Raw genomic sequence first — 57,671 nt, 5'->3', positions numbered from 1 at the left:
GGTCGGCAGCCGCCGGCCGGACTGATGCGGCCCCAAGGCGAGTTCCCGCCGTCCGATTTGGGCGATCCCGCACGGGTGCTGGCATAGGTTCGTAAATCCGATGCAGGGCCTAGCGGCCGCTATCGCACGATTACCTTGTTCCAAAAATGCCCTCTGGCTAGAATCACCCGCCCTTATTCCCTCGACCGCTAGCACGACCCGTCAAGGATGACCGTCGATGACCAGCGACGCCGCCCGCCGACTCAGTCCACTGACGCCCTTTGAGCAGTTGCGCTACGCGCGTGAGATCATCGAGCTCGAGTCGCAGGCGCTCACCAAAATCGCCCACCGGCTGGGCACCGAATTCTGCGAAGCCACGCGGCTGTTGCACGAGTGTACCGGCAGCGTCATTGTCACTGGCATCGGCAAGGCTGGCCTGGTGGGGACGAAGATTTCGGCCACGCTGGCCTCGACCGGTACCCGCAGCATTTTTCTGCATCCGGCCGAAGCGGTGCATGGTGATTTAGGCCGCATTCGCCCGGATGATGTGGTCGTCGTGTTGTCGCAAAGTGGCGAGACCGAGGAAGTGACCCGGCTGCTGCCATCGCTTGCGCGACTGGCCGTGCCGATCATCGCCGTCACGGGCCGCTCAAGCAGCACGCTTGCGCGCGCGGCCACGGTGCTGCTCACGCTGGGGCCGCTGCAGGAAGCCTGCCCGCTGGGGATGGCGCCCAGCACCAGCACGACGGCCATGCTGGCCCTGGGAGACGCCTTGGCCCTGGTCACGATGCGCTTGCACGGGTTCGGGCACGAGGACTTCGCCCGCGTGCATCCGGCCGGAGCGCTGGGCAAGCGCCTGGCGCGTGTCGAAGAGCGAATGCGGCCCTTGGCCGACTGCCGTGTTGCGCAGGACTCGCAAATCGTGCGCGACGTGTTCGCGGCGATGGTCAATCCTGGCCGGCGCACTGGCGCGATCATGCTCGTCGATGCGGACGGCACCTTGACCGGCATCTTCACGGACAGCGATCTCGCACGGCTGTTCGAGCAGCGCCGCGACGACGCGATCGACCGCCCCATAAGCGAGGTTATGACCCGCGCGCCTTGCGCGGTGCCGGCCGGCTCGATGTTGACCGACGCCGTGGCCATCCTGGCCGAACGAAAAATCAGCGAGCTACCGGTGATCGACGCGCGTCACGCGCCGGTCGGCTTGCTCGACATTACGGACGTGCTGGCGATGATGCCGGACGAGGCGGCGTGACAACCATGGAACTAGCCGCCGGATCGCGACCGCCGGCAAGGACAGCCCGCTTTGCCCCGCCGACCATCGAAACAGTGATACAATCGCCAAAGTTTGCCCACGATCAAGCTTCGCAAAACCCCGACGAACTCGCGCGACGAGCAGGTGCGTAGATGAGTGTGGAAAAGCAATGTCAGCCGATCGAGCTGATTCTGGTCGACGTCGACGGCGTGCTCACCGATGGCAGCATCATCTTCAATAACGAAGGCATCGAGATCAAGCAGTTCCACATCCACGATGGGCTGGGCATTCGCCTGTGGCAACGCGCGGGCGGGCGCTTCGGCATCATCACGGGCCGCACGTCGCACATCGTCAACTTGCGCGCGAAGGAGCTGGGTATCGGCATCGTGCGGCAAGGGACCGAGATCAAATGGGGCGCCGTTCACGAGATTCTCGAAGAGCTGAGCGTGACGCCCGAGCAACTGTGTTACATCGGCGATGACCTGCCTGACCTGGCCACGATCAAACTGGCCGGTCTGGGCGTGGCGGTCGCCGATGCATGCGACGAGGTACGGCAAGCGGCGGACTACGTCACGACGGCGCGTGGCGGACGTGGGGCCGTGCGCGAGACGATCGAGTTGATTCTCAAAGCGCAACGCCGCTGGGACGAGCTGATCCAATCTTATGCCCCCTAGCACGCAGTCGCCCGCCGCGGACATGCCCGACGTATCGGCGTCGGCTGACGACGTGCGCCCATTGACCATTCCGCGCCCCGGATTGCCGTGGCGGCGCATCGGCGGTAGCTTCCTGTTGATGCTCGGTATCTACTGGTTCTACGCGCTGGCGATCGTGCCGTTCATCGAGCCCACGGCGGAGGTGCGCCCCGAATTCGATGAAATACACACGCAAGACGCGCCTGGCACCAATGTGGTCGATCGGCAGCGCGCAGCGCTCATGCCCTGGTTTTCGCCGGGCGATTGGGAGCTGACTTCCCCAAAAGTGATTGAATCGCCGCGCGGGAAGCTGCTATTGCACGAATATGAAACGCTGGCGGACGGCCGGCTGAAGATCAAACCGTGTACCATGATCTTCCTGCACGAAGGGGAAGCCGAGAGCGAAGCGGATCGCAATCGACGCGCCGTGATTCTGCAAGCGCCCGAGGGAGCGATCCTGAGGTTCGATACGCCGGTCGATCTGCGGCAGTCGAAAATGGGCAAGCTCATCGGCGGCCAAATGATGGGGCCCATCACGATCCGCAGCGATCAACGCCTGCCGGGCCCGCAGGACGATTTGCTGATCAAGACGCGTGACGCCGAGTTGGTCGGCGACAAGATCGTTACGCCTCATCCGGTCGATTTTCGCCTCGGCCCGAATCGTGGTAATGGCCGCGATTTGGAAATCGTGCTGGCGCCTTCGGCACATCCGATCCCCAATTCGCCGGCTCCCGGCTTTGGTGGCGTGAACTCGGTGACGCTCAAGAAAGACGTCCGCATGCGTCTCTACCCGGGGCAGGCCGATATGTTCCCCGGACCGGCGACGCCCGCGCCGAAGGCGGCGCCAACTGCCGGTAAAGCGGACGAGAGCTTGCCGGTCGACATCACGTGTGACGGAGCGTTTCAATTCGACGTCACCCGCTTCGCGGCGATCTTTCGCAAGAAGGTCGACGTGTTGCGCACCAATGCCGACGGACCGAGTGATCAGTTGAATTGCGAGGTGCTGTCGCTGTTCTTCGAGCCGGCCGGTGGCGGTGGCGCCGCGCCGGCGCCGGCCGCGCGCCGCGGAGGATTCGGCAATCTCGAACCAAGCCGGGTCGAGGCCGAAGGAGATCCGGTCGTCATTCGCTCGCCCTCTCGTGGAGTTCAGGCCCGCGGCACGCGGCTGGAATACGACATCAAGAAGAACGCCGGCGGCATGAAGGGACCTGGCTGGATGAAGGCCGAGCGGCCCGGCGATGCCAAGGCCCGCCCCGTCGAGGCCACATGGAAGCGCGAACTCGAATTCGGACCCTACGAGGGCGTGCAGTGCGCCAAGCTGGCCGGCGACGCGCAATTCGAGTCGCCGGGCGTCGGCCTGCTGAAGGCCGAGACCATCCGGCTGTTTATGATCGAGGATCCGGACGTGCCCGCCACGACCACGGAACGTCGCCGCCTGGTGCCCGACCGGTTGCAGGCGTTCGAGCGGGTGCATTTCGAGTCGCCGACGCTGTCAGGCGACGTTCATCATTTGCAGGTATGGCTGCGACGGCCGCCGCCGAGCCGGGCGATTGCTTCGGCCGCGCGAGGTGCTCCAGCGGTCGCCGGTCCGAGACGACCAGGAACCGCGCCCGTTGCTGCAGCAGCCGCTACTACTGCGAACGCAAACCCTCTGTCCCCGGCCGCGGCCCCTAACGCCGATGGTCGCCAGATTCACGTGTCCGGTGAGCTATTGCAGGTCGAGGCGCTGCTGGGCGAAGAATCGACCGACGTTACGCGCATTCACATCGAACGAAAGGTCGAGCTTCGCGAGTTGAAAGTCGCTGAGCCGGGCGCCCGGCCGATGACCATGCGTGGCGATCAATTGGACGTCGAGCAGCCGCTGCCGAACCAGGCAGTCGCGCATATCGTCGGCAATCCGGCGCACATCGTGGCGCGCGAGATGACCATCGACGGCAATGATATCCACGTCGATCGTGGCAACAATCGTGCCTGGGTCAATGGCCACGGCGTGATGACGATCATGATTCCGCCGGGCCAGGTGGCCGCGATGCAGCCTGGCGCCATGCCGAGTGCGAAGCCAGCCACGCAACCGGCCGGTCCGCCCCGGCCGCTGGAGATCACTTGGAAAGGGCGGATGGATTTCGACGGCCGCGACGCGATGTTTCAGGAAGGCGTCGTGGTCGTGACGGAGCAGCAGAAGATCACGCCCGAGGGGCTCGCCTCGGACGAGCATCAGCGGCTGACCTGCAATTGGCTGCAAGCCACGTTCGAGCCGCGCGTGACGTTCGACCAGATGGATCCGCAGGCACGGCCGCAGATCCGCCAGGTGCTGTGCCGTGAAAATGTCGCGCTCGAGCAGCGCACCACGCTGGGCGGCAAGCCCAATTCGATCGAACGGCTGGTGGCGCTGGATCTGAAAGTCGAGCCGCTTACCAACAACCTGCTGGCGAACGGTCCGGGGTGGGTCCGCCGCGCGTGGATCGATACCGGAAGCGGCACCCCGCGCATGCCTGGCGCGCCGCCACAATCAGCGCCGCCGCAGCAGGGGAAGCCGACCAAGCGTCTGCTGTATCTCGGCATCAACTTCCAGGGCCTTTTGGCCGGCAATCAGACGCAGCAAGCGATGGATTTTCAGGATCGCGTGCGCTGCGTGTACAGTCCCATTGCCGATTGGGACGCCGTGGTCGAGCCGGACGATCCCGACAAGCTGGTCGATGGCGCCATCTTGCTGACGAGCGATCGCTTGCAGGTCGTGCGCACGGCGGCGGTGGCTGCCCAGGGGCAACCGTTCGAATTGACAGCGACCGGCAACGCCAAGCTCGACGGCCGAGCAGGCGGCCCGGGCGGCGATGCCGCAGACCCTTCGAAGTCAAAGAGCCGCGGCCAGATGTTCTCGGCGAGCGCCGCGCGCCTCAATTACGCGGCGGCCAAGGATCTGTTCGTGCTCGAAGGAGACGGCCGGAATTACGCGTATCTCGCGCGGCAGGAACGCGTGGGTGCGCCGTTCGACGAACAGAGCGCCGGCAAATTCCTCTTCTGGCCTTCGCTCAATCAATTGCAGGTGCAGGACGCCCATTCGCTGCACATCCAGAGCCTGGAATCGAACGCCAATCGGCGCGACCGGCAACCGCCGGCGGCACCGTCGGCCGCGGCCCCGCCCGCGCAACGCCGATAAGAAGAATCGAGATCTGCCTGACTAGTGGGTGCCACGGGTGGCTTGTCCACCCGTGATGAATCAGTCTGAAATCAGATCACGGGCTGCCAAGCGGCCAGACGTCCTTGTCCAACGTGAATTGTGCGATGGATAGCTTATCGGACAATTCTATAAATCCCGGTTCGCTGAGCGCGCGTATTTTCGCCGCCTCCGCATTTTCTTTGGACGAATAGAAACCCACGGGCTTTAAGTCAAAATGATCTTTTGCATGCTCGTGGATGCACCAAACCACGTAGACTTGCATGGGTGCGCTCCTGCCGGAAATCTACACTAGCCGCAGCCGCTCGCGGTCCAGCCGGTTCACGATGTATTCAATGGCCTGGGGCGCCATGTGGTTGTAGTACTCCCAGGTGTGTCCGCCGGCAGAGGTTTCCAGATCGCAATCGTAGGGGATGCCACTGGCGGCCAGCTTCGAGCGCAAGCGCTCGGTGCTTTCGTGCCAGCGATAGTCGGTCGGGTCACAGCAGAACCACATGTTGCGCGGCCAATTCAGCGGATGCACGTGCAGCGTGGCGGTGTCCTGCCGCACGGCCTCGGGCGAGTCGTACATCTCGGCCAGCGTTCCCTCTTCGCCCTCTTCATAGTAGCGCAGCTGATGATCGATCGCCGGCGACAACGCCGCCACGATGGGAAACTGGGCCGGGTACTTGAACGAGAATCGCAGCGCTCCCTGCCCTCCCATGCTCGTGCCCAAGAGCGCGATCCGCGGCGGCGCCGCGCCGAAGCGCTCTTGAATAAAAGGCATCACGCTGCCGCGCACGTACTGCTCGGCCGTGACCTGCGGATCGAACTCCCGGCAAATACGGTTGCTCCACCAGCTGCGCGCGGTTTGCGGCGCCACGACACGCAAGCCATGCCGGGCAAACAACTCCGTGTAAACGCGGTTGTCACTGAGGGGCTTCAAATGCACGCCGTGCAAGTAGATCACGGTGTAACCGTGCTCGCTTGCGCGGGGCGGCTCGAAGATTTCGACCGTGTGGCCGGCGATCGTTTCGCGCCGCCACCCGGGCAACAATTCGCTAGCGCTGGACATGACAATCAAGATTCGGTGAACGAAACGAGAAACGCGCGGCGGGCCGAATTCGCCCGCCGAGGGAAGTTTAGTCGGCACCGCCGTCGCCGGGTAGGCGGTGAAGTCGCCGCCGCCGTGCCAGCCCGAAGCGCCCGCCGCGGTAGTTGTCGGTCCAACCCTCGCTGAAGCTTCGGGATGAGGTGAATTTCGGGTACGGTTCATAAATCCGCCGCCGCTCAGTAGAATAATCGCCAACCGTGTTCCAGGCGGCGACGCGGCGGGCAACCCTCACACCATGGCAATGATTGGAGCTGCATTGCGACAACTTCTTGACGAAGAACAGCTTCGCGAAGGCGTCGGCCGCCTGGCCGAGGAAATCAACGGCCACTATCAAGGTCGCCCACTGACCATCATCGGCGTGCTGACCGGCAGCGTGGTGCTATTGGCCGATTTGATTCGGCTGCTCGATATGCCGCTGAAGGTCGGATTGGTGCAGGCCACGAGTTATCGCGGCGCGACCACGCCCGGCGAATTGGAATTGAACCTTGACCTGCTGCCCGACATCGCGGGCCGACAAGTGTTGATCGTCGACGATATCTTCGATACCGGGCATACATTGGCTGCACTGGTCGAGAAATTCATGGCGTTGGGCCCGGCCCAACTGCGGTCGGCCGTGCTCTTGCGCAAAGCGGGCCGCGTGGAAGTGCCGCTACAGCCGGATCACGTCGGCTTCGAAATCCCCAATGAATTTGTCGTCGGCTACGGGCTGGATTATGCCGATCTGTATCGCAACCTGCCGCACGTCGCGGCGCTTGACCCGGAAGACCTCTCGCCGCAGCATGGGCAAAAGCAATCGGCCGCCGCGAGCGGGGAGAATGGTTCATGAGTCGTGTGCGCGAGTCGGTCGCGCGGCCCCCGGTAGCGCGCGCGGTTTCTTGCGGTGACTGCCCGTGACCGCGCGCATTCTGCAGATCATTCCCACGCTCGATCGCTCGGGCGCTGAAAAGCAACTGACGCTCTTGGCCGCTGGTCTGCCGCGCGACGAGTTCGATGTACACGTCTGCGCGCTCACGCGTGGCGGCCCACTGGCCGAGCCGCTGCGCGCAGCGGGCATTCCGCTGCACATCGTGGGCAAAGCGCACAAGTTCGATCCCGTCGCTTTCTGGCGGCTGAAGCGGCACATCGCGTCACTGCGGCCGCAGTTGGTGCAAACCTGGATTTTCGCGGCCAACAGCTACGGCCGTGCGGCGGCGCTCGCCGCCGGTGTGCCCAAGATCGTGGCCAGCGAACGCTGCGTCGACCCGTGGAAAGCCTGGCACGAGTTGGCGATCGATCGCTGGCTCGCGCGGCGCTCGGCGCGGATCATCGTGAATAGCTCCGGCGTGCAAGATTTCTACGTGCGCCACGGCATCGATTCGCAAAAGTTCACGCTGATCCCCAACGGCATCGGGCCCGCGGTGCCGAGTTCGGTTTCGCGCGCGGCGCTACTGGCCGAGCTCGGCTTGCCGGCTGATGCGCGGTTTGTAGGGGCCGTGAATCGCCTCTGGCCGCAGAAGCGCGTTAAGGATCTGATCTGGGCGGCCGATCTGCTGAAAGTGATCCGGCCCGACGTACACCTGCTCGTGATCGGCGACGGGCCGCATCGCGAGCGGTTGATTCGCTTCCGTCGGCAAGTGGTCATCGAGGACAAGGTGCATTTCCTGGGCGAGCGCGACGACGTGGCACAACTGATGCCGCACTTCGACGTCTTCTGGCTTGCCAGCGAATACGAGGGATTGCCGAACGTGATCATGGAAGCGATGAACCATGGCGTGCCGGTCGTGGCGACCGATATTCCGGGCAACCGCGACCTTGTGATTCCAGACGAGACGGGCTACCTGGTGCCCGTGGGGGACCGCGCGGGCTTTGCCCGGCAGACGAACAAGCTGCTCAACGACCGCGAACTCGCGAATCGTCTGGGCGAAGCAGGACGGCGGCGTATGCTCGCCGAATTCAGCGTCGAGAAGATGATCGAGAGGCACGCGCAGCTGTATCGCGAGCTACTCGCGTAGGGGACTTTGGTATTTTGCGAATCTTAACTCTCAGCTTGGGTGCCACGGCCACGCTCGCCATGGCCACGTGGAACTCGCGAACAACCAACAGCATTTTCTTTTTGTGGTGCAGGCGTCTCGCCTGCGAATTGTCCGCTCTGTTCAGCAGTGCACGTTGAATGGGAGTCGGCAGGCGGGACGCCTGCACCACAAAAAGCGCGCTTGACGACCTTATTACAAGCTGCATGCTCACGCCAGCGTGAGCATGGCCCCCAGGTTATGCGGCTTGGAAAAGAGAATTAGGAGGCGACAGCCGGTAGCCACGGTCGGCCGAAGGCCCAAGCGGGAGTTGATCGCGAGTCGACGCCCTGATCTTCGCCGGGCGGCAACGCCCAGGCCAGGATGCACGGGTGATGGGCCAGCCGCGGACAGACGCGCTCGGCCCACGCGCGTGGCACTTGCTGCACCACGCCGACATTCGCCCGATCCAGTTCGTGATAGGCCGCGTCGGGCAGAATTCCGCGCAGGCCGAGGACCGTGCCCGGCTGCGAAAGCGCCTGCTGAAACGGGTCGCTGGCTCGATCGACATAATCGAGCCAGGATAGCGTCATTTCGCCCGACAGGGATCGCAGCATGGTCGCGCGAGTGCGCTCCGCGTCCGGCTGCGGCGGTGCCGTTTCCAGCGTCGTTTGCCACAATGTCGAACGGCCGTCGCTGAGGCGGATTTCGACCGGCGTCAGCACCGGCTCGTCCATGGGGTCGGGCCAGGCGGGCCAATCGTCGATCGTTGAGCAAAGCGTGAACGGCGCGCCGGCTGTCACTCGTGCGTATGCCACCTCGCGGTCGCACGCCGTCGCGATGAGATGCAGCGAGTCATTCGATGCGGGCCCTTCCACGCGGCCGGAAATGTGCCATTGCGGCGCGCGACCGGGTTGCCAGTAGACCGAAAGACCGGCGACGTAAAGTTCCCTGCGGATTTCCAGTCGCACCTCGCCGATCAAGCCGCCGGCGAGCAACTCGCGACCCGGCCGGACTGGCGGCGGCTGGCCGGCGCCGGTCGGCGGCAATTCGATATCAACCGAGAGAACGCTGCTGGCTTGCAGCAAGTGCGTGACGTCCCACTCGGCCGCGAGCGCATAGCCATCGATCGCGCCCAAATGACGAGAGTCGATCGTAACGTTGCCGCGGGCATCGACCCCTTCGGCCATCAGCCAAACGCGGTCGTGCGGTTCGAGGTTGGTCGGCCGGTTGAAACGCCGCGTGTAGCTTACGCGGCCGCGGAATTCGGGGCCTAGAGTTTCTGCCCAATCAGCCGGCGCTTTGAGGCGCGCGAATTCAGAAACATCGCGAGCCGATTCGGTCAACGTCCCGTCCGAGAGCGCCATCTGCGCGATCGCCCGGTCGCATTCCCACGGGCCGCGCAGCCGAATCACGTGCGGGTAAGCCATGCCAGCCGGTGCGCCAACTACTCAGGCACGAACTCCTGCACGATCGTGACCTCGCGGATTTCCTGGCTATCAGGGTCGAAGCAGCGAATCTTGACCTGGATACCGCGCAGCGGATAGCCGCCGCGAGTTATATCGAAGTACGGCGGCGGCGCTTCGAGCTCGCCCAGGTCGTCGACGACGCCATCCAGGTTGTCGTCCAGGCCGTTGGTTCCCTCGTCGGCGCCGTTATTGCCACCACTAATCATGTTTCCCTGATCGATGCCGTCGTTCTCGTAATGCCACGAACCGGTGTCGTAGACGGCCGCGGAGTATGGATCGGCAGCTTGCAGCCCTGAATTCGATATGCCAGACGAGGAGAACATGGAAGTGGTAACGCTGTTCAGAGCTGTCTGTTGAGCAGCGGTTAATGTCAGGCCGTTGACGAGTTCAAAAACCGGAAAAACGCCAGGGTAATACAGATCCACGTAAGCGCCACGTCCGACGATGGCGTAAGACGTACCCGCCGGCCCCGTTCCCATGACCCAATTGATCACTTGCTTGGCGTAGCCGGGATCACCGGGTGCAAACATGCTTGTCGCACCAGTACTATCGGTAACGCCAATCAGTGCCGCATCGGGGTCCCACACGCGCACGTCGAACGATAAGACGTGCGTCAAAATCACGTCCTCACCGTAGCGCGTGCCGTAGGGGGAGGGGCTGCTCGTGTTATCTGGGAACAACCCGATTAAGGTTCCGGTGAGTGGATCCGAGACGGACGTTGAAACGGGTGGAGACCCGATTTGCGCGACCCAGGCGGGATTCGGATTCGTCCATGCGTCAAAAGGCTCGTTTAACGTTGCAGTCAACTTCGTCCCATTTCCCGCAGAATCGCCCAAGTAAGCCTGGCCGCTTTGCTGCAGCTCGAATGTGCCGGGGAGCGGGAAATAGAGTGACGAGCACTCGCGCAGCGTTGGCAATCCTAGACGCCCTGTCGTCGCCACGGTTCCAGCAAGCGACGTATATCCGAAGGGAGATGTGCTGCAGAAAACACCCCACCCGCTCACGGCATGTGGGAAGCCGTACCCTGGCGCGGCGATGAGCGGAAAATGAGCAAAACGATTCTCGCGCTTCGTGAGATCTTCGAGCGAGTTGGCGACGACGAAAAACGGCGGCGGCGATGGGCTGAGATCGAACGATAGCGCGGACGTCTGTCCTGCGGCGCGAGCGGAGAGATCGCACACCGCATAGAAATTAGTCGGATATTGCCATATTGCACCCGAAAAAGTATTCGGGGCGGCAGCCGGGGTTCCGCCGGACATCGTAGGCTGCGGCACCATGTAAGCATTCACGGTCGGTGGTGAGACGAGCGGGGGCCCGAGCGGCAGGTCAGGTCGCACCAACAATTGACGCCGGTACAACGTCGTGCCGCGGATGAACCAGGCCACCTCAGCCACCGGCGACTGTAGCGCCGTGGGCACATATTGTCCTGCACTTGTATTCCACATCACCCCGCGCCCGAGGAACATTTCCCCCTTGCTGCGCGTGGTGAACATCAGGATGTCGTCGTTGTCGCCGACAGTGGTGTCGGCACCCGTCGACGCGACGTTAATCGCGGCCGTCGGTAGTTGTGTGGTGTCGTAGGTTTCACTGATGGTCGGCGCCGTATTCGGGGGCAGTCGCCCTACCGGGCCTTCGATGATTTCAAAATAGCCTTCGCCGTTTTCGTCGCGGCGCGGCGGCAGCATTTGTGCGGTCACGCCCGACAGGTCGAGCTGCAGGCGTTGCTTGACGGTGCGGAGCTGGTCGTTCATCTCCATCGAAGAGTTGTTCTTCGAGACGTTGTCGCCGATCGCGCCGAAGATCGTGACCACGATCCCCATCAAAATGAGCGTGACGGTCATCGCCACCAGGACTTCGATGAGCGTAAAGCCGACACGGCCCGCGCGGCTTACGGCGGCGGTTAGCTTGCTGGGGCGGTGAGAAACGACAACCGCACTTCGAGAGGCGAACCCGTGCATGCTCTGCTCCACGCGCGTACGAAGCGCTCGATCGAAACCAATTGCCCTGTTGGCGGCTGGCCCGCGCTACCGTGGGCAGGTCTTTCGGAGACAGAAGTGGACGGCGCGTGTTGGGCCGCCTGCGGACGCATGTTCCGATTGCCTCGACCTACTTCTAGTATTGCACCCCGCCGCGCGGCAGGTGTCAAGAGTTTTGCGGTTCGGGCCCAGGTCGCCTGGGCCGGGAATCGGTGGGGCTCGTTTCCGGCCTGTGAACGGATCGATTTTACCGCGATTCTGCGGGGTGTCCCTTCATTGGTTTAACCGGATGCGGTCGCGGGTCGGAATCTTGTCGCCCGGCGGTCGATCAAGTACCATTGCCAGTTCCACATTCCCCGATAGCTCAGTTGGTAGAGCGAGCGGCTGTTAACCGCTAAGTCCTAGGTTCGAGTCCTAGTCGGGGAGCTTTTTGGTAATCCCGTGGCCGTTCCAGAACACGCGCCCGTGGCCAGGTGCTGTGGCTGTCGGGCGTTTGCCATTTCTTTTGGCCGGCGAGGCGGCTCGCACGGTCCCCGGCCCGTCGATTACGAGTTTTTTCGGCCCTTTATATAGACACATATCTATATAGATGATAAACTATGTTAATGCAAAAGCTCGACCAGGCATTCGCCGCTCTTGCCGACCCGACCCGACGCGCGATCGTCGTGCATCTGGCGCAGGGTGAGGCGAGTGTCATGGAGTTGGTCGGTCTCTTCGATCTCGCGCAGCCCACGATTTCGTCGCACCTGAGGGTGCTGGAGTCGGCGGGGCTGATCTCGCGGCGCAAAGTGGCCCAATCGCGGCTGTGCAAGCTCGAGGCGGACCGCTTGAAGACGGTCACGGCGTGGCTTGCGCAGGTGCAAGAGGTTTGCGAGCGCAATTACAAGCGGCTCGACGAATTGCTCGCCGAATTGAAAGAGGCACAGAAAGGAAAGCGGCAGCAATTCTCCCGTCGGTGTTTCTTCTGAATTCTGGCCATGAAGCGCATCTTGATCACCGGCGGGGCGGGTTTTATCGGCAGCCACCTGGCCGACGCTCTGCTGGCTCGCGGCGACACCGTGACGGTCGTCGATGATCAGTCGACCGGGAATCTGGCCAACCTGGCCCAGGCGCAACGGTCCGATCGCTTTCGCTTTGTGCCCGGTTCAGTGGCCGATCGTGATCTGGTGCGACGGCTCATCGCGGATGTCGACGTGGTCTATCACCTGGCGGCGGCGGTCGGAGTTCAGCTCATCGCCCGCGACCCGGTGCGCACGATCGAAACGAACATCTATCCGACCGAACTAATTCTGGCCGAGCTCAAGTTGCGCCACGACCGCGGTGAGTCGGTAAAGCTGTTCCTGGCCAGCACGAGCGAAGTTTACGGCAAGAACCCGCGGCCGCGCTGGACCGAGGAAGACGACCTGGTCTTCGGCCCCACGACCAGGGCTCGCTGGTCGTATGGTGTCTCGAAGGCGGTCGACGAGTTCCTGGCCCTGGCGTACGCCCGCGAGCATGGGTTGCCGCTGGTGATCGCGCGGTTCTTCAACGTCGTGGGCCCGCGTCAAAGCGGGGCCTACGGCATGGTGCTGCCGCGATTGGTCGATGCGGCCCTACGCGGTGGCCCGCTGGTGGTCCACGACGACGGGCAGCAGGTGCGCTGCTTTGCGCATGTGGCCGACGTGGTTGGTGCCGTGATGGCGTTGATGGAAACGCCCGCGGCGCTGGGTCGCGTGTTCAACGTCGGCAGCGATCAGCCGGTGAAGATTCTCGATCTCGCGCGGCGCGTGGCGGCGGCCGTCGATCCGGAACTGCCGATTCACTTTCAGAGTTACGCCGAGGCTTATTCGCCCGATTTCGAAGACGTGCGCAGCCGCGTGCCAGACCTGACACGCCTGCGGGAAACGATCGACTTTCACCTGCGCCACGATCTGGATGCGATCATTCGCGACGTGATCGCGTCGAAGAAGCGATTGAACGCGGAGTGATGAGTGGGACGAGAATGCAGAAGGAAAAATGATGAATGATGCGTCGAAAAAGCGATGAGCGCGGAGTGATGAGTGATGAACGGGAAGAGAATCTGGCCGCGGCGTCGGACGGCCGCGTGACGCGACAAGCATTTTGCATTGCCTCCGCGCTGAGAGGCGTCAGCCTCCCTTGCATTCAGCCCCTGCGGGGCTTTTGGCTGAACGGCCGCTTCGGCGCTCTTGTTCATCATTTTGGATGTGACCGAAGCTGGTGGTGAAGTGTTCACACTAGCCCGAAGCGCCAGCGAGGGACGCGGGACGAGAATGCAGAAGGAAAAATGATGAATAGGCTGGCGCCCGCTTCGGCGCTCTTCGCTCTTGTTCATGATTCTGCGTTCTTCATTTTGCATTTGGCGGCGATGGCCGCGCCGCCATGCGCGCGGACGCACACCACCAAAAAACGCTTGGGGCACTGCCGCCGTGGCGCGGGTTGATAATCCGGCCGCAAGTTCTTTGAATTGGTTAGAGGCCTTTGCCGACTGCCAACTTGTGTCTTTCGACATTTGAAGTTCGACATTCGACATTCATGCCCGCTCGTCTCTGTGTGCCCTGTGCCCTCGGCGGCAAATTCTCGCGACTGCACACCACACAACGCGCAGGCTCGGTGTAGCGTGTGACCAGAAAGGCAGCAGGAACTCTTCTCAGGGATCCTTTTGCTGCAGGAAACGCGTCTCGCTCAAGGCAAGCTAGTTCAAACCAGCTACTTCAGGCCTGAGTGTCGCAACGGAGTCACTGGCCTTCATCGCGTTTGGAAAATGGCGCTACTGCTAGGAAGAACATGGCTATTGGATCAATCGAGATCGCTATCGCCTGTTGTTAGCTTGGTGCTCAAGCGTGTCTATGTACCGGCTGTTATCCACTAGTAACAGCGGATGCACTCACATACGAATTTAACTTGCACGGTTATCGGCCAACATTACAATCCGCGCTGCTCATATTCACGTTCTCGCGCGCCTCGGGGGAAGCGGCGAGAATGTTCAACGGGGATGGGTATGGCAAGGGCAGCGAATCGACCCAGGCAGCTGTCTCGTTCTCGCAAAGAGAAGAGGCCGCAGTTCTGCCTGCCGAACTTGCTCATCGAAGCCTGGCAATACGCCGAGGCCCTGGGTAGCGATCCGTGGGAATTCGCCGTTGAATTGCCGGCGCTTCTTTCCGCGGGCGCGACGATCAATCAACTGCGCGCGATTGCCTGCGGCGGCCTTGTCAATTATCGCCGTGAAGTAACGCAGAATTCGGCGGAAAGCCGGCAGTTCGAGGCCCTCAACAACCTGGCCTTTCCTCCGGGAACCTGTTTCGTGCTGCGCGTGCCGCCTTCGGAATCCCTCGCCGGATCTCCGCGGGCGATGCCTCGCTTCGGCTGGGCGGAGATGGCGCGATCGGATGCGCAGCCGGCGTTGAAGGTCGCACAACGGCCGCGTTGGGATCCAGCTTCGAGAACGCTCTATGTCGGCGCCCGAATCGTCAAACGGTACCGCGTTCCGGCAGTTCTGCAGGAGCGAATCTTGAACGCGTTTCAAGAAGAAGGCTGGCCGACCCATGTCTACGATCCACTGTCACCCAACGGCGACAAGAGTACGAAACGCCGCTTGCACGACACGATCAAAGCGCTCAATCGGCATCATCGTTGTCGGCTCATTCGGTTCATCGGCAACGGCAACGGCGAGGCGGTCGGCTGGGCGTTCGTCGGGAAATAACGCCCTCGATGATTCGTCGCGGCCGGACGGCAAGAGCGCCGCAGTGCGCCTCTTGCTGCCTGGTCTGGCGCCGGGCGGGACGGAACCCCACATCGTCCCCAAAGCAACCCCAAAGTGAGACGTATCCGCGCCTCGGTTCTTCAGGTCAAGTGGGGAACGAAGTTGTCAGATCGTCGGCTCGCTTGTTGATGACGTGCATCGAGACGCTTTGATGATCATCTCGACCGTACTTCCCGACTTGAAGCAGTTGTGGGACGAGACTCTCGGCGACCCACGTGTTTGCATCGCCGTGCTGGATGGTCCTGTCGACACAGCGCATCCTTGCCGGATTGTACCCTCACCTTTAGAAGTTCCACTTTCATTGTTTGCGCGGGCACGCAAGCCGCGCGCTCTCCTACCCTATTGAGCGAGGTCGAACATATGGCTGATAATTATCAAGTGATTGGCAATCTCTACAATGAGATGGAGAACCAGCTGTTTCTCGGAGATCGCTTGTCACAAGGAGAATTTGCGTGCTTTCAAAGCCCCGGTCAGTTCGTAAGCACGAACCTTAAGGAGGTGTCAGGAACAGACGACATGTGGATTCAGTTCGACCTTGTCGATCCACTTTTGGATTCAACATTTCAGCGAACTGAATTGCCAGGCTCAATATCTGAGAAATTCAAGGAAATCTTGCACTTCTCTGCGTTACCAACTAAAAGCGCAACTGCAGCTGAGGAGCGAGAAATTGCGCAAATCAGGAGTTGGCTTCGAAGTCATCAAGCCGCATACGATCAATATGCGGACGACTACGATGATGCCGATCGTGCGTACCAACAGGAAGCGAATTCGCCAACACCTAATGCGGCGGCTCTTGCAATCCTAAGCAGGCGACGTACGAGGGCGTTAACGAACTGGAGCAACTTTGGGTATAAACGTGACTATGAGAATAGGCAAGCCACGCTAAACCAGATATTAAAAGGATATCCACAGACGTTCTGGATGGACATACAGAATGCGTTTGGACTACCGCAAAACGCTCCGCGCGGTGATTACTATTCGACGTACTTCTATCCGCCGTCCAAGGACTGGGGTGATCCGGCGACCTCCTGGGCCTCATTCTCTAGGACCATCGATGACAGCAGCAGCCACGTCAAGTCGCGGTCAACATCTTGGTCGGCAGGAGGAGGAATAGGTTTCGGCTTGTGGAGTTTTGGTGCATCAGCAGGGGGATCTACGCAGTACAACCACCGAGATAGCGACACGTCGCATATTGACATTAGTTTTGAGTTTTTACGAGTGAGGATTCAACGTCCATGGTTCACACCCGACGTGTTTAGTTACAGGTGGTGGACTTGGACCAAAACCCACGGCCCCGCGACGCTCTCCGATGGTGGTAATGTGAGCGCCTCGCCCCCTGTTCGTCCATTAGGGCAGATGCCCTTCGTGCCAACGCATTTTATTCTGGCACGTAAGGTTAAGGTTATTGCTAACTTTTCACATAACGATCAAACGTTTGTCGCGAGCCAGTGTCAAGCAGGGGCTTCAGTCGGATGGGGACCTTTTAGCATTTCCGGATCGTATTCCGAATCAAATTCCGATTTGAAGGTCAATGGCCATTGGGACGGATCAAGTTTTGCGATCGATCAGCCGCAAATTATCGCATATACCGGATTCTTATTGCCCACTTCGCCGAATCCATTGCCAAAGTCGGTACTGCCGTGGGGCGACGACGCGTGGCTCCCTGGCGGCGGTTACTCATCCGACGATGAGCAGATGGAATCGGCGCGACTCGAATACTTAGCATCCCTACGTGCGGAGTGGACGAGGCTTCAAATGATCCGAGGCGAGGAGGAGGAGCAAACGACGGATGATGCCTTACGGGATCAGCGTATTAGCCAAGCATACAAGAAATCACTCACTCGGGACCTTGAGCAACTCGCGCACCACCACTCGCGTGAGGAGCACATCCGGCGGGGCGAAGAAACGGTAGCATAGTGGTGATACCGCAACCATGGCAGTCTTTTCGCATCGGATGTGGTCACTGTCTTGTGAACAGCCGAGATCAAATAGGCGTTTCCGAAGTACGGAAACTCAATGTGCGGCGTTCGTCCTCTAGTAGAAGCTCTTGCGGATTCCATCGCGTGAGACTCTGCTGAGGACGTAGCGCCGCCCACGCAGCGCGTCATACGTCCGGCCGTGAACCACCCTGACGAATTGATAACGACCTGGGATGTGCTTACGGGTGCGAATCCGACGCCCAACGATCCGCAGCGGTTCCTGTATCCGCTCACCTGCATGCAAAACTGTTCGATCTTCAGTAGTTTCTCATTTGTGCAGTGCGCGCTTGCCTGCGGCTGGTAGGTGAAAGCGTCGGCAGAGGGCAGCAGGCAGCAAAAAAAGGAAAGAGATGCACCACGGAGACACAGGAGACACGGAGAAGAAAATGATGAGTGCAGAAATGATGAATTGGCAACGCTAACCGCGCCGGCGCAGCAACATCAGCGTCGTTTCTCCTCCTGGCTTCGTTTTGAATTCCTTGGGTCGCGGCACGCCGACGTTAAAAAAACTCGCTCACGTCACCTTCATCTTCTGCACGGTTTCCGAGCCGTAGGCTTTGGCCGAAAACTCGGCCAAGAGCGTGCGATCTTCGTTCGTATAGGTGAGATTGCCGGTCAGCGTCGCCAGGTTCTGATCGATATCCGCAGGCATCGACACGCCGATATTCAGCATCGAGATGCGCGGATCTTGCAGGACCCAGCGGATGGCCGCGGCCGGCAAGCGCGCAAGCACGGCCGGGTCGGAATCAGCCACGAGGTTTTTCGAATTGTGGCTGAAGATGTTCGCGCCCATGACTTTCATGGCCACGATCGCCATGCCCAGGTCGGCCGCCTTGGCCAGGCATTGGTCGCGATATTCGACTTTCGTGTTCGAGAGGATTGTGTCCATGCCGCGGCGAAAGTAGCCATAGGCCAGCAGGACCTGGTCGAATCCACCGGTGCCGATCATTTTTAGCACGTCCTCGAAGGCGACGTGCGTCGTCAGCCCGATGAAGCGCAGCATCTTTTCGTCGCGCAGCTTGACCAACTCGGCATGAATCTTCATCGCGCCGTCGAAGCCGACGCGTTCGATCGCCGGGCTGTGGATCTGCACGCAATCGACGTAATCGGTGCCGAGTTGTTCCAGCGATGTCTCGACGCATTTGCGCACCTGGCCGGGATCGGTCAGGTGGCATTTCGTGGCCAGGTAAACGTTCTCGCGCACGCCTTTCAAACCGCGCCCCATGATCGATTCGCTTTCGCCGTAGACGCGGGCGGTGTCGAAATAGCGGATGCCGCTATCGTAGGCGTGCCGCACCATGGCGACGCGCTGGTCGATCGACAGAAGCTCAATACCGTAGGAGGCGGCAAAGAGCTTGACCATGGCCGAGCCCCCCATGCCCAGGATCGGCAGCGTGTGTCCCGTCTTGCCGAACTTGCGCGTGGGCAGTTTGCCGGTCGAGAGCTCGATCGATTTTTCGGCCGGCGCCGTGGCGCCGGCGATGCGTTGGCCGAGGGCGGTAGTGCCTGCGGCGGCCAACAAGCCTGACTTCAAGAAATCGCGCCGCTGGTGGCCGTTTTGCGTGTCGCGCATCGTCGAAACCCTTTGCGATTTGTTTATTGCACCGGCCGTCGTACGCCCGGTCGGCGACGGTAGGAAGATTCGCCCGCCAGCAATCGAAAAGACCCTCCGATCATAGGAGTTTGACCGACAGCTTGCCACTTTTGGGAGATTTTGCGTTTTCGCACCTTTTCGGCAGTCGCAGTCGTAGGGGTGCCCTAGCAGCCTGTTGAAGAACTCAACGGGCTGCGACATCGCAGGGATGCGATGGCAAAATATCGACGTATGTCGTTATTTTGCGAGTCGTGCGAAGCTTTGCTTCGCACTTGGCGAGGTTGAAAAAAGCCACGAGGGCTTTTTTCAACAGGCTGCTAGGGGAACCATCTTCTCGCCACGAAACGCGTGGTGCCCACAGGGCACCCTACCAGAGGGCAGCATTTTCGCGCGGCCTATGCCGTTCATACTCTTGCGAAGCCCGAGGCCGGCGGCTAGTTATGAGCTTGCACACCTTGCTGTCCTGCCCGACTCGCCTTGCCCTGACGCCACGCGTGACCGCCCCTTTGAAGGAGTTTGCTTGATGAATGCTTTGTTGTGCTGCGCCGCGCTCTTGGCGGTCCACGATGATACCTACAAGGCTTGGACCGCTGAGCCCGTTAACACGACAAATCTGCCCGCGAGCATCGGCGAACGATTGTCGAGCAAGCAACTCGCCGACCTCGAGCAAGGCAAGCCGATCCCGCCGTTTGGAGATGTCACGACCGGAGTGCGGGCTGCGGATGGCAGCCTGTGGGTCGGATCGCAGCATGGCCTGATGCTGCTATCGGCAAATGCTGCGCGGTGGCGGGTCTTTCATTCGCGCCGCTGGCTGCCGGCCGACGACGTGCGCGAACTGAGTGTCGTCAAGCCGAATGAAGTTGTCGTCATTACCTCGGGTGGGACCGTGCGCATCAAGCAGCAGGACATGACGCTCGACCGCAAGATGGCCGAGATCGACGACAACATACAGAAGCACCATTTGCGCTTCGGACTCGTGGGCGACGTCTATTTGAAGGAGCCCGGCAACCTGGCGGCCGGCTACCGGCAGCACACCAACGATAACGATGGGCTATGGACCAGCCTGTACGTCGCGGCCGAGGCTTTCCGCTACGGGGCTACCGGCGATCCGGCGGCCAAGCGAAACGCGCGGGCCGCACTCGAGGCGCTCATGTTCCTGGAACGTATCACCGGCATTCCAGGCTTTGTCGCCCGCAGCGTCCTCGTGATCGACGACGACTCGTGGAAGCACGGCGGCGAATGGCACAAGTCGGCCGATGGCAAGTGGTGGTGGAAGGGGGATACTTCGAGCGACGAAGTCGACGGCCATTATTTCGCCTATTCGATCTACCACGACATCGCGGCCACGGACGAGGAAAAGAAGGAGATCGCCGCCTACGTCGCGCGGATCACGGATCATATTATCGATCACGGCTTCTATTACGTCGGGCCGTCAGGCGAACCGACCACCTGGGGCGTGTGGGCGCCCGAGAAGCTGAATCATGATCTGAAGCGGCTCGGCGATCGCGGGCTGAACTCGCTGGAAATCCTGTCGCATTTGAAAGTGGCCGACCACATCACGGGCAATCCGCGCTATGCGGCGGCGGCCAAGGAGCTGATCGAGAAGCACGCTTACGCGACCAACACCGTGCTGCAAAAGCACACCTGGCCGGTGGAAATGACCAATCACAGCGACGACGAGCTGGCGTTCACGGCCTACTACCCGCTAGTGATCTACGAGCGCGATCCGGAGCTGCGCACGAAATACATGGCCAGCTTGCGGCGCACCTGGATGGTGGAACGGCCGGAACACAGCCCGTTTTTCAATTTCATTTACGCAGCGGGCTTGCAAGCCAACCAGTGGACCGATCCACTCAAACGCCCCGACGCCGGCCTCGTGCCACCAGAGGAATACGATCGCGACGAGTGCATCGAGTGGTTCCGTGAAGTGCCGCAGGACACGACGATGTGGGGCGTGAAGAACAGCCACCGCCGCGACGTGGCCGTGACGATCACGAATCGGTTCAAGCGCGTGCGCGGCGATCGCGTGCTTCCCATCGCCGAGCGCCATGTGATGAAATGGAATGGCGATCCGTACCAGCTCGATCACGGCGGCGACGGTCGAGCCCGTGACGACGGCACGTTCATTCTTTTGCCGTACTGGATGGGCGAGTACCGCCGGCTATTGGATTAGCGGACGCTCCACACGGCGATCCTTACGTCTGTAGCCGGGGTCTGCGACCCCGAGGTGTTTGCAGTAGGGTGCCCTGTGAACACCGTGCACCCTACGATCGCGATTCTCGCGCGAGTACGGCCAGGGCGTGGGCCGGCGCACAGCGCGAGACGATTGGCCCGAGCTTTGCGCTGAGCGAAATGGTTTCGACGGCCAGTCGCAGTTGATTAATCACGCGGTACGCGAGAAACTCTCCTTCGCCAGCCAGCACGATCGTGACTGGTCGGACAGGCAGCCGCGCTACCACGCGCGCCACGGCCGCTGAAATCTGCTCGACTTGCGCCTCGCGAATAGCTTCGGCCGCAACCAGCGCATCATCGGCGCTGAACATGTGGCGATCGGCACAAATCGTCCTGGCCAGTCGGTCACGAGCGGCAGCGCGCGTGGCGGGACGACCGTCGGCGGTGTCGGTTGCCGCCGGGTCTTCGGCCAGCTCGCCGAGCAGCAAGTACGCATCGCGCGTCGTCGCAAACAATTCATGCGCCGTCGGGCATGATCGACCTTGCCAAGGCAGGTTGCGGGCAACGGCGCATACGGGGCTGCGCACCACGCCCGTGTAGACCAGTTCGCCGGACGCCAGCCGCGCGGGATCGGTTCGCCCCTCGGCTGCCACGCGACCGTCGACAAGCGGGATGATATCGCAGGTCGTGCTGCCGATGTCGATGAGTAATCCTGCCGGTGAACTCACGTAGCGCGCCACGAAGCAAGCCAGGGCGTACCAGTTCGACGCGGCGGCTTCGAGCGGGCGTGCCATCGCGGCCGCGGGCGCGACGAAGGAACCGTCCGTCAAATAGATGCGCAAGTCGTGATCGGCGGTCGCTTCCTCGAGCGCAGTGATGATCGCCCGCACACCGTCGGCTTTTGTCTCGAAACAATCGGCCAATTCGCCGGTCATCGTGGCGACAAATCGCTCCGCGGGCGGCGCTGCGCGAATCAGTTCTGAAAGCGCAGCCGGCAGCCGTTCCGGCATTTTCCACAGCGGAAAGGGAACGCTCGCGGCGTGGCCGGCGCCGTCGGCGATCTTCAGATTCGCTCCGCCGACATCAAGCGCGAGGATGGGCATCTTTGCGGCACACAGCAAGGCGACTAACAGACGGAATCCATCAATGGCGAGCGGCGGCCGTGGGACGGGTGACGACGCCGTCGGCGGTGAATTCCCACCGGTCGTTCGTCCATGTTAATGTGGGCCGCTCGCCGCCGGCCACGGCCAGCATCGCTCCAGCGAGATTATCACGCGTCGCGGCCCGCATGCCCACGTACGAGGTCGTCAAGCGGGGATTGATTTCGATCACGACATCGTCACTGCCGTCTGGCCGATCGCCCAGCACCATGTCGATGCCGATGTAGCCGCGGGGCGCCGGTAGCGCCGCGGCCGTTCTGCCGGCCAATTGTGCAGCGCGTTGCGACAGTGCCTCGTCGAGCGGCAGTGATCCCCCTTGGTATTGGAACGTGCCATCGGTCGCGAGTTTCTGCTCGCAAGGCTGCAACGGGACGTGCCCTGCCGGCCCGCACAGTACAGCGACGCTGGCAGCCACGCCCGATCGAAATTCTTCGATGCGCCAGCGGGCGGGATCGGCCGGCCACTCCACGGCTGGCAGCGGCCCGTCGAGCAACCGCAGACCTTGCGAGCCAGCGCCGTCGCGCGGCTTGAGTACGAGCGGAAAAGCGAGCTCGCGCGGCCAGGTTCCGGGCGCAGGTAAAACCGCGCCGCGCGGGACAGGCACGCCGGCCTCTCCCAATTGTTCCGTGGTCGCGTGCTTATCGGCCGCCAGGCGAACCAGTTCCGGCCCCGGGCCTAGTAAATTGCCGCCACATTGCATCACGCGCTCGACACAGCGCAGCAAAATACCATCGCACTCCGGCGCGATCACGATCGTCGCGTCGGCCATTGCCGCCTCGGCAGCGAAAGCCTCGTCCCGCTCGGCCACCGTGCGGACGAGCCGCGTTTCGACGCGGTCGAGGACGGGCAGCCTCACGCAGGGGTCGCGCAGAACAACGACCTCGGCGCCGGGAACCCGAGCGAAATCCGCGGCCAGCGCCGTCACCATCGTCGCCCCCTCGCGCGCAAGCGACGCCCTGCCGGGCAAGGAATCATCTCCGGCCAGCAAGCCACCGCCGGTGAGGTACTCGAAGACGAAGATGCGCACGCTATGTTTTGCTGCTATTGTGCGGGCAGATGTGCGCTAAAAGATCCCCAACTGATCGCGGGCCTCTTCGGTCATGCGGTCAGGCGTCCAGGGGGGAATCATCACCAGCTTTACCTCGACCTCGCCCACACCCTCGATCCGGCCCAGCGTGTCTTTCGATTGCTGGATCAATTGCGGGCCGGCCGGGCAGGCGGGGCTGGTCATCGTCATCTCGATCGACACCTTCTGCTTGCCGTCCTCAAGGTCGGCGACCGTCACCAGGTAGACCAGCCCCAGGTCGACGATGTTGACGAACAACTCGGGGTCAATGACTTGCTTGAGCGCCTCGCGGACACTTTCTTCGTTCACCGGCATAAGGCACCTGTGGGAAAATGTCGAATGTCGAGATTCTAAATGTCGAAGTCCGGAAGCGGCCGATTGCCGTTCTCGTCAATGATAGAAATTTCAGGCACGGAAACCTCGTCGGCGGACCATGCGTAAATGGTCGCCGTATCGTCCGTGGGCCACTTTAAGGGCCATGTTATCGATAACTTTACCGTCTTTTTCGTGGTCATGTTCTCGGCAAGATAAGCCCATTTCTCCCTACCATCGCGGACCTGCTCAAGAAGCCGAAAATTCGAGAAATGGAAATTGCGACGTCCGTGCAATAGGGCCAAAAACTGCCAAAAGGTCATCAGCCGTTCAAATACCAGGTAATCTCCCAGTGCCTCGAGATCCGACCCACGTGAACCAGGAGCGCGATCGCCATACATGAATCGTGCAATGGCATTATCCAGAATGTCGGCGGCGACCAGTTTGCTTTCGAGGACTGCCTTCCTAAAAACATCAAGATCCATGGCTCTCTTCGAGAAAACCTCGGTGCCTGCGATACGCCCTTATGGCGGCATGTCCTCTCCAATTCTAGCAATTACTCCTCGCGGAGCCGCACCAGGATGTCGTCTCCCTCGATTTTCACCTCGTGGGCCACCGTCGGCCGAGTGGCCGGCATGGTCAGGGCGCGGCCGTCGCGGATGTCGAATTTCGCGCCGTGTCGCGGGCAGGCGATGCAAAAACCTTCCAGCGCTCCCTCGCCCAGCGGCCCGCCGTCGTGCGTGCAGACGTCGTCCAGGGCGTAAAACTGCCCGGCCACGTGGAATACCACGACCAGTCGATCTTCGACCTCGACAATCTGCTTGCCGGGATCAGGGATGTCAGAAACCTTGGCGACGCGGACGAAGTCCATAGTTCGGCAAACGTATTGGCGGTTGTGGGCGAGATGCCAAGCAAATGATGCAAAATGATGAACGATGAGAATGCGTCTGCTTCTTCATTCTGCATTCATCATTCTGACTTCTGCATTTCAGTCGTATTCCCTGATGCGCCGGCCGATGGCTTCGCCCAGGGCGTTGCGGACGCTTTCGATCGTGATGCGGTCGAACACTTGCTGGAAGAAGCCGGCCACGATCATGCGGATGGCTTCTTTGCGCGTCAGGCCGCGGCTGCGGGCGTAAAAAACCTGCTCGTCGTCGACCCGGCCGGCCGTCGATCCGTGCGTGCAGCGAACGTCATCGGCCTCGATCTCGAGCCCCGGGATCGAATCAGCCCGGGCGTGCTCCGAAAGCATCAGGTTATCGTTGCGCTGATAGCCGTCGGTCTTCTGCGCGCCTTGATCGACCTTGATCATGCCGCGCCATACGACGCGCGAGCGATCTTGGAGGGCCCCTTTGTACAAAAGATCGCTGCGGCAATGATCGGCCCGATGGTGTTGCAACGTGTTGTACGTAAGCTGCTGCTTCCCTTCGGTAAACATGACGCCGTTGACTTGTGCCTCGGCCCCGGGGCCGACGAGCGCCACGTGCTGATTGACCTGGGCCAGCCGGCCGCCCAGCGCGCCGATGGTCCATTGCAACCGACCATCGCGATCGACCAGCGCCTGTTGATGGGCAAAATGCCAGACGCCGCTCCCCCAATTCTGCAAGTTGACGTAGCGCAAGCGGGCGCCGCGGCCGACAAAGATTTCGATCGCACCGCAATGCAGGCCAGGGTCGCCCTCACCGCCTGCTGTTTCCGATAGGAGCGTTGCCTCCGCCCCCTCTTCGAGAATGACGAGGGTCTTGCCGAGATCGACGCCGCCGCCCGCCAGCCCGTTCAAGATGTGCAGGGGTTTTGCGACCGCCACACCGCGCGGAACGTACAGCACTGTTCCGCCCGACCAGGCCGCCGCGTGCAACGACGCGAATTTGTCCTTCGAGGGATCGATGGTTTTTTTCTCGAAATAGGGACGCAGCAGATCCGCGTGCTCGACGAGCAGCCGGTCGAGGCTGCCGAAGATGATTCCTTGTTTGGCAAGCGACGGATCAAACTCCCCGGTCACGTGCCGGCTGTTGAGCGTCGCGGCATGTCCGGCCAGGTCGACGCCGTGACTCAACAGCGCCACCGGCGCCACCGCGCCGGCCGGCAGCTCGCCAGGCAGCGAAAATCGGTCGAGGTGGAAGACACGCAGGTCGGTGCGCATCCACTCTTCGTCGCTGCGCGACGGCATGCCGAGACGCTGAAACTCGCTCCACGCCGTGCGACGTGCGTCGGCCAGCCAGCTCGGCTCGTCGCGTGGGGCGAGAAAGGCGTCAAAAGCGTCTTGCGTGAAACCGGTCGGCGTCGCGGTGGATGGCATGAAAACTTGCGTTTGATTGAGTACGGGCGGCAACTTGTGGTGTAAACGAAGACCGCCGGGCGAGCCCGGCGGCTAAATAGACGTTCGCGGCAGTGGTGTTTGTCGTTGATCGAGGCGGCGTTCGCGGCGCCGATCTCGCGGTGATTAGCCGACGGTCCCCTCCATTTGCAGCTCGATCAGCCGATTCATTTCCACGGCGTACTCCATCGGCAGCTCTTTCACCAAGGGTTCGATAAAGCCGCTGACGATCATCGTGCTGGCTTCGGCCTCGGACAGGCCGCGGCTGGTGAGGTAGAACAGTTGTTCCTCGCCAATTTTCGAAACACTGGCCTCGTGGCCGATCGACACGTCCTGCTCGTCGACCTCGATGTAAGGATACGTGTCGCTGCGGCTGTGTGAATCGAGAATCAGGGCGTCGCAGACGACGTTCGACTTCGCCTTGCGAGCGCCCGGCTCGACCTTTACCAGCCCGCGATAACTGGAACGACCGCCGTTTTTCGAAATGCTCTTCGAAATAATGCGGCTCGAAGTATGCGGCGCGGCATGCACGACCTTGGCCCCGGCGTCCTGATGCTGGCCGTTGGAGGCAAAGGCGATCGACAGAATCTCGCCACGGGCACCCGGCTCGAGCATGTACACGGCCGGATATTTCATCGTCAGGCGGCTGCCGAGATTGCCGTCGATCCATTCCATCGTGGCATCTTCGTACGCCACGGCTCGCTTCGTGACCAGGTTGTAAATGTTGTTGGCCCAGTTCTGGATCGTCGTATAGCGACAGCGGGCGTGCTTCTTGACGATGATCTCGACCACGGCCGAGTGCAGGCTCTCGGTCGTGTACATGGGGGCCGTGCAACCTTCGACGTAGTGAATCTGCGCCCCTTCGTCGACGATGATCAACGTCCGCTCGAACTGGCCCATGCTCTCGGCGTTGATGCGGAAATAGGCCTGCAGCGGGAACTCGATTTTCACGCCCTTGGGGACGTAAATGAACGAGCCGCCGGACCAGACTGCCGAGTTGAGCGCGGCGAACTTGTTATCGGTGGGCGGAATAATTGTGCTGAAATACTCCCGCACCAGGTCCGGATGCTCGCGCACGGCGGAATCGGTGTCGGTGAAGATCACGCCCTGCTGGGCCAGGTCTTCGCGCAGCGAGCCGTACACGACTTCGCTTTCGTACTGCGCTTTGACGCCCGCCAGGAATTTCTTCTCCGCCTCGGGGATGCCCAGCTTGTCGAAGGTGCGCTTGATGTCGTCGGGCACTTCGTCCCAACTGCGTCCCTGCTGATCCGAGGGCTTGATGTAGTAGAAGATGTCCTGGAAATCGATGTCGATATTGCCGCCCCAGTGCGGCATCGGCTTCGAGTTGAAAATCTCCAGGCTGCGCAGCCGGAATTCGCGCATCCACTCCGGCTCGTTCTTCATGTCCGAGATCTGGTGCACGATCTCGGCGTCGAGCCCTTTGCGGCTTTTGAAGACGTACTTCTCGGCGTTGCGGAAATCGTATTTGTTGATCTCGCCGAGACCGAGCCCGTCGGTGTTTGACTTAAGGTCGGTGGCCATGATCGTTTTGGTCCTGGAAAAGTTTGGGCTACAGGCTTCGCGATTCTTTTATCTGTGCGATCTGCGAAATCTGTGGATGTATTCTGTGCTTCGTAATTCGCAAAACGCTCAGCCGGCGACGGCCGTGGTTTTCTCTTGCTTCATGGCGGCTTCGTCGGCGGCCGCGTCGGGGTACTGTCCGCGGATGCGATCGTAGCCCGACTGGTGCAGCTCGTCGGCCAGCTCGGCTCCGCCGGTTTCCACGATCCGGCCGCCGAGCATCACATGCGTGAAGTCAGGGCGGTTGTGTTCCAGCAACTTGTCGTGGTGCGTGATGATCAGGATGCCCATGTCGGCGCCGCCGATCTCGGCAATGCTCTGGCTGGCCAGGCGGACCGCGTCGACGTCCAAGCCGCTATCGGTTTCGTCGAGGATGGCGAACTTCGGCCGCAGCATGGCCATCTGCAGAATCTCGGCCCGCTTCATTTCGCCGCCTGAAAAGCCGTCGTTGACGTAGCGGCGGGCGAACTCGGGGTCCATCCGCAACTGCTCCATCTTCGCCTTCAGCTCCTTGCGGAAGTCGCGCATCGGCAGCAGCTCTTCCCCCTCCTTGCGATCGGGACGGCGAACGTTGGTCGTCGCGTGACGCAGGAAGTCGGCCATCTTCACGCCGGGAATCGACATCGGGCGTTGGAAAGCGAGAAAAATACCGTGCCGCGCTCGCTCGTTGGGTTCCAGCTCGAGCACATTGACCAACGGACCGTCGGCCGTTTCCAGTTCGATCGTCCCCTGCGTCACTTCGTAACCGGGGTGCCCCATGATGGCGTACCCCAGCGTGCTCTTCCCCGAGCCATTGGGTCCCATCAGGGCGTGCGTCTCGCCGCGGCGGATGGTGAGATTCACACCGCGCAGAATCTCGCGCTCGCCGACCGAGACGTGCAGGTCCTTGATTCGAAGCGTTTCGCGAGGCTGGCTATTCACGTTGATCATGCTCTTTGAAACTTAGCTGACGTAAGACTCGAAAACTGCCCCTCACCCTGCCCTCTCCCAGGGGGAGAGGGTTTTCATGCGCTGTCACGCATAACGTCATTAACCGGTAATTTTCTGGTGATCGAAGACGGGCTCGCGCTCGACGACGTCGACATAGCCCGAGTGGTGCGGCAACGGCAACTCGTCGTCGACCTTGACGCCGGCCGGCGCCTGGGCCTTGCGAGCAATGTGGTGCCCCTTGATCTTGTCCTGAATGCGCATCAAGCCTTCGAGCAACGCTTCGGGACGCGGCGGGCAGCCCGGCACGTACACGTCGACCGGCACAACCAGGTCCACGCCCTTAACGACGTGGTAGCCATACTTGAAGTAGGGGCCACCGCCGACGGTGCAGGCGCCCATCGCGATCACGAACTTCGGATCGGGCATCAGGTTGTAGAGCCGGCGGACGCGGCTGGCCATTTTGTAGGTCACCGTTCCGGCCACAATCATTAGGTCGGCCTGACGCGGCGTAGCACGGAAGGCACCCGCACCAAAACGGTCCATGTCGAAGCGGCTGGCTCCGGCGGCCATCATTTCGATCGCGCAACAGGCCAGACCGAACGTCATCGGCCAGATGCTCGACTGGCGGGCCCAGTTGATGGCCTGTTCGACCGTGGTGATGGCAAAGTTCTCTTCAAACCGCCCTTCGATCCAAGGCTCACTCATGATTCGTCTTTCCGTCGTTTCGAGGTGCCAAGCTGGCTGCCCAATTCCCGGGAAATTGGGCGTGTCAAAGCCCCTCACTATATCCGACGACCCGTGGGTCTTAAACCGGGTCAATTGGTTTCAAATTGGCAACAACTGTGTCCGTCCAAGCGGCATTGCGATAGGCGTACCGGCTCTTCGAGCAGCTTGGCAAACAGCATTTTTTCCACGGCACAAATGCCCCGATCCTTCTCGGCCAACTCGGGGTAGGGGCACTCGGCCACGGTCAAAAGCGGCAGCGACGGACCGCCCGCTTCCTTCGCGGCTCCGCCGTCACGCGAGTTGGCGTCCGCCCGGTGATCAGGTTCCACATCCAGCGGCACGCGCCGTTCGCCAAACAGGGCCCGCAGCGATTCCATCCGGGCAGCAAGCGTAGAGCCGTGAACACGGTCGCGGTACATGGCCGCCATGGCCGAGGCGATCCGTTCAAGCAACCCGCGACGGACCTCCTGGTCCTTCACATGGCGGATTTCGTCCCACAGGACGATCGCCAGATCAGGGAAATTGTTCCCGGCCTGCCGCCGCGCCTTCTCGGTGAGCGAATACCGGTGGCTGGGGCGACCGCGTGGAACGCAGCCTCCGTCACTCGTTGGCAGCTCGCGCTCGACAAGGCCGAGGCTCATCAGCCGTGTCAGGCGTTGCCGCACGGCGGTCGCCGTAACGCGGGTAGCCCGTGCCACTTGCGTGACGCTCATGGCGCCGTGACGACGCATCAGGTCCAGGACCTGACCATCACTCGTGGCGGAACTGAGCGCTGATGAAGTTTCCATGAGGGGCACCAATCGCAATGCCTGCGGTGACGTATCTATGACCATAATAGGCATTTGGACATTTTAAGCAACCGAATATGTCGAAAATGGCCCCTGCCGTGTTACTGCTGCCATAAATCGTTGACTCGAAGCCACTTCAGGCGTTACAACCGCGCCTGCAGGACGAAATCGAGCGGCGGCTCGCCTGCAGACAATTCACCCCACGACAAGGAGCGCACAATCGTGCCCTGGCTACCCAAGAAATGCGTCATCGTGCCGATCGACTTTTCGGACGAGGCCTTCGGGGCCTTGGACACGGCGCTCGACATGGTCGATTCGACGTCGGCCCTGCACGCGCTGTACGTCCTGCCAGTGCTTGACCCGGCCGAGCCGGGGGTCATCTGGACGACGATCGATAACTCGGTGCGCGAGCGGCACGCTCTGGACGCCATGCGCGAAAAGCTCGCGGATAAGAAATATGCCGGCGTGCAGATGAAGGTAGTCTTCGGCGATCCGGGCACCGAAATCGCCGCCTTCGCCAAGGATGAACGAGCCGACTTGATCGTCCTTCCGTCGCACGGCCGCACCGGGCTGCGGCATTTGCTGATCGGCTCGGTGGCCGAGAAAGTGATTCGCCTCGCGCACTGCCCGGTGCTGGTGTTGCGCTGGTAAAGAGATCTCGAATTGCACAAGGAGGTGCCTGTGAATCGCATTATCGCAATCGCGGCATTGGTTGCCGGACCGATCGCCGCATTCTGCCTTGCCGACGAGCAACAAAAAGCCGCACCGGCGTCGCTCGCTGTCGAAGTTGTCGACGCTGCCGGTCAGCCCGTCGCCGGAGCTGACGTCGGTTTTGGCGCGACGATGTTCCTGCGGAAGGCCGACGCGACCGCGGACGAAGCCCTGAAGTGGACGATGCGCGGAATAAGCGCGCGGTCGAACAGCGCCGGCCTGGCAAGCGTGCCCTTGGCCGAGGGGGACCGGTGGCGCGTCGAAGGGTTTTGCTTGACCGGTCGGCAGGCCGCACGACGACTGGCCGGCGTCGCGATCATAGGCCCGGAGCAGCTCGGCAAACCGCTGCGGCTAACGCTCGTCGAGGAGCGAACCATCGAAGGCACCGTAACCTGCCCCGAATTGGCCGAACGCCACATGACACCATCGGGCGGCCTCCGAGTTGACGTGAAGAATGCCGGCAAGATCGTTCTCAGCTACCATTCCGGCTGGCCGAAAGTCCGCTTCGCGCTGCCGCCAGGCGATTACGAGCTCGAGGTCGACGGCCAGACCGACACGCACGCCGTGAAGCAAGCGCTCCACGTCGAAGCGACTCAAGGCGCGCTCGACCTCGGCACAATCAAGTTGCCCGCCTCGAACATGGCGCTTCTCGTCGGGCAAACGGCGCCCGAGATTCCCGGCGTGATCGCCTGGAAGAACGGTTCGCCGGGCACGCTCGAGGAATTGCGCGGCAAGGTGGTGCTCTTGGATTTCTGGGGCTATTGGTGCGGCGCGTGCATCAGCACGATGCCCAAGCTGTTCGCGCTGCACGACAAGTATCGCGACCGCGGGCTGGTGATCATCGGCATTCATTCCGACGTTCGCACCCACGACCAGCCGCCGGTGAACACGCCTGCCGAGATGGACGCTTTGGTTGCGGAATTTCGTCAGGACCTGTGGCGCGGCCGCGATATTCCTTATTCCGTCGCGCTGGTCCCAGCCGAGATGCTAAAGCACCGCGGCGGCATGATCGAGAATCGCGCGCTCAGCCAGGCGTCCGAAGTTTACGGCGTTTGGAGCTATCCGACGTATGTGCTGATTGACCGCCAGGGCAAAGTGGCCGGACAGCTGCGCATGCACGACGAAGAGGGGACGAAGCTTCTCGAAAAGCTGCTGGCAGAGAAGTAAGCCGAACGTTGGTCTGCTGCCCCATTCTCGCCCTACTGCCCTTGCGCGAATGTGCGCCCTTCCAGCGATTCGATCGCGGTGCGCATGGCGTCGGGCACAGGATGCGGCTTGCCCGAGTCGTAATCGAAGACGACCATCGTTGATTCGGCCTCGGCCACGATCGCCCGCTGCGCTTGGCTCTCGACGCGATGCGTCATCGTCAGGCTGGTGCGGCCGATGCGTACGATCCGCGCGCCGATGCGGATTGTGTCGGGAAAGTTCAACTGCCGGCGGAAGTCGCACTTGATCGACGCCAGGATCGGGCCGACGTGTTCGGCCGTACGTCGATCGGCCAGGCCGATGCGGCCGAAGTACTCGATCCGCGCCGACTCGCACCAGCGAAAGTACACCACGTTGTTCACGTGCTGCATGGCATCCTGGTCTCCCCACTGTACGGGCAACGTGAGGATCACCGGGAACTCGGCCAGCAGGTCAGCATCGTTCGACATCAAAGAGGGTCCTTCGTAGGGTGCACTGCGTGCACCATGATCCAATGTCAACGCCGTGATGCCCAAAGGGCACCATACAAAAACAATTCGTTTGCGCACGATCATTCTAACGCCGCGACCGGCAATCCGCCCGCCGTGCGAGTGTCAGGAGAACTGCAAGGTCTGTAGCCGGGGTCTGTGACCTCGGAAGCGGCACGTGGAATCCCGGCCGCACAGAGGCCGGCTACAGAAGATACGCGCGCAGCATCTCAACTTTGCAGTTCTCCTGCCGTGCGCGTGTATCGTCGTCCTCGGCCGGATGTTACGATTGACCGGACCATGTGCCACGCTCTGGGAGAAACACACGCGATGCGAATCTTTGGCGGATTGTTAGTTCCACTTCTCTGTCTATTGCCGGTCTCACGCGTCTCGGCCGACGCGCTAGAGCGGATGCGCATGGAGCGGCTGCGCGCCACGCACGCCCGCGTGTTGGCGCTGCAGAATGAGCGCGTGCCGGTCGACTTGAAAAGTGCCTACGACGATGTGCGGGCCCTGTTGCACGTACACTCGGCGTTCTCGCACGATAGCCGCGGCACGATCGAAGAGATCCTCGCCGCCGCCAAGGCCACCGGCGTGCGCGTGATCATGTTCACTGAGCATCCGGCCGATCATTACGACTATTTCAAAGACGGCCATCAAGGCGTGAAGGACGGCGTGCTCTTGATACCCGGCGCCGAGACGGGCGGATTCCTCGCCTATCCCACCCGCAGCCTGAAAGAAGAGAAGACCGGCACGCCGCAGGAATTCGCCAACCTGGTGCGCCGCGACGACGGTTTGATCTTTCTCTGCCATCTTGAAGAGCGGATGGACTGGAACATTACCGGCCTGACCGGAACGGAAATCTACAACACGCACGCCGACTTCATGGAGGAGACCAAGTTCATCTCCTCTCTGAAGACGCCGATCGGCCTGTTGGCACTCATTCCCGCCGTCAAGCAATTCCCGCAAGAGACGTTCGCGGCGCTCCAGGATTATCCGGCTGGCTACTTGAAGAAATTCGACGAAATGTGCCAGCAAACGCGGCACGTAGGCGTCTCGGCCAACGACGCGCATCATAACCAGGCGTTCCGCGGTCGCGTGACCGACGACGGCAAAATGCAGCTCGACGACGCGCTGGGCAAGAAACTCCTCACGCTCGATCCCGACAAGGTGCCGCTCATCAAGCCCATGGTGTCCGGCAAGCAGCCCGGCGATTTGGTCTTCGAGCTGGATCTCGATCCGTACGAGCGCAGCTTTCGCCACGTCAGCACGCACCTGCTGATGAAACAACTAACCCACGACAGTGTGTGGGATGCACTCAAGGGGGGTCGCGCGTACGTCGCCTTCGACTGGATGGGCGATCCGACGGGTTTTGTGTTTCAGGCCGACCGCGACAACGAAACCTGGACCATCGGCGGCGAAGTCCCGGGCCCGAACGATCTGCGCCTGCGAGCCGCGGCCCCGTTGGCCGGCAAGCTCAAGTTGATTCGCAACGGGGAAGTCGTCGCCGAGCAGGATGGAAGCACGCTCGAACATGCCGTCAGCGAAGCGGGCGTGTATCGGGTCGAAGTGTGGCTCAACCTGGCCGGCGAGCCGCGCCCGTGGATTCTTACGAGCCCCATCTATGTGAGGGAAGCCAGCAAGTAGCCGCCTCGAGGCGCGTGCTACGCCGCAGCACCGATTCATTCATCCGCAGCGTCCATTTTCTCCAGGAGGTGTGTGATGATCCGTGCGTCGTCTTCGACCGCGAGCTTCGCGGCAATCGTCCTTCTGGTCGCGTCGGCCAACGCAAGCGCCGCCGAACCGCTCGATCTTTCTTACATCAGCGCCGATGCCGTGGCGGCCGTTGTCTTGCACCCGCGGGAAGCACTCGCCGCACCGGAACTCGAGTTCCTGCCCATCGAGGTCGTTGTCGCCGCCGGCCAGCAATACCTGGGCGTCGATCCGCGCGATATCGAATTGGCGATCGGTATTTTCGGCATGTCGGGCCTGGCCAACGGAGAGCCTGGTTTGGGCGCGATCCTGCATTTTGCCAAACCGTACGACCGAGCAGCCGTGTTGACCGCGATCGGCGAAGGAACGGTCGAGGCAACCCACGCCGGCAAACAATATCGCCGCGCGACACAACCCTCGGGCTTTAGTTTCTATCTCCCCGACGAACGTACGCTGTTGATCGGCACCGACGGGCAAGTGAAGAACATGATGGCGGCCAGCAAGGTTGATACGGGCCTGACCAGGTTGCTCCAGCAAGCCGACACGTCGAAGGCGGCCGTGGCGGTGCTCGATTTCGCCACCGTGCGGCCGCTGGTCATGCTGGGGATGCAAAATCTGCCGCCGCTGCCGCCGCCGTTTCAACCGTTCTTGAAAGTGCCTCAACTTCTGAAATGGGTCGAGCTGTCGATCGATCTCAAAGGAGAGTTGGGCGTCGCGGCGCGCATCGGCGCAGAGAATGCCGACGCGGCCAAGGAGCTGAAAGAACTGGCCGAGAAAGCCAAGGCGCTCGCGCGCCAGTTTATCGAGGCGCAGGTCGCCGCGGGCGTGGGGGGCCCGCAGGCCGATCCCACGCAGGCGGCGCTCGGCAAATACACGCAGCGCGTGGTCGGGAAATTGCTCGACGGCATCGACGTGCGCGTCGTCGACGATCGGGTCGAAGTAACCCTACTGAACGGCGCGCCGGCCATGGCCTCGACCGGCATTATGGTGGGCCTGCTGCTGCCGGCCGTTCAATCGGCGCGCGAAGCCGCGCGGCGCGCCCAATCGCAGAACAACCTCAAGCAGATCGGTCTGGCCATGCTGAACCATCACGACGCGTACAACCGCTTGCCCGCCCGGGCGATTCGCGACAAGGATGGAAAGCCGCTCTTGAGCTGGCGGGTCGCCGTTTTGCCATACCTCGACCAGGCCGCCTTGTACAAAGAGTTTCATCTCGACGAGCCGTGGGATAGCGAGCACAACAAGAAGCTGATCGCCCGCATGCCGCCCGTCTTCACGAACCCCACCATGAGCGAGCCGGGCAAAACAAACTACCTGGCCATGACAGGCGAAGGTACGGTCTTCGGCGGGTTCGCTCCGCAGCCTGGCTTACGGTTGGCACAGATGATTGATGGCACCTCGAATACGATCCTGGTGGTCGAGGCCGACCCGGACCTTGCCGTGGAATGGACCAAGCCTGACGATTTTCATTTCGATCCTGAAAAACCCCTGGCCGGGTTGGGAAAAATTCGCCCCAACGGCTTCGAAGCGTTGTTTAGTGACGGCTCTGTCCGCATGATCGCCCGTTCCATCGACCCGAGCGTATTCAAGGCCTTGGTGACGTATGCCGGGCGAGAAGTCGTTCAATTGCCGCAGTAAAGCGCCTCATTGTGCAATACCGCGGCTTCTGTTCATTGAGCTGTTCATTGAACCGCGGCGCACAGGTCATAACGGTATATGTCGCAGGGGGTATCTGATGATCCGCGCGATATCTTGGGGGACGCGCCTCGCGTCGGCCGCCCTCGTCGTCTTTCCGAATTATGCCGGCGGCGAGATCGTGCAACTGCCTCGCGAGTAACCAACGGCTCGCAGCAGGAACGCCTATGAGTCGGCCTAAGAAGTTCGTCAGGCGCGCAGCATCCTCTAGCGCCCCGCGAAAGAGATTCGCCAACTCCGCTTGCCGACCGCGCGACCCTTAGCGCAGCGTCGTGGTCGTCGTCGGCTGCGTCGCGACGGGCGCCGCTACGGGGGCGCCGGCCGGAGCGCTATACACGGGCGCCGGATAGGTGCCTGGCGCCGCGGGCGTCGAATACGCGGCCGGCGCGGCGTACGTGCTTCCGCCCCACCATGAACCCGGCTGATTGCAACAACAACCGCCGGACAGCGCCGCGATCACGAGCATCGCGCCCGTCCACTTCGTGACTTCCATGACACGACTCCTGCAACAAGTCTCCCCGACGCAAGGGGAGCGCAGGCCGAACGTTTGGCCTACGAAACTCCCCGTCAGGGGTGCAGGACGTTAAAGACTTTGGCGCGGCAGGTCAAGCCGACTGGCGCGTGCAGCCGAGACGGCCGCACCACAATTCGCCTGGCATCGACTTCTTGGGATGCAGGCGTCCCGCCTGCACGTCGCGCAGCAATAAGAAACCGCCGGAATTTGGCGTCTGGCCAGGCCGCAGCGCCTCCGGCGCCCTGACAACGAGTTGTCAGGGCCACCCACCGAGATTTCACGACAGGCGCGTCGCCAGCAGTGCTAGCTACGCGGCGCGGCGGGAGTCCGGGCGCTCGGCATGACGCGCTTCTGCACGTCGGTCTCCAGCACGCCGAACGTGGCTTCGTGCCGCTGCACGGTCAACTGCAAGGCGTGCAGCATGCGCTTGGCGGTGTAATAGTTCGTGACGATGCGTTGCGTCACGATCACCGGCTCTTGCGGGATGCCGAACGGCTGCGGATTGAGGCCGAAATCAATGATCAGTTCCTCGGGCGTGCCCGTCACGCGGCAAAAGTTCGCGTACGAGGCCGTGATGTGCGAATCATCGACCTTCACTTGCTGGCGTTGCGCGGGCGCTTCGCCGGCGGGAGCTTCGGATTCGGCCGGGGTGGTCTTTTCAGTGGTCAAGCGATTTCTCCTTCAATGCTTTGTTGGCAATGCTTTGCTGGGCACGCCATGATTTCGTGACGACCCCGCCCGTGGGCCGGTCGCCCCCCATTCCTGAACTGTAGTATACAAATTTGCGCACCGAAAACACCCAGACGCGGTGGTAAGAATCGCGTTGCACGGAGATCAGCAGCGTATCGCCAGCCGCGCCAAACCTTACAACCGTTCAAGGCCACCGCACGGTCTCGCCGCCTGCGATCGTCAGTAGCGCCTGCAGGTCCTTGTCGGTGATGTGCTCGTCGATCGTTAAGACCCGGCCATCCGCGAAAAGGATGCACGCGCACCCCGGATGCCCACTGGAGACGCCGAGACCCGACGGTGCGTTGACGCCCGGCGCGCGATTCTTGAGGTCGAGGTCTCGCGGCTCCATCCAATTGATTCCGGAGTTCGCGACCTCGACCAACAAGATCGTATTTGACTTACCGTCCTTGATTTGAGATTCCTTGACCTTTCCCGTTCCCGGCCAGATCGTGCCGGGTCCGACGACCGCCACGTAACTAGTTTCGGTCGCAGGGCCAGGGTCGGAGGGGCAGTGGAAGAATTCGAGAACCTGTTGGCTCAATTTAATATTGTGTGGACCATCCCACGGCTCGTCGGCGTGCCTTTTCCACTCGTCGTACAGTTGCCGGTTCTCCAAGTACGGCAACAGTAGCACGCGCCAACTGACAAGCGGACGCCCGTGTGCGTCGGCAAAATAGGCAGGAGGGTAGCAGCCGTTGTTGGCGTGATAATTCGCCAAGGCCAGCCCGAGTTGGTGCATATTACTCATGCACACGTTACGACGGGGGAGCGGCCTTTGGGCGGCTGGCATTACTAGCGCAAGAAATAGCAATCCGACAAACGCAAACGCAATGACGCTGAGATAACCCGGACGCCGTTTTGCGTCGACCTTCCTGGCAAGCAACGCGAACCAAACAAGCGTGACACTAAATGCCAGCAAGGCAACGGCCGGCCACTGGACGAGCAATGCACAAGAGACCGCAGTGAGTCCCACACCGATCAACAGCGCGCGTAGCGAGAAGGCCGGCAGCATGCCTTCGATTATACGAGGCGGAGCACGGCAATCGATGAACGGTTCGCGCGTTAACCGTGCCGTTCCTACAGCCCCAGCGGGAAATCGCTCAGCAGCCGTACCCCGTTTTCGGTGACCAGATAGTCGTTCTCCAGCCGGATACCGGCGCGCAACTCCGGCCCATACAGGCCGGGCTCGGCCGTGAAGACGTCACCGACTTCGAACGTGTCGTCCCATTTCGGATTCAAGTGCGGCGCCTCGTGCGGATACAGGCCGATGCCGTGCCCCAGGTGATGGTCGAACGCTCCCGGCCGATACTCGTCGAGAATCGCCTGGGCGGCGTCGAAGATGTCGCGGCAGCGCACGCCCGGCTTTACGTTGCGCTCGATCATCGTGAAGACTTCGGCGATCTTCGCGCACGCCCGCTGCTGGTCGTCGGTCGGGCGATGGTTGACGGCAACGGCGCGGCAGTTGTCGGCAAAGTAACCCTGGTAGGCCGGCCCCAGATCGAGGATGTATAGCTCGCCATCCTCGGCCCGGCGGTCGCGCGGCGGCCCGCCGCGCGTGCCCGACTGATAATCGTTGCCGGTGGCGGTCATCATCTCGCCGAAATGGGCCACGGCCACGCTCTGCAATTGGTTGAAAACTTCCAGCTCGTTGATGCCAGGCTCGATGATCTCGCGCCCGCGCGCGTACATCAGGCCTGTCCCGTCGATCGCCTTTTGCAGCCGCGCCAGTTCGTCCGGCTCCTTGCGGCGGCGCAAATAATAGAGTGACGGCTCGACGTCGACCAGCTCAGCCGCAAAGCGCGTCGCCAGGTGCGGCCCGAACGACGAGAACTCGACGCCGATCCGCTTCGGTGCCGGCCGCCCGGCGAGCGCCGTGACGAGAGCATCGGACGAAGCTTGCCGCTGGTCGTTCCGCAGGGTCGAAAACCGGTTCGATTCGTACGACACGACCTTATCGGCCGCCGCGTCCTTATACGTGACCGTCGGCGCGACGAGCGTCACATGCCCATCGGCCGCCAGCGCCGCCACCGGCTCGAAGGTCCAATGAAACCGCGGCCCTGCCAGCCATTGCACATGCTCGTGCCGCGTGACAATCACCAGGTCCAGCCGTTCGCGTTGCATTAGTTCCAGAACGCGCCGCTGCCGATTGCGGCAGCCTGCGACGGTGGTATCTAGATTCGCCATGCCGAGAGTCTCCGAAAGAGTTGGGCAGGCCAGATCTTAACGGGGACGGTAGGCGGCAGGAAGGAACGCAAAGCGCCCCGTTCAGGGCCGCCAGAGCACCCGGGTAGCACGGGCAACTCGCTTGAGCCTGTCCGGGAATTCAACAGGTGCGCAGAGAGAAAAGCACACCATAGGGGCGCTACATAAGTCGCGTAGCGCGTCCGAAGGCCCATACGGCCCCTAGCAGCCTGTTGAAAAAAGCCCTCGTGGCTTCTTTCAACCTCGCCAAGTGCGAAGCAAAGCTTCGCACGGCTCGCAAAATAACGACTTACGTCGACATTCTGCCATCGCATCCCTGCGATGTCGCAGCCCGTTGAGTTCTTCAACAGGCTGCTAGGGCGATCTGGAATTCAGGGGTTTGGCCGGTGGCGCCTCGGCGCGCAAAAAAACCGGATGCGAATCTGCATCCGGTTCTGGGTATTCTATTCAAAGCCGCGAAGTGCCGTTAAGCGCTCGGGCGGCGGCAATGCTGGTAGGCCAGGATGACTTCGTAAAGATCCATCGAAATCGAGATTTCGTCATCTTCGAAGTCGCGCAACCAGGTTCGCTCGCTGCGTACGGCGTCGGCCAAGAGCGGAAAGATCTCGCCCAGGCGGACCTGGACCGAATGTTCCTGGGCCTTGTGGGCCGTGGCTGTCGCGGAATCAGGTCCGTAATAAACGCGTAACTGGCTTCGGGACATAGACAACGCTTCCTTACGTCGCGGTTCCCTGGGACGATCGTCGGGTCGGACCGCTCGTGACCCCGACGTCGAGTGCGCGAAATCCCCGCGCACCGCTGCTAGCGCCCACCCTGGAACATTGATGTGTGTATCGGCCGCGCCCCTTCCCTCGGTTTGATCTATTTGGCAAGAAATTCGTTCTTTTCTCTGCGACGGTTTGAAAACGATCGCGCACGAGGTACGCAGAATGCAGTGCATGCGCGGCGTAACAGCACGGCGCGGGGGCAGCTACGGGGCAGGTATAACGCTGGCGCGGCTTGACACCGTTGACGCTCGTTTCTAGATTGCGAAACGAGTAAGGTCTTATCAGCAGGAGCCTTGCGTTGTATTCTCCTATCAACGCAAGGGGTACGCACAGCTCATGATCTCTACGATCGATCTCGACCTTGGCCAGGTTGCTGGCCCTCTTGCGCTTCCACTCGATAGCGTCGCTGCCGTCGTTGACCTCCTCGATAGCGGCAACACCATTCCTTTTATCACCCGCTATCGCAAAGACCAAACCGGCGGGATGGACGAAGAACAGGTGCGCGCCATCCAGGAGCGCGTGCTGAAGCTGCGTCAGCTAGCAGACCGCAAACAGACGATCCTGCGCTCGATCGAAGCTCAAGGCAAAACCACGCCCCAACTCACCGCGCAGATCGAAGCCGCCGACACGATGAAGCGGTTGGAAGATCTCTACCTTCCTTATAAGCCCAAGAAACAAACACTCGCCACCACCGCGCGCAGCCGCGGGCTGGAGCCGCTGGCCGACGAAATCCTGGCCAATGATCCAGCTTGCCGCGACCTCGACGCCCGCGCGGCGGATTTCGTCAATCCCGATCGACAGATCAACAACATCGGCGACGTGCTCTTGGGGGTCGGCCACATCCTGGCCGAAGTGATCAGCGAGCGCGCCGATTTGCGCGGCCGGCTGCGTTCGATCCTGGAAGAGACCGGCCGGCTGGTCAGCAACAACATCGAAGGCGAGGGCAAAGAGGCCAAAGAAAAAGAGCCCGAAGCGACCGCCGTGGCCAGCGAAAGCGAAACCGGCGCCGAGGCGCCCAAGCCGGAACCGCCGGCGGCGAACAAGAAGAAACAAAAAGGGAAGCGCGACGGCAACGCGTTCCGCGACTTTTTCGATTTCAGCGAAGCGCTGGCCAAGGTCCCGCCGCACCGGGTGCTGGCGATCAATCGTGGCGAGCGGGCCAAGATCTTGCGCATCAAGGTCGAGGCCGATACGGCCGCCATGCACCGCGTGCTCGACGAATTGGTCATCGATCCCGAGACGCCGCATGCCGACTTTCTGCGGGGCGTGGCGCGTGATGCGCTCGCCCGGCTGATCCTGCCGAGCCTGGAACGGGAAGTGCGTCGCGAATTGACCGATCGTGCCGAAGCACACGCCGTCGAGGTCTTCGCCCGCAACCTTCGCAAGCTATTGCTGCAGCCGCCGATCCGCGAATGCCGCGTGCTGGCCCTGGACCCGGGCTTCAAGAGCGGCTGCAAACTGGCGGCGCTCGACGAGTTTGGAAACTTGCTGGCGCATGGTGTCGTACACCTGGTGGGCAGCGAGGAGCGCCGCGCCGAGGCCAAGACCAAGGTCGTCGACATGGTGCGCGAGCATCGCCTGACGGCCGTGGCCATCGGCAACGGCACAGGCTGTCGCGAAACCGAACAGTGGATTAGCGAGCTGATCGCCGGTGACCTGGCGGAGGAGAATATTTCCTACGCGATTGTCAATGAAGCCGGCGCCAGCGTCTACTCGACGAGCCAGATCGGCCGCGAGGAGTTTCCGTCCTACGACGCCACGCTGCGCGGCGCCATCAGTATCGGCCGGCGTCTGCAAGACCCGCTCTCCGAGCTGGTGAAGATCGACCCGGCCAATATCGGCGTCGGCATGTATCAGCACGACGTCAAGGTGAAGCATCTGCGCGATTCGCTCGACGGCGTCGTCGAATCGTGCGTGAATTTCGTCGGCGTCGATTTGAATACCGCCAGCCCGGCACTATTGCGATACGTGTCGGGACTGAACCAATTGACGGCGCAGCGACTGGTCACGCACCGCATGGCGAACGGGCCGTTTACCAACCGCGCGCAATTGCGCTCGGTGCTGGGCTTCGGCGAAGCGGCCTTCGTCCAGGCGGCCGGCTTCTTGAAGATCGCCGGCGGCGACAATCCGCTCGACGCCACATGGATTCACCCCGAAAGCTATCCAGCCGCGACGCAGTTGCTCGACACGTTGGGCTTTCAGGCCGTTGACCTGGCCGACAAGGCCAAAGATGCCGAACTGGGCGAGCGTCTGATGGGCGCCAACCTTCCCGAACTGGCCCAAAGCCTGCACGTCGGGGCTCTGACGCTTGCGGACATCGTCGGTCAGCTCACCCGGCCCGGCCGTGACCCGCGCGAATCGCTGCCCAAGCCGATCTTCAAAAAGGGAATCCTCAAACTCGACGATCTTGCTCCTGGCATGGAATTGATGGGCACGGTGCTGAACGTCGTCGACTTCGGCGCGTTTGTCGACATCGGCCTCAAGGACACCGGTCTGGTACATGTCAGCCAGTTGGCCACGAAATTCATTCAGGACCCGCACGACTGCGTCTCGGTCGGCGACATCGTGACCGTGTGGGTGATGGCCGTCGACAAGGAGCGGCGCCGCGTGTCGCTCACGTTGATCGACCCTGCGAGTCGTCGCACTGAAGAGCGCCGCCCGCCGCGCCAGGAAAGGCGCCGGCCCGATAGACCTCCGCAGGCGCAGACCGCCGGAGCCGCCCCACGGCCGGCCGTGCAGCGTCAGGGAGGACAGCGTTCTGGAGAAGGCCGTCCCGGCGGGCAGCAAGGCGGGGGACAGCAACGCGGCGGGCGCTCGTCGCGTCCTGACCGCGGCTCGGACCAACAGAAGAAGCCGTACAGCGCTCCGCGGCCGAAGCCGAAACCGCGCCCCGTCGTGCCGCTCACCAAGGGAATGGCGGAAGGACGCGAGCCCATGCGCACCTTCGGGGATCTGAAACAATTCCTCGAGCTGAAGCAAAAGACCGACGATCAAGCGCCCGAGTCCCCGCAAAGCTGAGCGCCGAGAAGGCAAGTCGCCGCATGGATTTCAACGAACGACTCAAGGAGGCCATCGCTCGCGGCGAACGGCAGCATGCCGTCAAGGCACGCAGCGAAGCGCGTGACGCGGTCAGCGAGGAGGAATTGCGGCGCCTCCACTCGCAATATCGCTTGGAGCTTTCCGAACACATCGAACAGGCGATGCGTCCCTTGCCCGACCATTTCCCGGGTTTTCGCTACGAAACCTTGTCGGGCGATCGTGGCTGGGGCGCCGGCATCAATCGCGACGACGTTCGCCGCGGCGGCAATTCGTTCTCGCGGCTGGAAGTCGCGATTCGCCCTTACTCCTCGTCGCACGTCGTCGAATTGACGGCCAAGGGGACGATCGCGAACAAGGAAATCTTCAACCGCACGCACTTTCAGCGCATCTGGGAGGTCGATCTGGCCAGCTATCGGCAGATGATCGATCTGTGGATCCTCGAATACGCCGAGCGCTACGCGGCGATGCCGTGAAGCCAGCTCGCTATCGGCTCGAGACCGGCGCGCCGGCGCGTTGTAGCGCTATCCACAATTGACGCACCTCGGCCAGGTTCTCGCCGGCGAGCGGATCGCGCGCGTAGGCAACCCGCGCGTACAGGCTCGCTAGCTCCTGAACTCCCGCGGCCAGAGGCGGATGCTCGCCGGCAAGGCGGGCCGAGAATTCAAGCGGTGTTTCTTCCGCCAGCCGCGGAGTGTCACGATCAGCGGCCCACGCTTCCAAGGCCTCGAAGCTGTACTGCACGATCGCGTGGGCCCGTGCTTTTGCCGCCGCGCCGCTGGCAAACGGATCGGCATAGGAGGCGAACGGCCGCGTTCGACGCACCGTTGCCGCGACGGCTTCATCGGCTTCGCCACCCGTCGAGGACCGGCGTCCGAAGAAGCTTTGCCACAGCGCCATGAGCTCGCGTGCCATGGCATGCAAGAAGGCCCGCACTTGCGCGCCGTAGCGGATCAAGCAATAGATCACGGCAATGGCAACGACAGCGTTTACCAGCATCTTTAGTAACCACAACACGCCGCCGGCCGAGGCCAGCGGAGGCGGCCGCAGCCGGGGGCGCTGCTGCCAGCGCTGCCCGAGGCTTTGCGCCATCTTTGACGACAGCGAGTCTTGCGCGCCCTTGCCTTTATCAGCCCCCGCTTGCTGCTCGGATGGTTGTTGCTTGCCACTACCGGCCGAGCCGCTTTGCCGGTCAGCTTGCTGCTTCGCGCCTTGCTCGCCGTTTTTTTCGGCGTCGGAGCTTTGCCGTTGCTGAGTCTGTTGAGCCTGCTGTTGCTGCTGATCCCCGGACTGTCCGGCAGTTTTGTCTTGTCGCTGTTGTGATTGTTGCTGTTGCTGTTGTTGTCCGGCCGACTGTTGTGAGGCCGGATTGTTGCCCTGCGGTTGCTGCTGTTTTTCACCGCCGGATTGCGTCGCCTGATTCTGTTGCGGCTGCTGGGCTTGCGGATTCTGTGATGGTTGCGTCTGGGCCTGTTGCCCTTGCGACCGCTGACTCTGTGCCTGCTGACCTTGCGACGGGTTGCCGCTGCCGCCCGACTGCTGCTGACCGCTCGTGCCCCCGCCGGAACTACCGCCGCTTTGCTGCGACTTAGTCCCCTCTCCGCTCTGCCCCTCCCTCTCACCGGCTGCCGCCTGCCCTTTGTTTTCCTCCTCACTGCCCTCTGCCCGCTGCCCGCTGCCCTCTGTTTTCTGCCCCTGCTCCCCGCCGGCCTGCGAACTGTCGCCGCTGGCGCCGCCATGCTGTTGAGCTGCCGCCTGTGAATCGTCGGGCTGCTTCTGTTGCTCGTCCGGCGCGCCCGACGACGATTCGCCTTGCGCGGGACTGTTGTGCATCGGCGCGTAGCGCGACGCCTCGCGCTCGGGCGAGCTGAGCATGCCGGTTAGCGACGAAATGGCGTATTCCGGCTGGGGCCGCGGAATCAGGACCGCCAGGATCAACACGATGCCCACCATCGCCGCGCCCACGGCCAGCCAGGTGCCGGCCATCTCGACGGGCATTTCCAGCCGGCGCTGCCGCAAGTAACGGCGCAACCCGAGGAAGCTGGTCGTGACCAGCAGACCCAGCGCGCTGGCCACATACACGAACAGACATTGAAAGGCATACAGCCGGTCTTCGGTCGCGATGAATTGCTGGCCGAGGCCGAAAATCGGCAGCGCCGCGAGCGAAAAGTAAACGACCGTCAACCCCGGCGGCGCCTTGCGGCTGGCGCTACTCTGCCACCACGCGAAAGCCCGCTTGATCCACGGCAACTCGGGCGGCTTCGGCAACTCGGGCGTTTTCGACGACCGGGCAGCCGCTTCGTTGCGGCGCTTGCGCCGCGCTGCGGCTGTCGTCAGGGCGGGCGCCTCTTTCGGTTCGGCAGCCGCGGTTGAGAGGGCCGCGTCGAAGCCGGCCGCTTCGAGTAAGCCGGCGCCGCTGGCGTCGTCATCGTCGTCGACCAGCGTGCAATTCCAGACCAGATGGCTCGCGCACCACCAGATGACGCCCAGCACCAGCCAGGCCCAAAACGCATGGTCGACAAAACGTGTCATGGCCAGGGCCGCGACGACACCCAGCGCGATGCCGAACAAGCTGGCCCGCTCGGCTCCCTCTTCGATCGAGATGCGGCTGATCAGCACGGCCGCGAACACGAAGCAGCCGGTCGTCCAATACAGTCGCGTTTCGAACGCGCCCGCGTAAAAGACCATTAACAGAAAGAACGCCAGGCTGCCAACCAACAAGATGATCAATGACGGACTAATGGCGATCGCCATGTAATCCATCAAAGTCGGTTTGGGTCGCGCCTCGGACATCTCGCGCCTCCAACGCCTATCGTACCATTTGCTGTTGGCACAGCGCCGACAGCGATTCTTCGCTGGCGACCAGCCGCGCGTCGATCCCTTCGGCGATCAACCGGCCCAGGCACTCGCTCGACTCGAATTCGTCGAAGTTCACCACGACGGCCGTCACGGCGTATCCGCGGCGGCGCAGGTTGCCCAAGGTCCAGGCCACTTCGGGCGGTACGTCCCCCAGCACGGCGATCACCGTGGCATCGGCCGGCAACCGCGCGGCCGCTTCGTTGACCAATTGCGCAAACGACAGCCCATCGGTCATTTCGACCCGGGCCAGCGTTTCCAGGATGCGGCGAAACTGTTCCGGCCCGCGCCGCGTCGGCACGATCAGCGGGCGAAGCCGATCGCTGGTTTCGTTCATGCTCGCGCTTTGTCGCGCTGCGCCGCGGGTGCGATATTCGTGCTCCCAACCTTCCTGCCGGATGCGATCCGCGGCGTCACGACCGTTGGTGATCAAGCCGATCTGCTGGCCCAGTTGATACACGGCGTTGGCCAGCGACGCGGCGGCCGTGATGGCCAGCTCCGAGCGCACCGGCTCGTTGCGCGGCGGGAACGAGGCCCGATTGAAGTCCAGCACGATCGTGGCCCCCGCGATGCACGAGGGCTCGTAGACTTTGCTGTGCAGCTCGCCGGTGCGGGCCGTGGCGCGCCAATTGACGCGATTGATGGCGTCGCCGGCTTGATACAAACGAACGCCCGCGATGCGCGTCGGATCTTCGAACAACCGGTGCGTCATGCGCACTTCCCCGATCGGACGGCGCGACGCGATATCAAAGCCGACGAGCGGAATCACCTTCGGGTAGACAATGATGAAATGCGGCTCGCTCGCCACGCGGAACCGCCGGTGCAGGCCGAACAGGTCGCCGCTTTCCAACATGCACGGCCCGATCTGGTAGTAGCCGCGCATCTCGAAAGTGAGCTGATACAAGAGAACGCGGCGCCCCTGCCCGCGCACCATGGCGATCATCAACCGGCGTCCGGTCACGCGCAGCCGCGGCGGCCGCTGCACGAGTGCGGCCCGCGGCAGAATATCTTCGACCAGCACCCACGGAACGGGCAGCCGGCCGGCGTTCGCGACAGTCACCGCCACGGCCACGCGATCGCCAATTTCGGCCGACAAACGATTGCACTCGCGCGTCGCCGACAGGTTCTCGATCCACGCCCGCGCCAGCAGGCGGCTGGAGATCAATACCGCCAAGAGCACGTACATGGCATAGGCCAACAGGCCCATCTGAAACGCGACCGCCAGCAGCAGCAAGAACGCGGCAGCCAGATACCATCTCATGACCGGCCTGCTTCACTGGCAATCGTGGGAACCGGCGTTTCGTCGAGAATCTCGTGGACGACCGTCTCGGCCGTGACTTTGCGCAGCCTGCTTTCCGGCTTCAGGATCAACCGATGCGACAGCACCGCCGGCGCCATCCGCTTCACATCGTCGGGCAGCACGAAGTTGTGACCCCGCACCGCCGAAAGCGCTTGCGACGTGCGCAACAGTGCCATCGAAGCCCGCGGGCTGCCGCCCAGCAGCACGTCGTCATGCTCGCGCGTGGCGCGGATCAGCTCGACGATGTAGTTGCGCAATTTTTCATCGATGTAGACTTCTCGCACCGCCTGCTGGCAGGCCAGCACTTCGTCGACCGAAACCGCGGCGGTCAGGTCGTCGATCGGATGGCCACGCTGTAGCCGCTCGAGCATGCGGGCCTCTTCCTCTTGGCTGGGGTATCCCAGCGACAGGCGCACCAGGAAACGGTCCAATTGTGCCTCGGGCAGCGGGAACGTCCCTTCGTGATCCACGGGGTTTTGCGTGGCGATGACGAAGAAGGGCGCTGCGAGCTTGTGCGTGGTGCCGTCGACGGTCACTTGCCGCTCAGCCATCGCTTCCAGCAGAGCGGCTTGGGTGCGCGGCGTCGCGCGGTTGATTTCGTCGGCCAGCACGATCTGCGAAAAGATCGGCCCGGCGCGAAATTCGAACTCGGCCGCCCTCTGATTGAAGATCGACGCCCCCGTGATGTCGGTGGGCAACAAATCGGGCGTGCATTGCACGCGCTTGAACGAGCAGCCGACGCTTTTGGCCAGGGCCCGGGCGAGCATCGTCTTCGCTACGCCCGGCACGTCCTCCAGCAGCACGTGCCCTTCGCAGAAATAGCTGACCAGCGCCAGAACGACTTCCTGGCGTTTGCCGATGATAACTTTCTCGATATTGGCGATGATGCGTTTCGCCAGAGCCGAGATCTGCGGAGAGCGAACAGTGGCCATGCGCGGCTGCCCCGAACCTGTGTTCCGTAGGAAAGGGAATCCCTATATCAACGGCGAAGTCGGGGCAAAAAGCAAGGGTGCGAAGGCGGACCCGATGAGCCACCCGGACCACAGGCCTGGGCTACAGGACTTTGCTTCTCCTCGCCGGTACCGTTAAACTGTCGAGAGACCCACCGCCACACAGCCTGCCGACCGAGCCCGCCGTCCTCTTCGCCAGCCGGCGGGAGCAAGGAACCACACCGCATGTTCACCCTGCTGGGGCCACAGCACCGCTATTGCGATCGCGCCTCGCGCCGCAACTTTCTCAAGGTCGGCAGCCTGGCCTTGGGGGGCCTGAGCCTGCCCGCCCTGTTGCGCGCCGAAGCGCGGCAAGGCACCGGCGGCTCGCACAAGTCGGTGATCATGGTCTACCTGTCGGGCGGGATGGCGCATCAAGACACGTTCGACTTGAAGCCCGACGCGCCGGACGAAATTCGCGGCGAGTTCAAGCCGATCTCGACCAACGTGCCGGGCGTGCAGGTGGGCGAACTGTTGCCGAAGATGGCCACGGTGATGGATCGCGTGGCCCTGGTGCGATCGATCGTGGGCATGCGCGACGAGCATTCCAGCTTTCAGAATCTAACCGGTTACACGATGGGCGTGGCGCAGCGCGAGGGGCGGCCGAACTTCGGTTCGGTCATCGCGCGGCTGGCCGGGCCGGTCGATCCGGTGGTGCCGCCGTTTGTGGATCTGTTCCCGACCATGCAGCATCGCCCGTACAACAGCCCTGGCCCTGGCATGCTGGGACACGCGGCGGCGGGGACGAAGGCCGATGGCGAAGACCTGGCCAGCATGAAGCTGCGGTACGTTTCGTCTGAGGAGTTTTCCGCGCGCCGCAATTTGTTGGCCGGTTTCGATGATTTCCGCCGCGCCGTCGATAGCTCCGGCGTCGAGCGATTGGATGCCGCCTACCGCCGCGCGTTCGACGTGCTCACGAGCAGCAAGCTGGCCAGCGCCATGGACGTCGAAAAAGAAGACCCGGCCGTGCGCGAACGCTATGGCCGCGGCTCGCCGCAGCATCAGGGGGATGGGGCGCCTGAGTGGAACGATCAACTGCTGATGGCCCGGCGCCTGGTCGAGGCCGGCGCCCGTTGCGTGACCGTGGCCTACGGCTTTTGGGACACGCACGGCAACAATTTTGGCGCTCTTAAGGAACGTGTGCCACTGTTTGATCAGGGCATTTCCGCCTTGGTCGAAGATATCTACCAGCGCGGACTCGATCGCGACGTGACGGTCGTCGTGTGGGGCGAATTCGGCCGCACGCCGAAGATCAACAAGGACGCCGGTCGCGACCATTGGGCGCCGGTCAACTTTGCTTTGATGTTCGGCGGCGGCATGCGCACCGGCCAGGTGATCGGCGCCACCGACAAGATCGGCGCCTACGCCACGGCGCGCCGCGTGCCCTACCTCGACGTGCTGGCCACGATCTATCACAACCTCGGGCTCGATCCGCACACGTTCGTCAAGGATCTGGCCGACCGGCCGGTGGGAATCCTGCCCGAGGGGTCACGGCCGATCGCGGAACTGGTCTAGTGCTCTGCCACAGCCACAACTCCGGGTGTCCTGCTCACGCTCGCGTGAGCATGTGGTTGAAGGCAAACTTGCTGCCCAGGCTACTTGGCGTATTCGCGTTCCTAGCTGCGCTGTGCGCCGCTGTGATCGCGTCGGCCGAAGATTGGCCCCGCTGGCGTGGGCCGCGCGGCGATGGCACCTGGCACGCGCCGCCGCTGCCCGAGGTTTGGCCAGCCGATGGTTTGAAGACCGTCTGGCGGCAACCGATCGGCGGCGGATATGCCGGCGTGAGCGTCGCCGACGGTCGCGTGCTGATCATGGACCGGCAACGCGAACCGGTCGAGGTCGAACGCGTGTTGGCGTTTGATGCGGCGACCGGCCGGCAACTTTGGAAGCACGAATACCCGGTCGAGTACGGCAAGCTCGATTACGGAAACGGCCCGCGCGCAGCGCCCACGATTCATGAAGGCCGCGTCTATACGCTGGGCGCGCTCGGGCATGTGTTGTGCCTGGATGCCGCCACCGGCAAGTCGCTGTGGTCGCACGATTGCGTGGCCGAGATGCAGGCCAAGATTCCCGACTGGGGACTGTCGGCCTCGCCCGTCGTTTGGAAAAACCTGGTGATCGTCCACGTGGGCGTTCCTGGCGGGTCGTTCGTGGCTTTTGATCGTGCGACGGGAAAAGAGGTATGGCGCGCGAGCAACGACCCGGCCGGTTATGCCACGCCGATCATCGTCAACCGCAGCCACGGCCCGCAGCTTGTCGGCTGGACGCCGGAAAATGTCGTTGGCATCACGCTCGACTCGGGACACGTCGATTGGCAGATTCCCTACAAGGTGACCTATGGCGTGTCGATCGCCACACCGATCGTTCGCGACGACCTGGTATTCGTCACCGGCTACTGGGAAGGTTCGAAGATGGTTCGCCTGGGGCAAGGACCGGCCGATGCCGAGTTGGCCTGGGAGGACACGAAGCAACTGCGCGGGCTGATGTCGCAGCCTCTGGAGCGCAACGGTTTTGTTTACTCGCTCGACAAGCAATTGGGCGTGACGTGCTTCGAAATGGCGACGGGCAAGAAACTCTGGGACGATGGCAATCGCCTTACGCCGCGCGGCCGCAACCCACAGGTCACGATGGTATGGCTGGGGGATAGCGACCGGACGATCTCGCTCAACGCCGAGGGCGAACTGGTGCTGGCCCGCTTCACGCCGCAAGGATACGAAGAGCAATCGCGCACCAAAATCATCGGCCCGACCTGGGCCCACCCGGCCTACGCCGGCCGACACGTCTTTGCCCGGGATGATGCGGAGCTGGTGTGCGTGGAACTCATTCCCACCGCGCATTGATGCCAGACTCTAACACCCTCTCCCACCGGGCGAGGGCAACGCCGGAAGTTTAAACCCTCTCCCGCCGGGAGAGGCGGGAGAGGGCGGGAGAGGGCAGGGTGAGGGGCAAACGTCAACGGCGACTCTCTCAGACTTGATATTCGCGAGTGTTTATTAGCCCGAAGCGCTAGCGAGGGGTAGGGACTTCGTCGGATCCCTCGCTGGCGCTTCGGGCTGGTATGCAATTCTGGTACCTGGAATTCTTGGCCAGTGCTAAATTGCACGCCGAAGGTCATCTCATAGCCAACCGCGTCGCTTTCGGGAGTAAGTCTCATGTCAGCGCGAGATACCAAAAAACCCGGACCCGCCACGGTCGCGATGGTCGAAGAGTCGGCGGCGACCGGCCGCGTGCGGGAAATCTACGACGATATCAAGGCCACGAAGAAGATCGACTTCGTGCCGAACCTGTGGAAGACGCTGGCCACGCATCCCCCGCTGTTGGAACAGATCTGGACGCGTCTGAAAGTCACGATGGCGCCGGGCCGGCTCGACGCGCTGACAAAGGAGATGATCGCGCTGGCGGTCTCGGCCACCAACGGCTGCTCTTACTGCGTCAACTCACACACGGCGGCGGTCAAAAAGCTCGGCCTCGACGACGAAGGCCTCGGCGAACTGATGGCGGTGGTGGCGATGTTCAACTCGACCAATGCCTTGGCCGACGGCTATCAGGTCGAGCCGGATGTGATTCCGTAAGAGTCGTGTCTCGTGGAACTCCCAATCGTGCTCGGGAGAACTTCGGATGAGGACATTAAAACGTTCAGGCGCTCGGAGCGTGCTCAGTTGGCTGCCGGTCGCTCTGTGGGGCGCCGCCGCGCTGACTCTCCGACTCACCGCGGAAGATCTGGCAAATGCCGGCGAACTCCGGCCGATCCGTCTTGACGCATTACGAGAGCGCTATCGAGCAAAGGACGCGACGTTCCACCGCTTGGAGGTGCAGTGGAAAGAGGACGTTGTGGACCGGCACAACGGCGCTCATGCGAGCTGGTCTGGCAAGTGGAGAGTCCTCATGGAGGGAGATAAACTCCGCATGGAAGAAACAAAGGGCGAGGATACGCAAGTCCTGACCTTCAATGGTGAAGTGGGAATGCGTCTCAGCACCTCAAAACGATTTGACCCTGTCGCGCACATTGACCGCCGGGACGTTACGGAAACGCTGAACGCCAATAATTGCAACACCGATCCAGTCCTATGTGCGTTCCGCCCGACAAAGATCCTTGGATCGCTTGAGGCTGGACGGTCTTCGGGTTGGGCTTCGAAAAGTGGGGAGTTGAATGGTCAGAACGTTTACGTGCTTAGCCGCGGGACGGGGATTGATGGGACATTGAAACGCGTCCTGTATGTAAGCCCCGCTGATCTCACGGTGCAACGCATGACGGATGAGAATGAACACATTCGAATACAATGGGATATTGAATACCGCGACGTTCACGGCGAGACGGTCCCCATGCGATGGAAATGGGTCACGGAATTCCCGCATGGGAAGTTAATGATGTCCCGAACGATACACGCCGTGCTGGTGAACCTGAATCCTGAAATCGCTCCATCAGATTTTGAGATCGAATTTCCGACGCGTACCGCGGTTTACGACGCACGGGATAAGGATCGGTATATTGTCGGGCCCAATGATGAGAAAGTTCGCTACCGGCTACAGGATCTGCAAAGTAAAACGGTCGACGACATATTGAACGATCGTCTTCGGGGTCGGTCAAACGACTGACCTTCTCGTCGAACCGGTAAATGGCGGTCCGGCGCTTTAGGTCATCGGGCGGCTGTGCCCCGCCCGGCATTTTCGGAAGGTCACGGACGTCGAGGGGGCGTAGGTGCCGGCCCTGGCAGTGCTTGGCTTGAGAAATGGGCCGGATTCAGCGCTGAAAACCCTATTTTGCTTGGCTTTTGCCCCGAAGCCGATTAGTCTCAATAGGTTGAAGGGCCTCTTGCGCCGCCGGCAGACGGCGGGCCAAGGGTGGAGTTCGGAACGAGAGAGAACTGCGCAAAAAGGGTGTTCGCCATGACCACGACCGCTACCAGTACGGGAACCTATCTGCGCGCCGTCGCGCTTGCGATCGCCGTGACGACTCTGGCATTTGGCGTAAACGCGGCCCAGGCCCAGAGCAAGGCAAAAGCCGGCGCCGGCAAGTTCAATCCGGACGATCCCTCGGTCGATCTGTTCGATGCGATCGACGCAGGTCAGATTGACGTGAAGTTCATTCCGAAAGATTCGTCGCAGGCCAACGTCACCATCACGAACAAGACGAAGAAGCCTCTCAACGTGAAACTGCCTGCCGCTTTCGCGGCCGCGCCCGTGCTCGCGCAACTGGGCGGCGGCCTCGGTGGTGGTGGTGCACGTCCGGGCATGGGCGGTCAGATGATGGGCGGTGGCATGGGTGGAATGGGCGGCGGTATGGGTGGCGGCATGATGGGTGGCATGGGTGGCATGGGGGGCGGCATGTTCAATGTTCCGGCCGAGAAGGTCGGCAAATTCAAAGTCACCTGCGTCTGTCTCGAACACGGCAAGCCCGAGCCGCGTCCTGCCATGGCTTATCGCATCATGCGCATCAGTGACGCCAAGGTGAAAGAAGGCGTTCGCGAGCTGTGCGCGCTGGTGGGCGCGGGCAAGATCGACCAGCGCGCCGCGCAAGCCGCGGCCTGGTACCTGAATAGCGGCATGAACTGGGACGCTCTGGCGGCGAAGCGGATCGAAAACGTCGTCGGGCCCAGCGAACCGTATTTCAGCGAAGAACAGTTGCGATCGGCCATGTCGATTGCCAACGAATCGATGAAGCTGGCGGCCGAGAATCCTGGAACTCCGGCCAAGAGCCCCGGCGAAACGCCCAAGAGCGAAGGAGGGCTGGCCGACGACGCCCAGGCTAGTGCTTCCGGTAAGGGCGCTTCCGGTAAGGACGCCGCCGGCGATAGCGTCGCGACCGACAAGACGCAGGCGCGTCGCAGGGCACGGGCCCGTTAGATTGGTCGGGGCTAGGGCGTCCCTGCGCGACGGCCGTTACGCGCTCGCGCGGCGCTCGTCGTTCATTTCGCGCAGCTTAGCCGCGGCGCTGCGCAATTGCTGCTCGAAGGCGAGGCGCGCCTGATCCCATTCTTCGCGCTCGCGATCCAGCGCCCGTTCGCGATTGCCAAGCTCGTCTTCGCGCTGCGAGAGCAACGAAGCCTGATAGTCGAACTCCGCTTGCCGGCGTTCGGCCCAGGCCGATAGCTCGTCGCGCTGCGTCACGAGCTTTTTCGACTGCATGGCCAGATCGGCGGTCATGGCCGAAAGCGTCGCGCGCTCATCGGCAAGGCGGCCCGCGGCCAAGCGCCATTGGTCGGCCACCCGCGCACGTGTTTCCGCCAAAGCCCGGGCGACTTCCGGCGGAGCCGCGGCGCCGGCCAGGTGTACGAGCGTTTCCTCGGCCACGAGGCGCGAGTCGAGCGCCGCCTGGTGGACTTCGGCAAGTTCCGCGCGCAGCCGTTCGAGGTGTGCCTGCCGCTGGTCCAATTGCTGCCGCTGCCGCGTGAGAGTCTCGCGCTCGGCGGCGATCTCGGCCTTGGATTTCCGTTCGCTCTCGACCAGTCGTTGCCTTTCGCTGCGTGCGAAGCGGGCCAGTTGTTCGCGCTGGTGGTCCAAATCACGGCGAATCGCCGCGAGCTCGGCTTCGGCGGCAACTTGCAGCCGCTCGGCAGCCGTGAGCTGCTCGTCGCGCGCTGCCAGCCGATCGGCCAACTCGGCGCTTGCGCGAGTCATGCGGATTTGTTCGGGACTGGGGCGGCGGGCGATTTCGGCCAGTTCGGCGCGGCGGCGCTCGACGGCGGCTGCTTCTTGCTCGACGGCCACGCGCCGCTTTTCCAGGGCCGCCAGCCCTTGCCGCACGATGTTCATGCTCGCGGCACGATCCTGATCGAGCTGCTGACGACAGCGCACGATGCGGTTGTGCTCGGCTTCACGGCGTTCGGCCAGCTCGCGGTGCGCGGTTTGTTGCAACTGGGCCTGGTTTTCCAGTCGCGCCCGATTGCGTTCGAGCTCCGCGCGGCCGCGCTCCAGCTCACCTTCGCGGCGGCGCAAGTCGTCGACGAGTTCGCGCTGCGCCGAAGCATGGTAGGCCTCGGCGGCCGACAGGCGCGAGCCCGCCTCGGCCGTGGCGCGCTCGCGCGAGGCGAGTTGCTGCTCGCGTTCCGTCAATTCCTGCTGCCGTGCTTCGAGCCAGACGCGCGCCGCACGCATCTGGTTCTCCAGTTCTGCGGCCTGGGCGTGTTGCTGCGCCTCGCGGCGATCGAGATCGTGTTGCCGCTGTTGCAGTAGTTGCGCGAGCTGCCGTCCTTGCACGCGCAGATAGGCCAAGAGCTGCGCGATTTGCAGCGCATCGCCGGCCGTGGGCATCGCACCGGCGTCGGTCACGCCAGCGGTGGCACCGTTTAACGGCCGACCCACGGGGCCGCCCGTTGCTGCCGCGACCGCATCATCGGCAGCGGGCGGGCCAGAGCCCAGCACGTGCGCAGCGTCAACGCGCGCACCGGCCGGCAGGGGCGCGCCCCCGCTTGTCGTCGCAACGTTGGTCGTGCGAACCTGGATCGATTCCGACATGCGGCCGCCCGGTTTCGTGGTGGCCTAAATGACGATCGTGCGGTAGATCGCACCGCACAAGCGGCGAGAGTTCGCCACTTTCAGGTCATCGGCTCGCCCACGGGCGCAAATCGAGCATAAACCGATCACGTGAGGGCGCTGCGCGCAGCGCCAGCATTAAAACGAAAGCGGGCCCGCAGGCCCGCTTTGAGAATTCGAGAGAGCGACCGGCAATCAGCCCTTGGCCGCTTCGAGAGCTTGTTGCAAGCGGCTCTTCGGCTGCACGCCCACGAACCGGTCGACGACCTCGCCCCCCTTGAAGATCATCAACGTGGGGATGCTGCTGACGCCGTATTGGGTGGCGGCGCTGGGGCTGTCGTCGATGTTGATTTTGCCGATCTTCACGGCCCCCTTGTATTCGGTGGCCAATTCTTCGACCAGCGGAGCGATCATGCGGCAAGGACCGCACCACGGAGCCCAGAAATCCACGAGCACGGGGCTCGCGCTGTCGATGACTTCACTCTGGAAATTCGCGTCGGTGAATTCGCTGACGTTGCCGGCCATGATTTTTTCTCCGTAAATCGTTCGGCGGAGGTCACCGCCGTGTTGGTTTTTTTCGTTTCCGTGTGGAAATTATAGGGCCACCAGGGGGGGTGTCAACGAATCGGCGCGTCCTGAGAGGCGTATCAATTTGCATCGACGGCTTACAGCTTCTACCTTGAGCGGTGGACACGTCGCCAAGACACATCTTTGCTCGTCAGCCGGAGTTGAACATGACCCCCGATCGGTTTCGTTGCTATTTCGTCACGAAGGACGAAGCGGGCAAAGCCCATGCCGAGATAACCAATAAGGCGATCGACGAACTGCCCGCCGGCGACGTGTTGATCCGGGTCGCCTATTCCTCGCTGAATTTCAAGGATGGGCTTTCGGCCGCGGGCCGGCCCGGCGTGACTCGAAAATATCCGCACATCCCCGGCATCGACGCCGCCGGCGCGGTCGTTGATAGTCGTTCGGCAGAATTCCGCCCAGGACAGGAAGTGCTCGTCACCGGTTACGACTTGGGGCAAAACACCTGGGGAGGCTTTTCGGAATACGTGCGCGTGCCGGCCGGCTGGGTCGTACCACTGCCGGCAGGTCTCACGCTGCGCGAGAGCATGATCTATGGCACCGCCGGTTTCACCGCGGCGCAAAGCGTGGCAGCGATCATCCATCACGGCATCAAGCCCGAGAGCGGCAAGGTGCTCGTCACCGGCGCAAGCGGTGGCGTGGGCATCATTTCGGTGGCGCTCTTGGCGAAGGCCGGATACACGGTCGTCGCCTCGAGCGGCAAGCCGGCCAGCCACGACATGCTGAGAATGGCGGGCGCGGCAGAAATCATCTCCCGCGAAGAAGTGGTCGACACAAGCGACAAGCCGCTCTTGCCGGCGCGGTGGGTTGCCGCCGTTGATACCGTCGGCGGTGACACGCTTTCGACCGTGGTGCGCTCGCTCGATCGGGCCGGCTGCGTCGCGGCGTGCGGACTCGTGGCGGGAACGGCGCTCAAGCTGACCGTGTTTCCGTTCATCCTGCGCGGCGTCGATCTGGCCGGCATCGATTCGGCGGAATGCCCGATGGCCACGCGCCGCAAGTTGTGGCAGCACCTGGCCACGGATTGGAAGCCCGCCTGCCTGCCGCGGCTGGCGACCGAGATTGGCTTCCGCGAGCTGGGCGCCAAGGTCGAGCAGATTCTGGCCGGCCAGGTGGCGGGCCGCGTGCTGGTCAAGCCGACGGGCGACTGAGCGCAAGCGCGCACGAACTGATTCATGTACGAGATCTTCGAGCATACGGCCGATCTCGGCCTGCGCGTCACGGCGCCCGACCTTGAGACGCTGCTTGTGGACGCCGCGCGCGGATTGCTTTCGATCATCATCGCGAACCTGGACGAAGTGCGACTCATCCAGGAGAAGAAGATCGAAGTGTCGGCCGCTGCTCCGGATTATCTGCTGTTCGACTGGCTCGGCGAGCTTTTGTACCTCTTCGAGACCGAGCACCTGGTAC

At 62.4% G+C, this 57,671-nt stretch carries 50 protein-coding genes and 1 tRNA gene; 24 read left to right on the top strand and 27 right to left on the bottom strand.

Annotation, left to right across the window (positions count from 1 at the left end; genetic code table 11):
• Positions 1-217 precede the first annotated feature (217 nt).
• From VHD36_23700 to VHD36_23690, 3 genes are all read left to right on the top strand, one after another.
• A complete protein-coding gene (locus tag VHD36_23700) occupies positions 218-1,237 on the top strand; it encodes a KpsF/GutQ family sugar-phosphate isomerase (protein HVU90355.1) in 1,020 nt (339 codons plus the stop codon).
• Between the two features lie 152 nt (positions 1,238-1,389).
• Positions 1,390-1,911: an HAD hydrolase family protein gene (locus VHD36_23695; GenBank protein HVU90354.1), complete on the top strand. Its 522-nt coding sequence runs from the start codon at positions 1,390-1,392 to the stop codon at positions 1,909-1,911.
• Positions 1,901-5,086 (top strand): hypothetical protein, encoded by a 3,186-nt coding sequence (locus tag VHD36_23690; GenBank protein ID HVU90353.1) that lies wholly within the window; start codon positions 1,901-1,903, stop codon positions 5,084-5,086. The genes VHD36_23695 and VHD36_23690 overlap by 11 nt, the downstream gene beginning before the upstream one ends.
• 76 nt (positions 5,087-5,162) lie before the next feature.
• Here the strand turns inward: VHD36_23690 and VHD36_23685 are convergent, their stop codons facing one another.
• Together VHD36_23685 and VHD36_23680 are read right to left on the bottom strand one after the other, a co-directional pair.
• The gene (locus tag VHD36_23685; protein ID HVU90352.1) at positions 5,163-5,369 is read right to left on the bottom strand and encodes a hypothetical protein; all 207 of its coding nucleotides are present in this window, start codon (positions 5,367-5,369) and stop codon (positions 5,163-5,165) included.
• A gap of 21 nt (positions 5,370-5,390) precedes the next feature.
• Positions 5,391-6,158: an alpha/beta hydrolase-fold protein gene (locus VHD36_23680; GenBank protein HVU90351.1), complete on the bottom strand. Its 768-nt coding sequence runs from the start codon at positions 6,156-6,158 to the stop codon at positions 5,391-5,393.
• Between the two features lie 295 nt (positions 6,159-6,453).
• On the opposite strand from VHD36_23680, the gene hpt reads away from it, so the two are divergent.
• Together hpt and VHD36_23670 are read left to right on the top strand one after the other, a co-directional pair.
• On the top strand, positions 6,454-7,023 hold the full coding sequence (hpt, locus tag VHD36_23675; GenBank protein HVU90350.1) for a hypoxanthine phosphoribosyltransferase: 570 nt from the start codon (positions 6,454-6,456) through the stop codon (positions 7,021-7,023).
• A 64-nt stretch (positions 7,024-7,087) separates the two neighbouring features.
• On the top strand, positions 7,088-8,188 hold the full coding sequence (locus tag VHD36_23670; GenBank protein ID HVU90349.1) for a glycosyltransferase: 1,101 nt from the start codon (positions 7,088-7,090) through the stop codon (positions 8,186-8,188).
• A gap of 278 nt (positions 8,189-8,466) precedes the next feature.
• Here VHD36_23670 and VHD36_23665 read toward each other — a convergent pair whose 3' ends face one another.
• A complete protein-coding gene (locus tag VHD36_23665) occupies positions 8,467-9,615 on the bottom strand; it encodes a hypothetical protein (GenBank protein ID HVU90348.1) in 1,149 nt (382 codons plus the stop codon).
• A gap of 17 nt (positions 9,616-9,632) precedes the next feature.
• Positions 9,633-11,612, bottom strand: coding sequence for a prepilin-type N-terminal cleavage/methylation domain-containing protein (locus VHD36_23660; GenBank protein ID HVU90347.1), 1,980 nt, complete (start codon positions 11,610-11,612; stop codon positions 9,633-9,635).
• Positions 11,613-11,983: 371 nt separating this feature from the next.
• On the opposite strand from VHD36_23660, the gene VHD36_23655 reads away from it, so the two are divergent.
• The 3 genes from VHD36_23655 (at position 11,984) to VHD36_23645 (ending at position 13,597) form a co-directional block, all read left to right on the top strand.
• A tRNA-Asn gene (locus tag VHD36_23655) sits at positions 11,984-12,056 on the top strand.
• A gap of 173 nt (positions 12,057-12,229) precedes the next feature.
• Positions 12,230-12,598 carry a metalloregulator ArsR/SmtB family transcription factor gene (locus VHD36_23650; protein ID HVU90346.1) on the top strand — a complete coding sequence of 123 codons (369 nt, stop codon included), beginning with the start codon at positions 12,230-12,232 and terminating at the stop codon, positions 12,596-12,598.
• A 9-nt stretch (positions 12,599-12,607) separates the two neighbouring features.
• On the top strand, positions 12,608-13,597 hold the full coding sequence (locus tag VHD36_23645) for an SDR family NAD(P)-dependent oxidoreductase (GenBank protein HVU90345.1): 990 nt from the start codon (positions 12,608-12,610) through the stop codon (positions 13,595-13,597).
• Here the strand turns inward: VHD36_23645 and VHD36_23640 are convergent.
• On the bottom strand, positions 13,525-14,160 hold the full coding sequence (locus VHD36_23640; GenBank protein HVU90344.1) for a hypothetical protein: 636 nt from the start codon (positions 14,158-14,160) through the stop codon (positions 13,525-13,527). The genes VHD36_23645 and VHD36_23640 overlap by 73 nt on opposite strands.
• Before the next feature lie 546 nt (positions 14,161-14,706).
• On the opposite strand from VHD36_23640, the gene VHD36_23635 reads away from it, so the two are divergent.
• Together VHD36_23635 and VHD36_23630 are read left to right on the top strand one after the other, a co-directional pair.
• Positions 14,707-15,330, top strand: coding sequence for a hypothetical protein (locus tag VHD36_23635; GenBank protein ID HVU90343.1), 624 nt, complete (start codon positions 14,707-14,709; stop codon positions 15,328-15,330).
• Positions 15,331-15,750: 420 nt separating this feature from the next.
• Positions 15,751-17,307 (top strand): hypothetical protein, encoded by a 1,557-nt coding sequence (locus VHD36_23630; GenBank protein HVU90342.1) that lies wholly within the window; start codon positions 15,751-15,753, stop codon positions 17,305-17,307.
• A gap of 576 nt (positions 17,308-17,883) precedes the next feature.
• Here VHD36_23630 and VHD36_23625 read toward each other — a convergent pair.
• Positions 17,884-18,942: an aldo/keto reductase gene (locus VHD36_23625; GenBank protein HVU90341.1), complete on the bottom strand. Its 1,059-nt coding sequence runs from the start codon at positions 18,940-18,942 to the stop codon at positions 17,884-17,886.
• Positions 18,943-19,486: 544 nt separating this feature from the next.
• Between VHD36_23625 and VHD36_23620 the strand changes: the two genes are divergently transcribed.
• Complete coding sequence (locus tag VHD36_23620) at positions 19,487-21,136, top strand: hypothetical protein (protein HVU90340.1); 1,650 nt, start codon at positions 19,487-19,489, stop codon at positions 21,134-21,136.
• Between the two features lie 91 nt (positions 21,137-21,227).
• Here VHD36_23620 and VHD36_23615 read toward each other — a convergent pair whose 3' ends face one another.
• The 10 genes from VHD36_23615 to VHD36_23570 form a co-directional block, all read right to left on the bottom strand.
• A complete protein-coding gene (locus tag VHD36_23615; protein ID HVU90339.1) occupies positions 21,228-22,238 on the bottom strand; it encodes a hydantoinase/oxoprolinase family protein in 1,011 nt (336 codons plus the stop codon).
• Between the two features lie 40 nt (positions 22,239-22,278).
• Positions 22,279-23,322, bottom strand: coding sequence for an ATP-grasp domain-containing protein (locus VHD36_23610; protein HVU90338.1), 1,044 nt, complete (start codon positions 23,320-23,322; stop codon positions 22,279-22,281).
• Positions 23,323-23,358: 36 nt separating this feature from the next.
• Entirely contained in the window at positions 23,359-23,676 is a 318-nt protein-coding gene (locus VHD36_23605) for a metal-sulfur cluster assembly factor (protein HVU90337.1), read from the bottom strand.
• Positions 23,677-23,711: 35 nt separating this feature from the next.
• Positions 23,712-24,158 carry a hypothetical protein gene (locus VHD36_23600; protein ID HVU90336.1) on the bottom strand — a complete coding sequence of 149 codons (447 nt, stop codon included), beginning with the start codon at positions 24,156-24,158 and terminating at the stop codon, positions 23,712-23,714.
• Between the two features lie 71 nt (positions 24,159-24,229).
• A complete protein-coding gene (locus VHD36_23595) occupies positions 24,230-24,544 on the bottom strand; it encodes a non-heme iron oxygenase ferredoxin subunit (protein ID HVU90335.1) in 315 nt (104 codons plus the stop codon).
• Positions 24,545-24,661: 117 nt separating this feature from the next.
• Entirely contained in the window at positions 24,662-25,972 is a 1,311-nt protein-coding gene (sufD, locus tag VHD36_23590) for a Fe-S cluster assembly protein SufD (GenBank protein HVU90334.1), read from the bottom strand.
• Between the two features lie 144 nt (positions 25,973-26,116).
• A complete protein-coding gene (sufB, locus tag VHD36_23585) occupies positions 26,117-27,532 on the bottom strand; it encodes a Fe-S cluster assembly protein SufB (protein ID HVU90333.1) in 1,416 nt (471 codons plus the stop codon).
• A 108-nt stretch (positions 27,533-27,640) separates the two neighbouring features.
• Positions 27,641-28,492 carry a Fe-S cluster assembly ATPase SufC gene (gene sufC, locus VHD36_23580; GenBank protein HVU90332.1) on the bottom strand — a complete coding sequence of 284 codons (852 nt, stop codon included), beginning with the start codon at positions 28,490-28,492 and terminating at the stop codon, positions 27,641-27,643.
• Between the two features lie 108 nt (positions 28,493-28,600).
• Positions 28,601-29,206, bottom strand: a complete 606-nt coding sequence (locus tag VHD36_23575) for an NADH-quinone oxidoreductase subunit B family protein (protein HVU90331.1) — start codon at positions 29,204-29,206, stop codon at positions 28,601-28,603.
• 110 nt (positions 29,207-29,316) lie between these two features.
• Positions 29,317-30,015: a MarR family transcriptional regulator gene (locus VHD36_23570; protein ID HVU90330.1), complete on the bottom strand. Its 699-nt coding sequence runs from the start codon at positions 30,013-30,015 to the stop codon at positions 29,317-29,319.
• 222 nt (positions 30,016-30,237) lie between these two features.
• On the opposite strand from VHD36_23570, the gene VHD36_23565 reads away from it, so the two are divergent.
• Both VHD36_23565 and VHD36_23560 read left to right on the top strand, forming a co-directional pair.
• Entirely contained in the window at positions 30,238-30,666 is a 429-nt protein-coding gene (locus tag VHD36_23565) for a universal stress protein (protein HVU90329.1), read from the top strand.
• Between the two features lie 30 nt (positions 30,667-30,696).
• The gene (locus tag VHD36_23560; GenBank protein ID HVU90328.1) at positions 30,697-31,893 is read left to right on the top strand and encodes a TlpA disulfide reductase family protein; all 1,197 of its coding nucleotides are present in this window, start codon (positions 30,697-30,699) and stop codon (positions 31,891-31,893) included.
• Positions 31,894-31,925: 32 nt separating this feature from the next.
• Here VHD36_23560 and VHD36_23555 read toward each other — a convergent pair whose 3' ends face one another.
• A complete protein-coding gene (locus tag VHD36_23555) occupies positions 31,926-32,381 on the bottom strand; it encodes a thioesterase family protein (protein HVU90327.1) in 456 nt (151 codons plus the stop codon).
• 348 nt (positions 32,382-32,729) lie between these two features.
• On the opposite strand from VHD36_23555, the gene VHD36_23550 reads away from it, so the two are divergent.
• Together VHD36_23550 and VHD36_23545 are read left to right on the top strand one after the other, a co-directional pair.
• On the top strand, positions 32,730-34,046 hold the full coding sequence (locus VHD36_23550) for a PHP domain-containing protein (protein ID HVU90326.1): 1,317 nt from the start codon (positions 32,730-32,732) through the stop codon (positions 34,044-34,046).
• Between the two features lie 75 nt (positions 34,047-34,121).
• Entirely contained in the window at positions 34,122-35,750 is a 1,629-nt protein-coding gene (locus VHD36_23545; protein ID HVU90325.1) for a DUF1559 domain-containing protein, read from the top strand.
• Between the two features lie 316 nt (positions 35,751-36,066).
• On the opposite strand, the gene VHD36_23540 is transcribed toward VHD36_23545, so the two are convergent.
• The 5 genes from VHD36_23540 to VHD36_23520 all read right to left on the bottom strand — a co-directional run bounded on the left by VHD36_23540 (position 36,067) and on the right by VHD36_23520 (position 39,955).
• Positions 36,067-36,300, bottom strand: a complete 234-nt coding sequence (locus VHD36_23540) for a hypothetical protein (GenBank protein ID HVU90324.1) — start codon at positions 36,298-36,300, stop codon at positions 36,067-36,069.
• Positions 36,301-36,624: 324 nt separating this feature from the next.
• Positions 36,625-36,990 carry a DUF3467 domain-containing protein gene (locus tag VHD36_23535; protein ID HVU90323.1) on the bottom strand — a complete coding sequence of 122 codons (366 nt, stop codon included), beginning with the start codon at positions 36,988-36,990 and terminating at the stop codon, positions 36,625-36,627.
• A 205-nt stretch (positions 36,991-37,195) separates the two neighbouring features.
• Complete coding sequence (locus tag VHD36_23530; protein ID HVU90322.1) at positions 37,196-37,840, bottom strand: DUF1559 domain-containing protein; 645 nt, start codon at positions 37,838-37,840, stop codon at positions 37,196-37,198.
• A 287-nt stretch (positions 37,841-38,127) separates the two neighbouring features.
• On the bottom strand, positions 38,128-39,234 hold the full coding sequence (locus VHD36_23525) for a Xaa-Pro peptidase family protein (GenBank protein ID HVU90321.1): 1,107 nt from the start codon (positions 39,232-39,234) through the stop codon (positions 38,128-38,130).
• A 484-nt stretch (positions 39,235-39,718) separates the two neighbouring features.
• Positions 39,719-39,955 carry a hypothetical protein gene (locus tag VHD36_23520; protein HVU90320.1) on the bottom strand — a complete coding sequence of 79 codons (237 nt, stop codon included), beginning with the start codon at positions 39,953-39,955 and terminating at the stop codon, positions 39,719-39,721.
• Positions 39,956-40,355: 400 nt separating this feature from the next.
• Here VHD36_23520 and VHD36_23515 point away from each other — a divergent pair, with 400 nt between their 5' ends.
• Together VHD36_23515 and VHD36_23510 are read left to right on the top strand one after the other, a co-directional pair.
• Positions 40,356-43,037, top strand: a complete 2,682-nt coding sequence (locus VHD36_23515; GenBank protein ID HVU90319.1) for a Tex family protein — start codon at positions 40,356-40,358, stop codon at positions 43,035-43,037.
• Between the two features lie 23 nt (positions 43,038-43,060).
• Positions 43,061-43,531 carry a hypothetical protein gene (locus VHD36_23510; GenBank protein HVU90318.1) on the top strand — a complete coding sequence of 157 codons (471 nt, stop codon included), beginning with the start codon at positions 43,061-43,063 and terminating at the stop codon, positions 43,529-43,531.
• Positions 43,532-43,541: 10 nt separating this feature from the next.
• On the opposite strand, the gene VHD36_23505 is transcribed toward VHD36_23510, so the two are convergent.
• Genes VHD36_23505 through VHD36_23495 form a run of 3 tightly spaced genes read right to left on the bottom strand, consistent with a single transcriptional unit; the run spans position 43,542 to position 48,143 of the window.
• Positions 43,542-45,848: a DUF4129 domain-containing protein gene (locus VHD36_23505; GenBank protein HVU90317.1), complete on the bottom strand. Its 2,307-nt coding sequence runs from the start codon at positions 45,846-45,848 to the stop codon at positions 43,542-43,544.
• 16 nt (positions 45,849-45,864) lie between these two features.
• A complete protein-coding gene (locus VHD36_23500; GenBank protein HVU90316.1) occupies positions 45,865-47,172 on the bottom strand; it encodes a DUF58 domain-containing protein in 1,308 nt (435 codons plus the stop codon).
• Positions 47,169-48,143, bottom strand: coding sequence for a MoxR family ATPase (locus tag VHD36_23495; GenBank protein ID HVU90315.1), 975 nt, complete (start codon positions 48,141-48,143; stop codon positions 47,169-47,171). The genes VHD36_23500 and VHD36_23495 overlap by 4 nt, the downstream gene beginning before the upstream one ends.
• Positions 48,144-48,386: 243 nt before the next feature.
• Here VHD36_23495 and VHD36_23490 point away from each other — a divergent pair, with 243 nt between their 5' ends.
• From VHD36_23490 to VHD36_23470, 5 genes are all read left to right on the top strand, one after another.
• Positions 48,387-49,715 (top strand): DUF1501 domain-containing protein, encoded by a 1,329-nt coding sequence (locus VHD36_23490; GenBank protein HVU90314.1) that lies wholly within the window; start codon positions 48,387-48,389, stop codon positions 49,713-49,715.
• A 50-nt stretch (positions 49,716-49,765) separates the two neighbouring features.
• Positions 49,766-51,040 carry a PQQ-binding-like beta-propeller repeat protein gene (locus VHD36_23485; GenBank protein ID HVU90313.1) on the top strand — a complete coding sequence of 425 codons (1,275 nt, stop codon included), beginning with the start codon at positions 49,766-49,768 and terminating at the stop codon, positions 51,038-51,040.
• A gap of 357 nt (positions 51,041-51,397) precedes the next feature.
• Positions 51,398-51,772: a carboxymuconolactone decarboxylase family protein gene (locus VHD36_23480; protein ID HVU90312.1), complete on the top strand. Its 375-nt coding sequence runs from the start codon at positions 51,398-51,400 to the stop codon at positions 51,770-51,772.
• 79 nt (positions 51,773-51,851) lie between these two features.
• Positions 51,852-52,796, top strand: coding sequence for a hypothetical protein (locus VHD36_23475; protein ID HVU90311.1), 945 nt, complete (start codon positions 51,852-51,854; stop codon positions 52,794-52,796).
• 291 nt (positions 52,797-53,087) lie between these two features.
• Entirely contained in the window at positions 53,088-54,044 is a 957-nt protein-coding gene (locus VHD36_23470; GenBank protein HVU90310.1) for a hypothetical protein, read from the top strand.
• 36 nt (positions 54,045-54,080) lie between these two features.
• On the opposite strand, the gene VHD36_23465 is transcribed toward VHD36_23470, so the two are convergent.
• Together VHD36_23465 and trxA are read right to left on the bottom strand one after the other, a co-directional pair.
• Entirely contained in the window at positions 54,081-55,655 is a 1,575-nt protein-coding gene (locus VHD36_23465) for a hypothetical protein (GenBank protein ID HVU90309.1), read from the bottom strand.
• A gap of 213 nt (positions 55,656-55,868) precedes the next feature.
• A complete protein-coding gene (gene trxA, locus VHD36_23460; GenBank protein ID HVU90308.1) occupies positions 55,869-56,198 on the bottom strand; it encodes a thioredoxin in 330 nt (109 codons plus the stop codon).
• 209 nt (positions 56,199-56,407) lie between these two features.
• Between trxA and VHD36_23455 the strand changes: the two genes are divergently transcribed.
• Together VHD36_23455 and VHD36_23450 are read left to right on the top strand one after the other, a co-directional pair.
• On the top strand, positions 56,408-57,412 hold the full coding sequence (locus VHD36_23455) for a YhdH/YhfP family quinone oxidoreductase (protein ID HVU90307.1): 1,005 nt from the start codon (positions 56,408-56,410) through the stop codon (positions 57,410-57,412).
• A 24-nt stretch (positions 57,413-57,436) separates the two neighbouring features.
• A partial coding sequence (locus VHD36_23450; GenBank protein HVU90306.1) for an archease occupies positions 57,437-57,671 on the top strand: 235 nt, incomplete at its 3' end.

The sequence above is a fragment of the Pirellulales bacterium genome (genome assembly GCA_035546535.1).
Lineage (GTDB): Bacteria > Planctomycetota > Planctomycetia > Pirellulales > JACPPG01 > JACPPG01.
The sequence above is the reverse complement of the archived record's forward strand: the minus strand, read 5'-3'. Positions and strand labels throughout refer to the sequence as shown.

What these genes read in the sequence shown, in the direction of transcription:
- VHD36_23540 (HVU90324.1), bottom strand. Translation starts at nt 36,300, where the DNA reads ATGGAAGTCACGAAGTGGACGGGCGCGATGCTCGTGATCGCGGCGCTG.
- VHD36_23680 (HVU90351.1), bottom strand. Translation starts at nt 6,158, where the DNA reads ATGTCCAGCGCTAGCGAATTGTTGCCCGGGTGGCGGCGCGAAACGATC.
- sufD (HVU90334.1), bottom strand. Translation starts at nt 25,972, where the DNA reads ATGCCATCCACCGCGACGCCGACCGGTTTCACGCAAGACGCTTTTGAC.
- VHD36_23640 (HVU90344.1), bottom strand. Translation starts at nt 14,160, where the DNA reads ATGTCGAATGTCGAACTTCAAATGTCGAAAGACACAAGTTGGCAGTCG.
- VHD36_23685 (HVU90352.1), bottom strand. Translation starts at nt 5,369, where the DNA reads ATGCAAGTCTACGTGGTTTGGTGCATCCACGAGCATGCAAAAGATCAT.
- VHD36_23490 (HVU90314.1), top strand. Translation starts at nt 48,387, where the DNA reads ATGTTCACCCTGCTGGGGCCACAGCACCGCTATTGCGATCGCGCCTCG.
- VHD36_23495 (HVU90315.1), bottom strand. Translation starts at nt 48,143, where the DNA reads ATGGCCACTGTTCGCTCTCCGCAGATCTCGGCTCTGGCGAAACGCATC.
- VHD36_23605 (HVU90337.1), bottom strand. Translation starts at nt 23,676, where the DNA reads ATGCCGGTGAACGAAGAAAGTGTCCGCGAGGCGCTCAAGCAAGTCATT.
- VHD36_23650 (HVU90346.1), top strand. Translation starts at nt 12,230, where the DNA reads ATGTTAATGCAAAAGCTCGACCAGGCATTCGCCGCTCTTGCCGACCCG.
- VHD36_23515 (HVU90319.1), top strand. Translation starts at nt 40,356, where the DNA reads ATGATCTCTACGATCGATCTCGACCTTGGCCAGGTTGCTGGCCCTCTT.
- VHD36_23600 (HVU90336.1), bottom strand. Translation starts at nt 24,158, where the DNA reads ATGGATCTTGATGTTTTTAGGAAGGCAGTCCTCGAAAGCAAACTGGTC.
- VHD36_23660 (HVU90347.1), bottom strand. Translation starts at nt 11,612, where the DNA reads ATGCACGGGTTCGCCTCTCGAAGTGCGGTTGTCGTTTCTCACCGCCCC.
- VHD36_23485 (HVU90313.1), top strand. Translation starts at nt 49,766, where the DNA reads ATGTGGTTGAAGGCAAACTTGCTGCCCAGGCTACTTGGCGTATTCGCG.
- VHD36_23700 (HVU90355.1), top strand. Translation starts at nt 218, where the DNA reads ATGACCAGCGACGCCGCCCGCCGACTCAGTCCACTGACGCCCTTTGAG.
- VHD36_23480 (HVU90312.1), top strand. Translation starts at nt 51,398, where the DNA reads ATGGTCGAAGAGTCGGCGGCGACCGGCCGCGTGCGGGAAATCTACGAC.
- VHD36_23505 (HVU90317.1), bottom strand. Translation starts at nt 45,848, where the DNA reads ATGTCCGAGGCGCGACCCAAACCGACTTTGATGGATTACATGGCGATC.
- VHD36_23545 (HVU90325.1), top strand. Translation starts at nt 34,122, where the DNA reads ATGATCCGTGCGTCGTCTTCGACCGCGAGCTTCGCGGCAATCGTCCTT.
- VHD36_23510 (HVU90318.1), top strand. Translation starts at nt 43,061, where the DNA reads ATGGATTTCAACGAACGACTCAAGGAGGCCATCGCTCGCGGCGAACGG.
- VHD36_23690 (HVU90353.1), top strand. Translation starts at nt 1,901, where the DNA reads ATGCCCCCTAGCACGCAGTCGCCCGCCGCGGACATGCCCGACGTATCG.
- VHD36_23615 (HVU90339.1), bottom strand. Translation starts at nt 22,238, where the DNA reads ATGCCCATCCTCGCGCTTGATGTCGGCGGAGCGAATCTGAAGATCGCC.
- VHD36_23645 (HVU90345.1), top strand. Translation starts at nt 12,608, where the DNA reads ATGAAGCGCATCTTGATCACCGGCGGGGCGGGTTTTATCGGCAGCCAC.
- VHD36_23625 (HVU90341.1), bottom strand. Translation starts at nt 18,942, where the DNA reads ATGCGCGACACGCAAAACGGCCACCAGCGGCGCGATTTCTTGAAGTCA.
- VHD36_23525 (HVU90321.1), bottom strand. Translation starts at nt 39,234, where the DNA reads ATGGCGAATCTAGATACCACCGTCGCAGGCTGCCGCAATCGGCAGCGG.
- VHD36_23570 (HVU90330.1), bottom strand. Translation starts at nt 30,015, where the DNA reads ATGGAAACTTCATCAGCGCTCAGTTCCGCCACGAGTGATGGTCAGGTC.
- VHD36_23530 (HVU90322.1), bottom strand. Translation starts at nt 37,840, where the DNA reads ATGCCAGCCGCCCAAAGGCCGCTCCCCCGTCGTAACGTGTGCATGAGT.
- VHD36_23500 (HVU90316.1), bottom strand. Translation starts at nt 47,172, where the DNA reads ATGAGATGGTATCTGGCTGCCGCGTTCTTGCTGCTGCTGGCGGTCGCG.
- sufB (HVU90333.1), bottom strand. Translation starts at nt 27,532, where the DNA reads ATGGCCACCGACCTTAAGTCAAACACCGACGGGCTCGGTCTCGGCGAG.
- VHD36_23595 (HVU90335.1), bottom strand. Translation starts at nt 24,544, where the DNA reads ATGGACTTCGTCCGCGTCGCCAAGGTTTCTGACATCCCTGATCCCGGC.
- VHD36_23620 (HVU90340.1), top strand. Translation starts at nt 19,487, where the DNA reads ATGAATGCTTTGTTGTGCTGCGCCGCGCTCTTGGCGGTCCACGATGAT.
- VHD36_23520 (HVU90320.1), bottom strand. Translation starts at nt 39,955, where the DNA reads ATGTCCCGAAGCCAGTTACGCGTTTATTACGGACCTGATTCCGCGACA.
- VHD36_23630 (HVU90342.1), top strand. Translation starts at nt 15,751, where the DNA reads ATGGCTGATAATTATCAAGTGATTGGCAATCTCTACAATGAGATGGAG.
- VHD36_23455 (HVU90307.1), top strand. Translation starts at nt 56,408, where the DNA reads ATGACCCCCGATCGGTTTCGTTGCTATTTCGTCACGAAGGACGAAGCG.
- VHD36_23575 (HVU90331.1), bottom strand. Translation starts at nt 29,206, where the DNA reads ATGAGTGAGCCTTGGATCGAAGGGCGGTTTGAAGAGAACTTTGCCATC.
- VHD36_23550 (HVU90326.1), top strand. Translation starts at nt 32,730, where the DNA reads ATGCGAATCTTTGGCGGATTGTTAGTTCCACTTCTCTGTCTATTGCCG.
- VHD36_23695 (HVU90354.1), top strand. Translation starts at nt 1,390, where the DNA reads ATGAGTGTGGAAAAGCAATGTCAGCCGATCGAGCTGATTCTGGTCGAC.
- VHD36_23555 (HVU90327.1), bottom strand. Translation starts at nt 32,381, where the DNA reads ATGTCGAACGATGCTGACCTGCTGGCCGAGTTCCCGGTGATCCTCACG.
- VHD36_23465 (HVU90309.1), bottom strand. Translation starts at nt 55,655, where the DNA reads ATGTCGGAATCGATCCAGGTTCGCACGACCAACGTTGCGACGACAAGC.
- VHD36_23470 (HVU90310.1), top strand. Translation starts at nt 53,088, where the DNA reads ATGACCACGACCGCTACCAGTACGGGAACCTATCTGCGCGCCGTCGCG.
- trxA (HVU90308.1), bottom strand. Translation starts at nt 56,198, where the DNA reads ATGGCCGGCAACGTCAGCGAATTCACCGACGCGAATTTCCAGAGTGAA.
- VHD36_23665 (HVU90348.1), bottom strand. Translation starts at nt 9,615, where the DNA reads ATGGCTTACCCGCACGTGATTCGGCTGCGCGGCCCGTGGGAATGCGAC.